Below are 56,577 nucleotides of genomic sequence, written 5' to 3'. Positions count from 1 at the left end.
CCGCCGCACCCGGAGACGGACGCTCCCCGTACGTGACCGCGAGCACGCGCCGTGCTGCCCCCGGCAGCGCCTGCACCGTCACCCGCGGGTCCCGGTGCGCCCGCAGCGCCAGCGCAGGCAGCAGGGACACCCCCACGCCCGACGCCACGAGCGCCTGCACCGCGACGTAGTCGTCCGTCTCGAACGCGACGCGCGGCGTGAACCCCGCCCGCTCGCACCGCCCCACCAGGTCCGCCCGGCACCGCTCGCAGCCCGCGATCCACGCCGCGTCCGCGAGCGGAGCGAGGTCCACCGCCCCCTCCTCGGACGACGCCGCGGCCCCGTCCGTGGCGGAGCGCGTGCCGGGGTGCGTCCCCGGGTGCGGGCCTGGGTGCGGGCCGGCCCCCGCCTGCACGAGGAACAGCTCCTCCGCGAGCACCGGCACCGCGCGCAGCCCCTCCACGTCCACCGGCGACCGGTCGTGCTCGAACACCAGCGCCACGTCCACCGCACCGCGCCGCAACCCGTCCAGCGCCTCCGGCGGCTCCGCCTCCACCAGCCCCACGCCCAGCCCCGGGTGCTCGCGCGCGAGGCGACCCACGACGTCGGGCACCAGCGTCGCCAACGCCGACGGGAAGGCCGCCAGCCGCACCCGACCCGCCGACAACGACACCAGGGCGTCCAGCTCCTCGCGCGCCGCGCCCACGCGCCCCACGATCTCGTCCGCCCGCGCCGCGAGCAGCCGACCCGCCGCCGTCAGCCGCACACCCCGGCCGTGCCGCTCCGTCAGCGGCACCCCCACCTCCGCCTCCAGGCGCGCCAGATGATGGCTCACCGACGGCTGCGCATAGTGCAGCGCACGCGCCGCCCCCGTCACCGAGCCCTCGCGCGCCACCGCCGCCAGCACCCGCAACCGCGTCAGGTCCATGTCCACACCCTCCTGCGCGAAGCATAGATCCCGCCGATCGGTCCCCACAGAACAGGCATTGGACCGATGAGACGGCCCGCGGCACCGTGGACCCATGCCCCCCGCAGACCTCGCCCCGCCCACCCTGCGCGACGTCCTCGACGCCCGCCGCCTCCTCGCCACCCACCTCCAGCCCACCCCCACCCGCACCTACCCCGCGCTCGACCGCGCCACCGGCACCCACGTCGTCGTCAAGCACGAGAACCACCAGCCCACCGGAGCCTTCAAGGTCCGCGGCGCCCTCAACCTGCTCCTGCGCCTCACCCCCGACGAGCGCACCCACGGCGTCACCGCCTTCTCCACCGGCAACCACGCCCAGGCCGTCGCCCACGCCGCCCGTACCACCGCCACCCCCTGCACCATCGTCATGCCCACCCACCCCAACCCCACCAAGGCCGACGCCGTCCGCGACCTCGGCGCCCGCCTCGTCCTCACCGGCACCACCTTCGACGACGCGCGCGAGCACGCCACGGCGCTCGCGGCCGAGGACGGGTCCCGCCTCGTCAGCGCGGCGAACGAGCCGCTCCTCGTCGCCGGGGTGGCGACGGCGTACCTCGAGCTCCTCGCCGACGCGCCGGACCTCGACGTGCTCGTCGTGCCCGTGGGCGGGGGGAGCGGCGCGGCCGCGGCCTGCCTCGTCGCCCAGGCGCTCGCCCCCGGGCTCGAGGTCGTCGCCGTGCAGTCGGCCGCGTCGCCCGCCGCGCACGACTCCTGGCGCGCGCGCGACCTCGTCGCCCGGCCCAACACCTCGCGCGCCGAGGGCCTCGCGACCGGCACCGGCTTCGCGCTCACCCAGGCCGTCCTGCGCGAGCACCTCGACGACTTCGTCCTCGTCGACGACGACACGATCGACCGCGCCGCCGCGCTCTACCTCACCGCGGCGCGGACCGTCGCCGAGGGCGCGGGCGCCGCCGCCCTCGCCGCCGTCCTCGCCGACCCCGACCGGTTCGCCGGGCGCCGCGTCGGCGTCGTCTGCTCGGGCGGGAACGCGAGCCCGGCGGAGCTGCGCCGCGTCTCCGCGCACCTGCCCCGGTAGCCGCCTCGGGGACGGGGCGCGCGACGACGGCGGTCCCGGCGGCCGGACCGCGGCCCCGGGCCTAGGCTCGCCCCATGGCCCGCTACCTCGACGTGCACCCCGACAACCCGCAGCCGCGCGCGATCGCGCAGGTCGTCGCCCTCCTCGAGGACGGCGGCCTCGTGGCCTACCCGACCGACTCCGGCTACGCGCTCGGCTGCCGCATGGACGACCGCGAGGGTGCCGACCGCATCCGCCGCATCCGCCACCTCGACGACCGGCACCACTTCACGCTCGTGTGCGCCGACTTCGCCCAGCTCGGCCACTTCGTCATGGTCGACAACGCGGCGTTCCGGTCGATCAAGGCGGCCACCCCGGGCCCGTACACCTTCATCCTGCGCGCGACGTCCGAGGTCCCGCGCCGCCTCGCGCACCCCAAGAAGAAGACCGTGGGCGTCCGCATCCCCGGGGACACCGTCGCCCAGGCCATCGTCGCCGCGCTCGGGGAGCCGATCCTGTCGAGCTCGCTCATCCTCCCCGGCTCGACCGAGGCGCTCACCGACGGCTGGGCGATCAAGGAGGAGCTCGACCACGTCGTCGACGCGGTCGTGGACGGCGGCGAGCGGGGCAGCGAGCCGACGACGGTCGTCGACTTCTCCGACGGCGCCCCCGAGGTCGTGCGCGTCGGCGCGGGCGACCCGTCCCGCTTCGAGTAGGACACTGCCGGGCCGTCGTCGCGGCCACCCCGGACGGGATCGGCCGCGCCCGCCGGCCGCTCAGGCCCGCGGGCCCAGGAGCAGCCGCAGCCGCTCGCGGTCCACCGGGTCGACGAGCGCCCCGCGCTCCTCGCGCACCCACCAGTCGCCGGTGCGTCGCCGCTCGGCGCGCGTCGTGTACCGGTAACGGAAGACGCGGGCCCGCACCCACCGCGGGGCGGGGCCGTCGGGGTCGTCGGCGAACGGGTCCGCCGCGAGCAGGCGCAGGGTCGGGCGGTCGGCCTCCAGGAGCCGGAGCAGCAGCACCTCGAACCACCGCGTGCCGGGCGACCCGAGCGCGAGGAACCACATCTGCCAGTCCAGCCGCAGGTGGTAGGGCGCGACCTGCGGCGGGCGGCGCCCCACGTCGCCCGGCTTGCCGCGGAACGCGTACTCGACCCAGTCGTCGGGACCGGGGGAGCGGGCCGTCGTCCCCTCCACGACCACCTCGTCGCGACGCCGCGAGACCGAGCCGAACGCGCCGTACGCGTTGACGAGCCGGAACGGCTCGAAGCTCGCGTTCATGAGCTGCCGACGCGCGACGAGGTTGCGCGCCGGGCGCACGCCGAGGACGAGCAGGAGCACCGACACCGCGAGCACCGCCACGACCAGGGCGACCGGGCCGCCCAGGGCGGCGCCGCCGTCGGGCACCGGATCTTCGCCGCGCCCGAGCGCGGGTACGAGCCACGATCCGACCGCGGCCCACGCGCCGTCGCTCACGACGCCGAGCCCGAGCACGATCGTCAGCCAGTTCAGCCACGCGAAGTTGCCCGTCACGAGCAGCCACGCCTGCGTGAGCACCACGACCCCGCCCGCGACGCTCGCGACCGGCTGCGGCGCGAAGAGCGCGAAGGGCACGACGAGCTGCGTCACGTGGTTGCCCGCCACCTCGACGCGGTGCCACCACCGCGGCAGGTGGTGCGCGTGCCACGAGAACGGGCCGGGGAGGGGCTGCGTCTCGTGGTGGTACTCCAGGGCCGTGAGGTCCCGCCACGCGCGGTCCCCGCGGAGCTTGATGAGTCCCGCGCCGAGCTCGACCCGGAACAGGCACCAGCGGGCGAGGAGCAGCACGAGCAGCGGGGGAGGGGCGCCCTCGCCGGACGAGCCCAGCCACCCCACGAGGAACGTCACCTCGCACAGCAGCGACTCCCAGCCGAACCCGTAGAACCGCTGCCCGACGTTCACCACCGACAGGTAGACGGCCCACAGCACGAGGAAGGCGAGCGTCGTCAGCCACCACGGCCCGCGCTGCGGGACCCCCACGACGAGGAGCGCCGCCAGTCCTGCCGCGCCCCACGCGAGCGCGATGACGAACCGGTCCGAGCACCGCCACCGGAGCACGCTCGGGGCGTCGCGCCACGTCGTGCGCGCCACGAACGTCGCGGCGGGCAGCAGCCCACGCTCGCCCAGCAGCGGGCGCCACTGCCGCACGACGACGAGGAACGCGACGACGAGGATCGCCGCCGTGCCGCGCTGCAGCACCTCGCGCGCGACGTCGTAGCCGGGCGCCCAGAACCACGACCCGAGCCAGGTCGCCACGTCGTCGGGCAGGACGTCCGCCATCTGCCCACGGTAGGGCTGTGAGCCCTGTCTCACCCGCGGTCCGGCCGTCCCCGCGCCGGGCCACGACCGCGTCGCGCCCCTACCATCGGGGCATGAGCAGCCAGGGCCTGAGCCAGTCCACCGACCGCATGCGCGACGCGGGCGTCGCGCCCGCCGCCATCGACGTCTTCGCCCGCTTCTACCGGCTCCTCGAGTCCGGCGCGACCGGCATGATCCCGGAGGCCGACGTCGAGCCGCTCACCGACGTCACGCACCGCGACGAGCTCGAGGTGCCCGAGGACGCCGCCCGCGAGGCGCTGCGCCGCACGGCGGTCATCAAGCTCAACGGCGGGCTCGGCACGTCGATGGGCATGGACCGCGCCAAGTCGCTCCTCACGGTGCGCGACGCCGACCCCCAGCACCCCGACGGCGGGCCGCTGACCTTCCTCGACGTCATCGTCGCGCAGGTGCGCGCCGCGCGGCGCGCGACCGGGGCGCCGCTGCCGCTGCTGCTCATGAACTCGTTCCGCACGCAGGCCGACACGCTCGCCGCGCTCGCCCCGCACGACGACCTCGCCGTCGGCGACCTCCCGCTCGACTTCCTGCAGAACCGCGAGCCCAAGATCCTCGCGAGCGACCTCACGCCCGTCGACTGGCCCGCCGACCCGGAGCTGGAGTGGTGCCCGCCCGGCCACGGCGACCTGTACACCGCCCTCTACGCGTCCGGCGCGCTGCGCGCCCTGCTCGACGCCGGGTACCGCTACGCGAGCGTCTCGAACTCCGACAACCTCGGCGCCGCGCCCGACGCCGCGATGGCCGGCTGGTTCGCCGCGAGCGGGGCGCCGTTCGCCGCCGAGGTCGCGCGCCGCACGCCCGCGGACCGCAAGGGCGGCCACCTCGTCGTGCGCCGCAGCGACGGGCGCCTCGTCCTGCGCGAGACGGCGCAGACCCCGGCCGAGGACCAGGACGCCGCCGCCGACATCAGCCGGCACCGGTACTTCAACACCAACAACCTGTGGTTCGACCTCGAGGCGCTGTCGGCCGAGCTCGACCGCACCGGCGGGGTGCTCGAGCTCCCGCTCATCAAGAACACCAAGACCGTCGACCCGACCGACCCGTCGTCGCCCGAGGTCGTGCAGATCGAGTCCGCCATGGGGGCCGCGGTCGAGGTGTTCGACGGCGCCGTCGCGATCGAGGTGGGCCGCGACCGGTTCCTGCCGGTGAAGACGACGAACGACCTCCTCGTGCTCCGCTCGGACGTCTATGACCTCGACGACGCGTACCGGTTCGTCGCGCGCACCGACGCGCCGTTCGTGGACCTCGACCCGGCCCACTACAAGACCATCGCCGCGTTCGACGCCCGGTTCGACGACGGCACCCCGTCCCTGCGCGCGGCCCGCTCGCTCACGGTGCGCGGGGACTGGACCTTCGGCTCCGGCGTGACCGTCACCGGCGAGGCCGAGCTCGCGGACCCGGGCGGCTCCGCCCGCGTCCCCGACGGCGCCGTCGTCGGCCCGGACGGCGTCAGCGCCTGACGCCGAGGTAGAGGTAGAGCCCCGGTCCGCCGGGGTAGAGGCCCGGTCGGCCGAGGTAGAGGCGTGGTCAGCCGGGGCAGAGGCGTGGTCAGCCGAGGTAGAGGCCCGGCCGGTCGGGCACTGCACGCGCCGGGCGGGTGCGCTGCCCTCGCCTCGGCTCTCGGCCCGACGGCGGTGCCGCCCCGGCTTGTCGTGGTCGCCTGCGCCGACGGGTCGAGCGAGCAATCGTCGGTCTGCGAGCAGATCGGCTTCGCGCGACGATGGCTCTCCTTCGCGTGACCGGGCCTCTACCTCGCGCGACTACGGCTCTATCTCCCTGGACTACGGCTCTACCTCGGCCGACCACGGGTCTACCTCGCGGTGTGCGGGGTTCCTGCGCGGGCGCGGTCAGGCAGGGACGTCGACGACGCGGCTTTCGCCCCGGCGCGCGACGAGGGCGCCGGACGACGCGGCGGCGAGGTCGGCGTCGAACCGGTCGAGCTCGGCCGGGGGGACGAGGACGGTGAACGCGGCCGTCGTGCCGTAGTCGACGCCCTCGAGCGTGCCGTGGTGGTGGTCGCACCAGTCGCGCAGGACGCCGTGGAGCCGCCCGGCGTCGGCGTGCGGGACGTCGAGGTGCACCGCGGTGAGCACGGCGCGGCGGACGGGTCGCGCGAGGTCGAGCGCCTCGCTCACCGCGCTCGAGTAGGCGCGCACGAGGCCGCCCGCGCCGAGCAGGACCCCGCCGAAGTACCGCGTGACGACGGCGACGACGTCGGTCACGTGCCGGTGCCGCAGCACCTCGAGCATGGGGATGCCCGCGGTGCCGGAGGGCTCGCCGTCGTCGGTGGAGCGCTGCTGGTCGGCGTGCGGGCCGACGACGAGCGCGACGCAGTGGTGGCGCGCGTCCCAGTACTCCTTGCGCACGCGCGCGACGACGGCGTCGGCCGCGGCGACGGACGGGACGGGGGAGAGGTGCGCGAGGAAGCGGGACTTCTTGACGACCAGCTCGTGGTCGACGGGTCCGGCGATCGTCCCCCACAGCTCCCCGGTGCCCGCGCTCACCCTGCGAGCCTAGCCGCGACGGCGCCCGGGTCGGTCGTCGACCCGGGCGCCGTCGGTGGGCGTCGTGGCGGTCAGTCCGTGCCGGACTCCATCGCGGCGCGGTCGAGGAGCGCGTCGTCGCCCTCGGCCATGCCGCGCGACGCGATGACCTCGGCGCCGCCCTCGGGCATCGCGCCGATGAGCTCGGTGGAGGCCTGCACGGCCCCGATGAGCGCGGCGTGCGTGGTGCCGACGATCCCGATGCCGGCGTACTGCTCGAGCTTGGCCCGCGAGTCGGCGATGTCGAGGTTGCGCATGGTGAGCTGGCCGATCCGGTCCATCGGGCCGAACGCGGAGTCCTCGGTGCGCTCCATCGACAGCTTGTCCGGGTGGTAGCTGAACGCGGGCCCGGTGGTGTCGAGGATCGAGTAGTCCTCGCCGCGGCGCAGGCGCAGCGTGACCTCGCCGGTGACGGCGGTGCTGACCCAGCGCCGCAGCGACTCGCGGATCATGAGCGCCTGCGGGTCGAGCCACCGGCCCTCGTACATGAGGCGGCCGAGGCGGCGACCCTCGGTGTGGTACTGCGCGAGGGTGTCCTCGTTGTGGATCGCGTTGACCAGGCGCTCGTACGCGGCGTGCAGGAGCGCCATGCCGGGGGCCTCGTAGATGCCGCGGCTCTTGGCCTCGATGATGCGGTTCTCGATCTGGTCGGACATGCCGAGCCCGTGGCGGCCGCCGATCGCGTTGGCCTCCTGGACCAGCGCGACGGCCGACTCGAACTCCTCCCCGTTGATCGTCACCGGACGGCCCTGGACGAAGCCGATCGTCACGTCCTCGGTCGCGATCTCGACCGCGGGGTCCCAGAACCGCACGCCCATGATCGGGTCGACGGTCTCGATGCCCGTGTCGAGGTGCTCGAGCGTCTTCGCCTCGTGCGTCGCGCCCCAGATGTTCGCGTCCGTGGAGTACGCCTTCTCGGTGCTGTCCCGGTACGGCAGGTCGTGGGCCAGCAGCCACTCCGACATCTCCTTGCGCCCGCCGAGCTCCGCGACGAAGTCCGCGTCGAGCCACGGCTTGTAGATGCGCAGGTGCGGGTTGGCGAGCAGCCCGTAGCGGTAGAACCGCTCGATGTCGTTGCCCTTGAAGGTCGACCCGTCGCCCCAGATCTGGACGTCGTCCTCCTGCATCGCGCGGACGAGGAGCGTGCCCGTGACCGCGCGGCCCAGGGGAGTGGTGTTGAAGTACGCGCGTCCGCCGGAGCGGATGTGGAACGCGCCGCACGCGAGCGCGGCCAGACCCTCCTCGACGAGCGCGGCGCGGCAGTCCACGAGGCGCGCGATCTCGGCGCCGTAGGCGGTCGCACGACCGGGCACGGAGCCGATGTCGGGCTCGTCGTACTGGCCGATGTCGGCGGTGTAGGTGCACGGCACCGCGCCCTTGTCGCGCATCCACGCGACGGCGACGGACGTGTCGAGGCCCCCGGAGAACGCGATCCCGACGCGCTCTCCCACGGGCAGGGAGGTGAGAACCTTGGACATGGGCACGAGTATGCAGCATTCTGCATACGTATTCAATTCGGTGGTCAGGGAGCCGCGGCGGTCCTGGCGGCGACACGCCCGCCAGTCGCTCTCTACACAAAAAGTGTGCCAAGCGGTAGGGTTCACCCATGCCCGACGACGCGACGTCACCCACCGGCCCGGACGCGGCGGGCAGCACGACCGCCGACACCAGCATCAGCGCCGCGTCCCGCTACCCGCGCCCCACCGTCACGCTCGACGAGGCCGAGTGGGTGTGGCGCCTGCTGGCGACGGAGGCGATGGTCGAGGCCGCGAAGCCGGAGACCGTGCGCCTCGCGGTGATCGCCGGCCTCACGCGCGCCACGGGCGCGCGCTACGGCGACCTGCTGCGCTGCACGGTCGACGCGATCGACCTCGGCCCGGCGACGGAGCGCGCGGGGGAGGGGAGGGTCGTGCTCACGCACGGCAAGCACCGCACGGTGCGCGAGCACGTGCTGAGCGCGAGCGTCGTCGTCGTGCTGCGTCGCTGGATGGCGGTGCGGGAGGTGCTCGCGGCGGACCTCGAGGGGTCGGTGCCGCGCGCGCTGCTGCTCACGGTCCACCACACGCACGACAACGGCGTCACGGTGTCCAGCGGCCTGCCCATCACGAAGCAGGGCCTCGTGCTGTCGTGGCGGCGGTTCGTCCACCGCACGAACGCGCGCTACGGGGCCGTGCGGGCGCCGCTCCCGACGCGCTTCGAGCAGGTCCGGCGGGCGTGGGTCGAGGCGTCAGCCCCGGTGGGGAGCGGGATCGTCGCCGGACCCGGTCTCGGCGACGACGCCGGGCGGGACGCCCTCCTTGCCGCCGAGCTCCTGGAACAGCGTGAGGTGGAGGCCGGCGGGGGCGTCGAGGCGTGAGTTGAGCGACCCCCAGGGCGTGCGCGTCGGCGGGGCGACGAGCGACGCCCCGGCGGCGACGGCCCGGTCGGTCGCGCCCCCGGCGTCGTCCACCTCGAGCGCGACGCGGAGGTGCCCCGCGACGCGACGCCCGACCTCCAGGTCGTCGATCGCCCGCACGTGCCCGGGGGAGGCGATCTCGAGCGTCGCGCGCCCGACGTCGAGGATCGCCACCCGGTCGTCCTCGCCGTCCGCGTAGGCGATCTGCTGGGGGAGACCCAGGACGTCGCGGTAGAACGCGAGGGCGGCGTCATAGTCCTCCGCCTCGACGACGAGCCGGAGCTGGCGGACGGGCGGCGGTGCGGCGTGCGGATCGGTCATGCCGCGACCTTACGCTTCTCTGGAAATAAATAGTGTGCCAAGCACATCAACACCACCCGCACCCCACGCGAACACCTCACCCACAAGCCCAGAAAAGCGAGGGCCCCGCCACGACTCGCGTGGCGGGGCCCGGTCGCCGTCGGGGCGACGGCGGTGGAGGGGGAGCGGGGTCAGGGCTGACCGGCCGCCGCCTCCTCGGCCTTGCGCGCGGCGCCGGCCTCGGTGCGCGCACCCTCGGTGGAGAGGTCGCCGCCCGTCGACTCGAGGTGCGCGCGGACGAACCAGTGGAAGAGCTCGAGGTCGTGCAGGTGCCCGATGAGCAGGTCGTTGGTGACGTCGTCGAGCTCCTCGGTCGCGGCCGCTGCCTCGCGGTGGTCCGTGATGACGCCGACGTACACCTCGTCGAGGGCGCCGAGGTGCGCGATCGTCGAGGCGCGGCCCAGGGAGTAGTCCTCCCAGGTGCGGGCGGCGACGAGCGCGCCGGGCGTGCCCTGCGGGGAGACGCCGAGGGTCGCGATGCGCTCGGCGGTCGCGTCGACCATCGCGCGGACGGCGTCGACCTGGGGGTCGATCATCTCGTGGACCGCGATGAAGTGCGGGCCGACGACGTTCCAGTGGATGTGCTTGAGCGTGAGCTGCAGGTCGTTGAGCGCGTGCAGCCGCTCCTGGAGGATCCCGGCGACCTGGGCCCCTTCCTCAGGGGTGAGCGACGGGACCGTGTACTTCGGCAGGTCGGAACGAGCAGCCATGGGTTGCCTCCTCGGGGTCGGTGACGCGCGCCGGGACGGCGGCGGGACGACGGCGCGGGTGCCGTCTGCGTCCATCGTGGTGCCGGGGCGCGGTCCTCGCAGGACGAGTGCTCAGTCCCGCGGCCGCACGAGCAGGACGACGCCGAGCACGGCGAGGCCACCGAGCGCCGCCGCGACCGCGGACGAGACGTCGGCCAGCGCGACCGACCGCACGGCGAGCGCGACGACGAGCAGCGCGGCCTGGAGCACGACGACGCGGCGCAGGTCGGGTGCGAGGGCGCGCAGCTCGGCGCGCGCTCCGGGCGGCACGTGGTCGCTCCACCACGCGGTGCGGAGCACGAGGTGCCCGAGCGGGAGGAGGGCGAGGACGGCGGGGTCGAAGGGCGCGGTGCCGTCCACGAGGAGCACGACGCCGCCGACGAGGACGAGGAGGTGGGGTACGGGCGGGGCGGGGAGGTGCGCGGTGAGGACACCGAGGCCGACGGCGACGCCCCACACGAAGGACGGGGCGAGCCCGGTCGTCTGGAGGGCGGCGGCCCCGAACCCGGTCGCGAGGAGGAGCAGGGCGGCGCGCGCCGTCCACGCGGGGAACGTGGGGCCCGTCTCGACGACGAGCCGGGGCGGCGGCCCGGCGGTGACGGTCTCGCGGCGTGCGGGCATCCTCATGGCCGACCGCCCGGGGTCGCGCCCGCGGGGTGCCGGTCGAGGCGTCGTGCGGCGAGCTCGAGCGCGCCGCGGGCGCCGTCGGCGTCGGGGGTGCCGTCGTACCAGCGGACGACGGTGACGCCCCGGCGGCGCAGCTCGTGGATGCGGGCCTCGCGCTCGTGGCGGGTGATGCGCCAGGCGACGGCGACGTGCTCGTCGACGTCGGCGACGCTGACGGGCGGGAGGACGTCGACGACGACGACCACGTGGCCCGTGTCGTGCCACTGGTGGGCGAGGCGGGGCGCCTCGTCGTCGAGGAGGGTGGAGAAGAGGTAGACGGCGGCGCCGGCCGGGACCTGGGGCGGTCGGTGGCGCGCGGTGGGGTCGCCGACGGGCCGGGCCAGGGCGAGCCCGTGGAGGATGCGGCGCAGGTGGCGCCGTCCGCCGCCGGGGCGGACGGGCGGGGCGAGGCGACCGAGGTCGTCCAGGGCGACGCGGTCGCCGTCGGCGAGGACGGCGTGCGCGACGGACGCGGCGGCGTGCCGCGCCAGGTCGAGGGACGTGGGCTCGTCGGGGCGCTGCTCGCCGACGCCGTTCCAGGTGGCGAGGTCGGGGGCGACGTCGTCCCGGGAGTCGACGACGAGGACGACGGTGGCCTCGGCCGTGCCGTAGGTGCGGCGGACGTACAGGGTGTCGAGGTCGGGTGCGCGGCGGGCCGTGGCGCGCCAGTCGATGCGGCGCAGACGGTCACCGGGGCGGTACGCGTCGACGTCGCGGAGCTCGGTGCCGTCTCCGGGCCGGCGGGAGGTGCGCGGACCGGAGAGCCCGCGCAGGCGGGAGGACAGGGGCGTGCGGCCGAGCGGCGTGGCGCGGGGCAGCACGAGGCGCCGCGGCCCGGCGGCGACGTGCGGAGGCTGCTCCTCGACGCCGTCGGGCCCGTAGGCGGCGAGGTCGACGCGCAGGGTGTCGGTCGGGCCGGTGCGGACCGACGGGGCGTGCCAGGCGAGGTCGCGCGAGCCACGCGTGACGAGGCCGCCGGGGGCGACGCCGCGCAGGCGCAGCAGCTCGACGCCCGGAGGGACGTGGGCGTGCGTGCGCGCGGTGACGGTGCCGGGAGCGGCGGCGGGGTCGAGGGTGACGCGGAGCGTGACGGGCCCTCGCGGCCGGTGGGTCCAGCCCCAGGCCGCGGCGAGGAGGGGCGCGACGCCGAGGAGCGCCACGTCGGGTCGGCGCACGAGGACGCCGAGCGCGAGGAGCGTGGTGCCGAGGAGGACGCCGGCCCCGAGGTGGACGGTGGTGCGCCACGGCGGCGGCGCGTCGGGGTCCGGCGTCCCGGGGCCGGTCATGCGGCCCGGCCGACGGTGGCGGGTCCGGGGACGGTGCGCAGGAGGTCGTCGACGAGCGCCTCGGGGCGCAGGTCGGCGGCCCAGGCACCGGGCGTGAGGGTGAGGCGGTGCGCGAGGACGGGGACGGCGACGCGCTTGACGTCCTCGGGGAGCACGACGTCGCGCCCGTCGAGCACGGCGACGCCGCGCGCGAGGAGCGCGAGGTTCTGGGAGCCGCGGGGCGACGCGCCGACCTCGAGGTCGCGGTGGGTGCGGGTCGCGGCGGCGAGGTCGACGCAGTAGGCGAGGACGTCGGGGTGGACGTCGACCTGCTCGACGGCGGCCTGCATGGCGAGGACGGTGTCGCGGTCGACGACCTGGCGCACGACGGGGTCGTCGTGCCGGCGTGCGATGCGGCGGGCGAGGACCTCGCGCTCCTCGTCGCGGCCCGGGTACCCGACGGACAGCCGGACCATGAAGCGGTCGAGCTGGGCCTCCGGGAGCGGGTAGGTGCCCTCGTGCTCGACGGGGTTCGACGTCGCGACGACGTGGAAGGGCCGGGGCAGCGGGTAGGTGGTGCCCTCGACGGTGACCTGGCGCTCGGCCATGGACTCGAGCAGCGCGGACTGGGTCTTGGGCGCGGTGCGGTTGATCTCGTCGGCGAGCAGGAGCCCGGTGAACACGGGCCCGGGCCGGAACTCGAAGGTCCGGGTTCCGGGGTCGTACACGGAGGAGCCGGTGACGTCCGAGGGCAGCAGGTCGGGCGTGCACTGCAGGCGCGTGAAGTCGAGACCGAGGGCGCGCACGAGGCTGCGTGCGGCGAGGGTCTTGCCGAGCCCCGGCACGTCCTCGAACAGGACGTGGCCCCCGGCGAGGACGGCCGCGAGCGCCAGGGTGAGGGGTTCGCGGGCTCCGACGACGGCGGTGGCGACCTCGTGGAGGACGGCGTGGCCGTGCGCGGCGACGGTGGGGACGTCGAGGGTCGCGGGCGGCGTGGTGTCGCGGTGGGGGGCATCGGGGTGTCCCTTCGTCGGGGCGGTCCGGGGTGGTGGGGAGGCGGTCGAGGGCGGTGAGCCAGGCGCGCAGCTCGGCGGGGGTGGGGAGGCGTCCGGTGGTGGTGAGGTCGTGGGTGGTGCGGGCGACGCGGGGGCCGAGGAGGCGGGCGATGTCGGGTGCTGCCGTGGGGTCGTGGAGGGGTCCGGTGCCGTGGCGGTGGAGGGTCTGGTCGGTGAGGTGGCGCATGCGGCGTGCTGCGGAGGGGGTGACGCGTCCGTCGCGTCCGAGGACGGACCAGCCGAGGTCGGAGACGTCGCGTCGGTTGCCGTCGCGTCGGAGGGTGGGGAGGTGGGGCCAGACGGTGTCGCCGGCATAACCGGTGCGGTGTCGGAGCAGGGTGGCGGCGATGCCGAGGGCGGTGAGGGTGAGGGTGTGGGCGGGGGAGGCGCCGAGGGTGGTGAGGAGGATGCCGAGCCCGACGACGGTGGCGGCGGTGCGCAGGGTGGTCCGGTCGGTGGGGCGGAGGCGGGCCTAGCGGGCGCGGGGGTTCACGGTCGTGCTCGGTGGTCGGTGCGGGCGGCGGTGTCGGGTGGGGCGCCGAGGTCGGTCGCGATCCGGGTGAGGGCGTGGCGGGCGGCGTCGAGGTCGGTGGTGCCGAGGGGGTTCTCGCCGAAGCGTGCGCGGTGGTAGAGGCGGCGCAGGGTGGCGACGGCGTGGGGGTCGGCGGGTGTGCTGGCGAGGACGGCGGTGGTGAACTCGGTGGGGGTCTGGGCGGGGTCGCGTCGGGTGCCGGCGCGGGCGGCGGCGTGCTCGAGGGCGACCCAGGCGGCGACGACGGCGTCGTGGGGGTCGGCGTCGGGGGTGCTCAGGTGGGCGCGGACGCGGTCGACGGCGTCGCGGAGCTCGGGGACGACCTGGTCCTGCGCGAGGTGTGCGGTGTCGCCGGGTGGGGCGAGGAGGAGGTCGCGGTGGCGTCGTCGGACGAGGAGCCGTGGGAGGTGGCGGCGTGCGAGGACGACGAGGACCACGAGGACGACGGCGCCGAGGAACCACAGGAGGTAGGTGTCGAAGGACATGCCGGTCGCGTCGACGGGGATCTCGATCCGTTGCGGTGCGGTGGCGGCTTCCTGGGGCACGTTCTCGGGCGGTGGGCCGGTGGGGTCGCGGGCGAGGCTGCTGAGCCAGGCGGGTGCGTCCCAGCTCCAGGGGGCGCTGGTCGCGGCGGCGAGGACGGCCGCGAGCGCCAGGGCGGTGACGACGGTGAAGCGGGCCGGGCCGGGCCGGCGGTGGTCGTGGTCCCCCTGCGTGGTGGTCATGCGGGTCTGAGGGACTCGGCGTGGGCGCCGGCGACGGCGGCGGTGAGGAAGGCGGCGGGGTCGGTGTCGAGTCCGCGGCCCATGGTGGACAGGCGGACGGGGGTGTCGTGCAGGGCGTGGAGGAGGTCGGGTCCGGCGGGGACGTGGACGGTGTGGTGGCGGCCGGTGGGGGCGGCGAGCGCGTGGGCCTGGTGGGTGATACGGGCGGTGAGGTCGGGGCCCCAGCCGGGGAGGTTCTCGATGTCGGGGGCGGGGACGGGCAGGGGGAGGTCGCTGGGGGCGAGGGCGACGCGGCCGTAGGCGGTGAGGGAGTGGTGGGAGATGCCGAGGTGGCGGTCGCGGGGGTCGGCGCCGGAGACGCGCAGGGAGGCGACGGGTCGGCCGCGGAGGGTGGCGACGGCGTTGAGGGCTTCTCCGGCGGCGACGCCGGAGAAGCCCCAGCGGGTGCCGGTGCCGAGGTTGCCGGGTCCTTGGGCGACGACGACGAGGTCGGCGCCGGTGACGTGGTGGGCGGCGAGGAGGCCGGTGTGGACGGTGACGGCTTCGAGGTCGCCGCCGAAGGCTTGGCCGACGGTGATGCAGGTGTCGATCCAGCCGGTGTCGCGCAGGGTGGCGATGGTGCGGGAGAACGCGGCGGGCAGGGCGCCGCCGTCGGTCATGACGTAGGCGATGCGGGGGGTGGGGCGGCCTGCGAGCGCCGCGGCGTGGCGGGCGCCGGCGACGACGGCGGGCAGGGCGGAGTGGAGGTCGGCGACGACGACGGGGGTGTGGGCGAGGTCGTCGGCGTCGCGCAGGGTGTCGTGGTGGGGGGACTCCTGCTCGTCGACGCCGAGGACGAGGGCTTGCAGGGGGGTGTAGCGGGCCTTGACGAGGTGGCCGGGGCCGGGTGCGGGATCGGGCGGGAGGGGGGTGGCGGGCTGGGCGGGGCCGACGACGAGGGCGTAGCCGCCGGTGCCGAGGCCGCGGGCGAGCGCGGAGACGTTGAGGAGGACGTGGTCGCCGGGGTGGGGGGTGCCGACGAGCTGGGTGTAGGCGAGGGCGCGCACGGTGGCGTGGGGGTCGTCGGGGCGTCCGGGCAGGGGTGTGTGGAGCTTGACGTCGAGCTCTTGGGCTCCGGTCCAGGCCTTCGCGTGCGACACCACGGTCGCGGTCCGCCACGTGATCACGCGGCACACCCTATCGACCGACTAGCGTGGTGCCGATGTCCGAGCCCACTGCTGCCTCCGCGCCCTCCGTCGCGTCGTCGTCGGGGGGTTCGTCGACGAACCCTGCGGCGCGTCTGCTGAACCTGGTGATCGCGTTGGTGAACACGAACGCGTCGATGACGAAGCAGCAGATCCGGTCGAGCGTGGCGGGGTACGGGGACGCCCCCTCGCCCGACGCGTTCGAACGGATGTTCGAGCGGGACAAGGACACGTTGCGCGACCTCGGTATCCCGATCGTCACGGTGGACGCGGGCGGGCACGCGGACGAGGTGGGGTACCGGATCGACCAGGACGCGTACGCGCTGCCGGCGGTGGACCTGACGCCGGCGGAGCTGGGGGTGCTGGCGCTGGCGGCGCAGTTCTGGCAGGACAAGACGCTGCGGACGGACATCTCCCGGGCGTTGACGAAGCTGCGGGCGGCCGGCGCGGGCGAGACCGCGATGGACGTCGTGGCAGGTCTGGCGCCGCGGGTGCGGGCGGTGGGGGACGCGTACGCGACGCTCATGGACGCGATCTCGGCGCGGCGCGTGGTGTCGTTCACGTACCGGGCGGCGAGCACGGGCGAGGTGCGGCCGCGCCGGGTGCAGCCGTGGCGCATCGCGGCGCGGCGCGGCGGCTGGTACCTGGTGGGCCTGGACCTGGACCGGGGCGCGCCGCGGTCCTACCGGCTGAGCCGGGTGGAGGGGCGGGTGCGGGCGTCGGGGCCGCGGGACGCGTTCGAGGTGCCGGCGCACGTGGACGTGGACGCGGCGCTGGGCACGCGCGACGCGGGCGGGCTGGCGCGCCTCGCGGTGGTGCCCGAGCGCGCGGGGGCGCTGCGGGCGCGCGGCACGGTCGTGGGCTCGGTGCCGGACGCGCGCGCGGGCGACGGCGCGGGCCGCGACGTGATCGAGGTGGCGTACGACGTGCGGTACGCGATGGCGGACGAGGTCGTGGGGTACGGGGACGCGGTGCTGGTGCTGGGGCCGCCGGACCTGCGGGAGGCGGTCGTGCGGCGGCTGCGCGACGCGGCGGCGTTGGCGACGGGCCCGGCCGACGGCGCCGGGCAGGCGGAGGTGGAGCGTGGCTGAGCGCGCGGACGACCGGCTGGTGCGCCTGCTGGGCATCGTGGCGTACCTCGACGGGGCGGGCCCGGTGCCGGTGGGCGAGCTCGCGCGGCACTTCGGCGTCAGCGAGCGCCAGGTCCTGGACGACGTCGACGCCCTGTGGGTGTCGGGCACGCCCGGGTACTGGCCCGACGACCTCATCGACTTCGACGCGGACTCGATCGAGCGCGGCGTCGTGCGCCTCACCGAGGCCCGTGGCATGACCCGTCCGCTGCGGCTCGGCACGCGCGAGGCGGTCGCGCTCATCGCGGCGCTGCGCGCGATGCGGGAGACGGCGGCGGTGCAGGCCGACCCGGAGCGTGCGGGCGTCGTGGAGTCGGTGCTGCGCAAGCTGACCGACGCGACCGGGGAGGCCGCGGCGGCGCTCGACGTGCAGCTCGCACCCGAGGGCGACCCGCGCGTGGTCGCGGCCATCACGAGCGCGCTCGTCGCGGGCCACCGGCTGCGCATCCGGTACGTCACCGCCGCGGACGAGGAGTCCGAGCGCGAGGTCGACCCTGTGTCCCTGCACACGCAGGACGAGCACGCCTACCTGCTCGCGTGGTGCCACCGGGCCCGCGGGCGGCGCACGTTCCGCGTCGACCGCATCCTGGCCGCGACCGAGCTCGACCAGGCCGTCGAGGGGCACGACGTCGACCCCGACGTGGACTTCACGCCCACCGGGGACGCGCCCCTCGCGACCATCACGTTCGCCAGCCCCGCGCGCGCCGTGGCCGAGCAGGTCCCCGTGGAGTCGGTGCGCAACCTGCCGGGCGGCGCGTTCGAGGTGCGGCTGCGCGTCACCAACCCGGTGTGGCTGCGCCAGCTCCTCACCGAGCGCGCCCGCCACGTCCTGGCCGTCGAGCCGGCCGCCGTCGCGCAGGACGTGCGCGAGGCCGCGAGCGCCGCCCTGGCCGCGTACGCCGACCTGCCCGGCGACGCGCCGGGTGAGGCACCGCACGAGGGGAGCGGGCGCTCGGGCGAGCGGCCCGCTGGCTAGGGTGGGCGGCATGTGGTTCTGGGTGTGGACGGTGCTCGTGGTGGGCACCCTGGTGGGCGCGTTCTTTCTCGCGCGGCGCCTGTGGCGCTCCGTCAAGGGCCTGGGGCGCGAGCTGTCGCGCGCGTCGCAGGTCGCGGCGGACCTCGGTGCGCGGGCGGACGAGCTGGCGCGCGCCCAGCAGGAGGCGCAGCCCTCCACGGCGCCGACGCTGTTCGACGACCCGGTCGAGCTGCGCGCCCGGGTGGACGTGCTGCGCGCGGACCGCGAGGAGCGGCGCGTGCAGCGGCGCCGCCGCGACGAGCAGGTGTGGTCCCGCTGGCGGCGGTTCAACGCCTGACGGGCGCCCGTCGCGACCGTGCGCGGCGCTCGGGCGACGCCTCGGGGCGCAAAGACCGTGACCTATGATGGCGCGAAGAGCAACGTCGCCCCTGGCCGCCCACGAGTAGGTAGTAGGTTCCCGCCGTGAACATCCTTCGTCACCCCGCGACGATCGTCGTCCTCATCCTCCTGGTCCTGCTGCTCTTCGGGTCGAAGCGGCTCCCCGACATGGCGCGCTCCGTCGGCCAGTCGCTGAAGATCTTCAAGAAGGAGGTCAAGGACCTGCGCGAGGACGACGACACGACGACGACCACCACGCCGTCGGGCACCACCGCGACGACGAGCACCGGCACCACCACCGGCGCGACGGGCACGGGTGCGACGAGCGTGACGGGGGGCACGGCGTCGTCCACGCAGGACGACACCCCCAAGGCGTAGTCGGTGTCCCGCACTCCCCGCGACCCCGAGGGGCGCATGCCCCTGCGCGAGCATCTCGTCGAGATCCGCAAGCGCCTCTTCCTCGCCGCGATCGGCATCGTCCTGGGTGCCGTCGTCGGGTGGATCGTGTACGAGCCGGTGCTGCAGGCGCTGCAGCAGCCGCTCGTCGACGCAGCCGAGCGCCGTAACGTCCTGACGGGACTGAACTTCGAGGGCGTCGCCACGGCCATCGACATGAAGGTCAAGGTCTCCCTGTTCCTCGGCGTCCTGCTGTCGAGCCCGTGGTGGCTGTACCAGCTCTTCGCGTTCATCACGCCCGGCCTGACGTCCAAGGAGAAGCGGTACGCGTTCGGGTTCATCGGCGCCGCCGTCCCGCTGTTCCTCGCCGGCGTCGCGCTCGCGTGGATCATGCTGCCGCGCGCGGTCGCGCTCCTCAACGAGTTCGTGCCCGACGGCAGCGCGAACCTCATCAACGCCCAGATGTACCTCGGGTTCGTCATGCGCCTCATGCTCGCGTTCGGCATCGCGTTCCTCGTGCCCGTGATCATGGTCGCGCTCAACACGATGGGCGTGGTGCGCGCCGCGACGTGGCTCGCCGGGTGGCGCTGGGCCGTGCTCATCTCGTTCCTGTTCGCCGCGATCATGACGCCCACGCCCGACGTGCTCACCATGTTCTGCGTCGCGCTGCCCATCTGCGCCCTGTACTTCCTCGCCTACGGGATCTCCGTCCTGCACGACCGGCGCGTCGACCAGCGCGACGCCGCACGGCTCGCCCTGTGAGCACCACGCCCCGACCGCGCCCCACCGGGCGCGGGGGCCGCGCGTGAGCACGGTCGCGCTCGTCGTCAACCCGACGGCCGGGCGCGGGCGGGGCCGCACCGCGGGCGCACGCACGGCCGAGGCGCTCACCGCGGCCGGGCACGACGTCCTCGACCTCAGCGCCCCCAGCCTGCCCCTCGCGCAGGAGTCCGCCGACGCCGCCGTCCGCGGCACCGGTACGACCGCGGGCGTGGACGCGCTCGTCGTCGTCGGCGGCGACGGCATGGTGCACCTCGGCGTCAACGCCACCGCGGGCACCGGCGTGCCGCTCGGCATCGTCGCCGTGGGGACCGGGAACGACTTCGCCCACGCCCTCGACCTGCCCACCGGCCGCCCCGACCGCTGCGTCGACGTCCTCCTGGCCGCGCTCGGCCCCGCCGCGAGTGCCGGGGCGCGCGTGCGGGTGGTCGACGCCGCCCGGGTCGCGGGCGAGCACGTGCCCGTCGGGCGCTGGTACGCGGGCGTGCTGTCCGCCGGGATCGACGCCGCGGTGAACGCGCACGCCAACGCGGCGACCTGGCCACGTGGACGGTCCCGGTACGCGCGCTCCGCCCTGACGGAGATCACCCGCTACCGGCCCTACGGGTACCGCGTCACGGTGCGCGGCGTGCCCGCGGGCGACGACGTGCCGGACGTCCTCGCCGGGGCGCCCCTGCTGCCCGCGCCCGACGCCGCGCAGCACCCCGACGCGGCCGGCGGCCCGGACGGGCGGGCGTTCGTGTGGGAGTCGCCGGGCGCGCTCGTCGCCGTCGCGAACAGCCCCCGCTTCGGCGGCGGGGTCCGCGTCGCGCCCGACGCCGCGCCCGACGACGGCCTGCTGGACGTCGTCGTCGCAGGCCCGCTCGGGCGGTGGGGCGCCGCGCGCGTCTTCCCCGGCATGTACGCGGGCCGTCACCTCGCCCACCGCGCGGTCGGGACCGTGCGCGCGACGTCGGTCACGGTCGAGCCGACCGCCGCGGGCGCCGCACCGCCGCACGCGTTCGCCGACGGGGAGCACCTCGGGCCGCTGCCGCTGCGCGTCGACGTCGTCCCCGGGGCGCTGCGCGTGCTCGACGCCGCCACCCCCGCCCGCTGAGCAGGGGGCTCCCGACCGGCGAGGTGGGCGGTGGACCGTAGGCTGACGGCATGACGGCCGACGAATCGCCCGCCGCCCGCTACGCCGCGTCCCGGGCCCGCCAGGCGGCGTCCCGCACGCGGCTCGCGGACTTCCGGCAGGTGCTCGACTTCCCCCTCGACGACTTCCAGGTGCGCGCGTGCGAGGCGCTCGAGGAGGGCCGCGGCGTGCTCGTCGCCGCACCCACGGGCGCCGGGAAGACGGTCGTGGGCGAGTTCGCGGTCCACCTCGCCCTCGCGAGCGGGCGCAAGGCGTTCTACACCACCCCCATCAAGGCGCTGTCCAACCAGAAGTACGCCGACCTCGTGCGCCGCCACGGCGCCGACGCCGTGGGCCTGCTCACCGGTGACACGACGATCAACGGGGAGGCGCCCGTCGTCGTCATGACGACCGAGGTGCTGCGCAACATGCTGTACGCGGGGTCCCGCACCCTGGACGGGCTCGCGTACGTCGTCATGGACGAGGTGCACTACCTCGCCGACCGGTTCCGCGGGCCCGTGTGGGAAGAGGTGATCATCCACCTGCCCGACGACGTGCAGCTCGTGTCCCTGTCCGCGACCGTGTCCAACGCGGAGGAGTTCGGCGACTGGCTGGAGATGGTGCGCGGCGACACGACCGTCGTCGTCAGCGAGCGCCGGCCCGTGCCGCTGTGGCAGCACGTCCTCGTCGCGTCCGCGAACCCCGCGGCCGGGGTCGCGCACGCGGGCGGCGGGCGCGCGCCCGGCGCGGACCTGCTCGACCTGTACGCCGGGACCGTGGACCCCACCGACCCGGGCGTGAACCCGCCCATCAACCCCGACCTGCTCGCCGCGTTCCGCACCGCGCCCCGCACCGGCGGCCCCGGGCCGGGCGGACGGCGGGGGTCCGGCGACCGCGGGTACCGCGGTCGTCGGGGGCGTCGCCCGGGGCCGGACCGGTCCGTCGTCGGGCGGCGCACCCCGGCCCGGTTCGCCGTCGTGGACGCGCTCGACGCGGACGGGCTGCTGCCCGCGATCTACTTCATCTTCTCCCGCGCCGGGTGCGAGGGCGCCGTGCAGCAGTGCCTCACCGCAGGGCTGCGCCTGACGTCGCCCGCGGAGGAGGCCGAGATCCGGCGCGTCGCGGAGGAGCGCACCGCGACCATCCCCACCGAGGACCTGGAGGTCCTCGGGTACTGGACGTGGACGGAGTCCCTCGCGCGCGGCATCGCGGCCCACCACGCGGGCCTGCTGCCCGTGTTCAAGGAGACGGTCGAGGAGCTGTTCAGCCGCGGCCTCATCAAGGTCGTGTTCGCCACCGAGACGCTCGCGCTCGGCATCAACATGCCCGCCCGGTCCGTCGCGCTGGAGAAGCTCGTCAAGTGGGACGGCACCGCGCACGTCGACGTCACCCCGGGGGAGTACACCCAGCTCACCGGGCGCGCCGGGCGGCGCGGCATCGACGTCGAGGGGCACGCCGTCGTCGTCGACCACGCCGGCCTGGACCCGGTGCACCTCGCGGGCCTGGCGTCCAAGCGCCTGTACCCGCTGCGCTCGAGCTTCCGGCCCACGTACAACATGGCGGTCAACCTCGTCGCGCAGGTCGGGCGCGACCGGGCGCGCGAGGTCCTGGAGACGTCGTTCGCGCAGTTCCAGGCCGACCGGGGCGTCGTCGGCCTGGCCAAGCAGGCGCAGGCGCACGCCGAGGCCCTCGACGGGTACGCGCAGGCGATGACGTGCGACCGCGGCGACTTCGCCGAGTACGCGGCGCTGCGGCGGCGCATCACCGCGCGCGAGGGCGACCTGTCGCGCGCCGCGAGCCGGTCGCGCCGCGCCGAGGTCGTCGCCGCGTTCGAGCGGCTGCGGCCCGGGGACGTCGTCGAGGTGCCGTCCGGGCGGCGCGCGGGCTACGTCGTCGTGCTCGACCCGGGGGAGGGCGCCGGGTTCGACGGGCCGCGCCCCACCGTCCTCACGCAGGACCGCCAGGTGAAGAAGCTCACCGTCGCCGACGCGCCCGGCGGGATCCGCACCGTCGCGCGCGTGCGCATCCCCAAGACGTTCAACGCGCGCGTGCCCGCCCAGCGGCGCGACCTCGCCTCCACCCTGCGCAACGCGCTCGGCGCGCTCGACGAGCCGGGCACGCGCCCCGGCCGCACCACCCGCACCCGGTCCGGCGCGACCGACGACGCCCAGCTCGCGCGCCTGCGCGCCCAGCTGCGCGCCCACCCGTGCCACGACTGCCCCGACCGGGAGAACCACGCCCGCTGGGCCGAGCGGTGGGCGCGGCTGAAGAAGGAGCACGACCAGCTCGTGCGGCGCGTCGAGGGCCGCACCGGCTCCATCGCGCGCGTCTTCGACCGCATCTGCGACGTCCTGGTCACGCTCGGCTACCTCGCGCCCGCCGAGCCCGCGCAGGACCCGGCCGCACCGCTCGAGGACGCCCTCGACGAGGAGGAGACCCCCGGCGGCCCGCCCACCGGCCGCGCCGCCCGCGAGGCCGCGCGCACCGGGCTGCAGGTCACTCCCGACGGGCAGTGGCTGCGCCGCCTCTACGCCGAGAACGACCTGCTCCTGGCCGAGTGCCTGCGCCGCGGCGTGTGGGAGGACCTCGACGCCCCCGCCCTCGCCGCCGTCGTGTCCACGTGCGTGTACGCCGGGCGCCGCGAGGACCACGGCGAGCCCGACGTCCCCGGCGGCCCCCACGGCAGGCTGGCGCGCGCCCTCGAGGCCACCACGCGCGTGTGGTCCGAGGTCGACGACCTCGAGGACGAGCACGACATCGACGCGACCGGGCCGCTCGACGAGGGCCTCGTCACCGCCGTGCACCGCTGGGCCGTCGGGCGCAGCCTCGACGCCGTGCTGCGCGGCTCCGAGATCGCGGCCGGCGACTTCGTGCGCTGGTGCAAGCAGGTCATCGACGTCCTCGACCAGGTCGCGGGCGCCGCCCCCACCCCCGAGGTCCGCCGCACCGCACGCCAGGCGATCGACCGCCTGCGCCGCGGCGTCGTCGCCTACTCCAGCGTCTGAGCGCCCCCGCCCGGGCGGCACCCCCCTCCGCCGGGGCGCGGGGTCGGCTCAGAGGCTGGCTCAGAGAGTCGGCGCAGGGACCGGCCGGCGTGACGTGCACGACACGCGCCCCGACCTGCGCCGACGCCGCCACCGGGCGGTGAAGCACAACGGGTTGTGGCGGGTATCGTGAAGGACTGTGGCCTCAACCCTGTACCGCGGCGGCGTGATCCACTCCCCGGCCGACCCGTTCGCGGAAGCGCTCCTCGTCGACGACGGCGTCATCGCCTGGATCGGTGCCGACGACACGGCCGACGGGCTCGCCGCCCGCGCCGACCGCGTCATCGAGCTCGACGGGGCGCTCGTCGCCCCCGGGTTCGTCGACGCCCACGTCCACCTGTTCGAGGTCGGACTCGCCCTGGCCGGCGTCGACCTGTCCGCGAGCGCCGGCGTGACGTCGCTCGCGGCCGCGCTCGACGCCGTCGCGAAGGCGGCGGCCGTCGCGCACGAGGACGACGTCGTGCTCGCGTTCGGGTGGGACGAGCGGTCCTGGCCCGAGGGGCGGCCCCCGACGCGCGAGGAGCTCGACGCCGCGGCGGGCGGCCGGGCGGTGTACGCGGCGCGGGTCGACGTGCACTCCGCAGTGGTGTCCACGACGCTCGCGCGCCGCTGCGCGCTCGAGACGCGGCCCGGGTGGGACGAGTCGGGCTGGGTCGCGGGGGAGGCGCACCACGTCGCGCGCGACGTCGCCCGGGCGGTGTCCCCGGCGCGGCGCACGGACCTGTACCGCACGGCGCTGCGGGCCGCGGCCGAGCAGGGCGTGGTGTCGGTGCACGAGATGAGCGCCCCGCACATCGACACGCGCGCCGGGCTGCGGGAGATCCTCGCCCTCACGTCGGACGCGTCGTCGGGCCTGCCGCACGTCGTGGGGTACCGGGGCGAGCTGTGCGCCACGGCCGACGACGCCCGCGCGCTCCTCGCGGACGTGCCCGGCCTCGCGGGCATCGCGGGCGACCTCAACGTCGACGGGTCGATCGGGTCCCGCACGGCGGCGATGCGGCTGCCCTACCAGGACGGGCCGGACCGCGGCGACCGCGGGAACCTGTATCTCACGGCGGAGCAGATCGCGGACCACCTGTCCGCGGTCGCGGCGGCCGGCACGCAGGGCGGGTTCCACGTCATCGGGGACCGTGCGATGGACGAGCTCGTGCGCGGGCTAGGCCTCGCGGCCGAGGCGCACGGGCAGGGCGCGGTGCGCGCGGCGCGGCACCGGGTCGAGCACGCGCTGTTCGTCGACGCGACCGCGCTCGCCACGCTCCTGCTGTACGGGGTGAGCCTGAGCATCCAGCCCGCGTTCGACGCCGCGTGGGGCGGCCCGGACGGCATGTACGCCGCGCGCGTGGGGGCGATGCGGGCGCAGGGCCTGAGCCCCTTCGCCGACCTCGCGGGTGCGGGCGTGCCGCTGGCGTTCGGGTCGGACGCGCCGGTGACGCGGATCGACCCGTGGGCGGGCGTGCTCGCCGCGATGTCGCACGTCGACCCGGACCAGCAGATCTCGGCCCGTGCCGCGTTCCGTGCGCACACGCGCGGCGGGTGGCGCATCGCCGGGCTCGACCACACCGGCGCCGGGCAGCTGCGCGTGGGGGCGCCCGCGCACCTCGCGGTGTGGCGCGGCGAGCACCTCGTGGTGCAGGGCGCGCTGGGCCGCACGACGTCGTCGTGGAGCACCGACGCGCGCGCGGGGCAGCCGCTGCTGCCCGAGCTCGGGCCGGACGTGCCGCGACCGCGGTGCCTGCAGACCGTGCGGGCCGGAGTGCCCCTGTTCGACACCTTCGTCTGATCGCTCCCGCTTGACAGGGCGGTGAGCCGGAGTAGTTTCGACAGGGTGTTCCGGCCCCCGTGGCCGCAGGGGGATCAGCCACCGACGACGACCCCTCGGCGTGCCGCGCCGGGTACCTGGCCGGGCTCGCGCGCTCAGTAGAAAACGTGCTCCGCCGGTGGCGGCGTCGTACGGGCCGAAGGGCGCGCGAGCCCGCACACACTCCCTTCCCACCCCCGCCGACCTTCCGCGGAGGGCGGCGGCCCGCCAGGTCTTCGTGCAGGTCCGTGGCGTAGGGTGCACCCGTGCACGCCCCCGAGCCCCCGGCCGCTCCCGCCGGGCGATCCCGCCCCGCAGGCACGGCCGCCCGTGCGCCCGAGACCCGCACGCCCCGCGACCGGCAGCCCGACACTGGACCGGACGCCGGACCGAACGCACGGCCCGACGGCCGACCCGGGCGCGAGGTCCCCGCGGGTTCGTCGACCGTCGTCCCGTCGCGGCCCCTGACGCTCCTGCTCGCCCTCGCGGGCGGCCTGCTCACCGACACCGCGTTCCCCGACCGTGGGTGGTGGCCGCTCGCGTTCGTCGGCGTGGCAGCCCTGTTGTGGGCGCTGCGCCGCGACGGCGCGCGCTGGGGCTTCCTCGTGGGCCTGGTGTGGGGCCTGGCGTTCTTCCTGCCGCACCTGTGGTGGGCGAACTACGCGACCGAGACCGTGCCGTGGCTCGCGCTGTCCGTCATGGAGGCGTGCTTCGTCGGGCTGCTCGGTGCCGCGTGGGTCTGGGCGCGCCGCTGGTCGTGGCTCACGGGGCACCCCGGGCGACAGGCCGTCGCGTTCGCGGTGCTGTTCGTCGGGGCCGAGCAGGCACGCACCGAGGTGCCGTTCGGCGGGTTCCCCTGGGGCCGGCTCGCGTTCTCCCAGGCGGACTCCCCGCTGGGTCGCGCGGCGTGGCTCGGGGGAGAGGTCCTCGTGTCGCTGCTCGTCGCGCTCGCCGGGTCGCTGCTCGCGGTCGCCGTGCTCGCCGTGGTGCGCCGTCGTGACATCGCGACCAGCGACGTCGTGACCGGCACCGTCGTCCCCGTGGTCGTCGGGGCCGCGCTCGTGGTCGCACCGCTGCTCGTGCCGCTCGACGCGCGCGCCGAGGCGGGCACGCTCGCCGTCGGGGCCGTGCAGGGCAACGTGGGCGAGCCCGGCCTCGGGTCGTTCGCGAACCGGGCCGAGGTGCTGAACAACCACCTGCAGGGCACGCTCGCGCTCCTCGACGACGTGGAGCCGGGCGACCTCGACGTCGTGCTGTGGCCCGAGAACGGGTCCGATCTCGACCCGCAGACCACGCCCGAGGTGGCGCGCGCCATCGACGACGTCGCGCAGGAGGTCGGCGCGCCGATCCTCGTCGGCGCGCAGGAGTACCCCGAGACCGGCGGCCGGTACAACGTGTCGCTCCTGTGGGAGCCGGGCACCGGCGTCGTCGACCGCTACGCCAAGCAGCACCCGGCGCCGTTCGGCGAGTACATCCCGCTGCGCTCCCTGCTGCGCGTGTTCTCCGACCAGGTCGACCGCGTGAGCATCGACATGATCGCGGGCACCGAGACCGGCGTCGTCGACCTCGACGCGCCCCGGCTGGGGCGCACGGTGCCGCTCGGCGTCGTCATCTGCTTCGAGGTCGCCTACGACGGCCTCGTGAACGACGCGGTCGACGCGGGCGCCGAGCTGCTCGTCGTGCCAACCAACAACGCCTCGTTCGGGTACACCGCCGAGTCGACGCAGCAGCTCGCGATGTCGCGGCTGCGCGCCGTGTCGACGGGCCGCGCGACCGTGCAGGTCTCGACCGTCGGCGTGAGCGGCGTCATCGCCCCCGACGGCACGCTCCTGCAGAGCACGGGCCTGTTCACCGCCGACCAGATGGTCGCCGACCTGCCGCTGCGCACGAGCCTCACGCCCGCCGTGCGGGCCGGGGACTGGCCGGGCCGCGTCGTCGAGCTCCTCGCCCTGGGGCTCCTCGCCGCGGGCGTCGTCACCGTCGTCCGCGAGCGCCGCACCCGGACCGCCCCGGCGCCGGCCGGGGACGAGGCACCGTGAGCCCGCGCGCGGGGGAGGGCGGCGTCCCGGGCGGGCGCGTGCTCGTCGTCGTGCCCACGTACGACGAGGCGCTGACCCTGCCGGGCACGCTCGCGCGCCTGCGCGCCGCGGTCCCGGACGCGGACGTGCTCGTCGTGGACGACGCGAGCCCGGACGGGACGGGCGACCTCGCCGACGCCGCGGCCGCCGTCGACCCGGGCGTGCACGTGCTGCACCGGGCCGGGAAGGAGGGCCTGGGCGCCGCGTACGTCGCGGGGTTCGGGTGGGGCCTGGACGCCGGTTACGACGTGCTCGTGGAGATGGACGCCGACGGCTCCCACCAGCCGGAGCAGCTGCCGTCCCTGCTCGCCGCCCTCGGCCCCGCCACGGCGGACGGCGCGCACGACGGCGCGGACCTCGTCATCGGGTCGCGCTGGGTCCCGGGCGGGCGCGTGGAGAACTGGCCGCGGCACCGCGAGGTGCTCTCACGAGCGGGCAACGCGTACGTGCGCCTCGCGCTGGGGCTGCACCTGGGCGACGCGACGGCGGGCTACCGCGCCTACCGCGCGTCCGCGCTGCGCGCCGTCGACCTCGCGAGCGTGGAGTCGCACGGGTACTGCTTCCAGGTCGACATGGCGTGGCGGGTCGTGCGGACCGGTGGCCGCGCGACGGAGGTGCCGATCACGTTCGTCGAGCGCACGGCGGGGCGGTCGAAGATGAGCCGCGCGATCGTCACCGAGGCGCTGTGGAAGGTCACGGTCTGGGGTGCCCGACGGCGCGCGGCCCAGCTCGCGAGCCTCGCGCGGTCGGTCGCGGGGCGGCGCGGCACGCGCTGAGGCGTCGCCGCGGTGCTGGCCGCGACGCAGAGAGGCCCGGACCCCCGCGCGGGGGTCCGGGCCTCTCGTGACGCGTGCGGTGAGGCGTCAGGCGCTGCGGCGCAGCTTGCCGGCGCGCAGCAGGCCGAGACGCTCGTCGAGGAGCTCCTCGAGCTCGGAGATGGTGCGGCGCTCGAGCAGCATGTCCCAGTGGGTGCGGGCGGGCTTGCCGGCCTTGGGCTCGGGGCGCTCCGCGTCGCGCAGCAGCGCCTCGGCGCCGCAGCGGCACTCCCACACCGGGGGGACCTCGGCGTCGGTCGAGAACGGCAGGATGATGGTGTGCCCGTTGGGGCAGTCGTAGTGCGCCTGGAAGCGGGGGGCGAAGTCGACGCCCTCGTCCGACTCCATGCTCTTCGCACCGATGCTCATCCCGCGCAGCGAACGGTCGGCCATGGTGTCCTCCTGAGGGGTCTTCGGGGGTGGGTGGGCGCGCCCGGTGGGGGTGCGGGCAGCAGCCCGGTCTACGAGAGGCAACGCCTCACGTGCGGTCGGTGTTCCGACACGCCGTGAAGGTCCGGTGAACGTCGCGGGGCCTCACGACCTGGTGGCCCCCGCGGTGCGTCGTGCCGGCCCGCCTCGGCGCGCCGTCCCAGGCTCCCGGGTTTCGATGCCCCGCGCAACTCCGCGGCCCCCGCCCGGCCCCGGACGTGTGCACGCTCACACCTCGCGGCCCGGGGTGCGGGAACAAACCCGGGGGGAGCCCGGTTGAGCGGCATGTACATGCAAACGCATCGACCTAGGACTCACCGGGAGCACACCATGCAGTTCGGCATCTTCACCGTCGGCGACGTCACGACGGACCCCACGACGGGCCGGACCCCCGACGACACCGAGCGCGTGCGGTCCATGCTGACGATCGCGAAGCACGCGGACGAGGCGGGGCTGGACGTCTTCGCCACGGGGGAGCACCACAACCCGCCGTTCGTCCCGTCCTCGCCTACGACCATGCTCGGCTACCTGACGGGCGTGACGAAGAACATCGTCCTGTCGACCTCGACCACGCTCATCACGACGAACGACCCGGTGCGCCTCGCGGAGGAGTACGCGATGCTCCAGGTCATCTCGGACGGCCGCATGGACCTCATGATGGGCCGCGGCAACACCGGCCCGGTGTACCCGTGGTTCGGGCAGGACATCCGGCAGGGCATCCCGCTCGCGATCGAGAACTACGCGCTGCTGCGCCGGCTGTGGACCGAGGACGTCGTGGACTGGGAGGGCAAGTTCCGCACCCCGCTGCAGGGCTTCACCTCGACGCCGCGGCCGCTGGACGGCGTCCCGCCGTTCGTGTGGCACGGGTCGATCCGCAGCCCCGAGATCGCCGAGCAGGCCGCGTACTACGGCGACGGGTTCTTCCACAACAACATCTTCTGGCCCATGAGCCACACCAAGCAGATGGTGCAGTTCTACCGTCAGCGGTGGGAGCACCACGGCCACGGCCCCGCGGACACCGCGATCGTCGGGCTCGGCGGTCAGGTGTTCATGCGCAAGGACTCCCAGAAGGCGTGGGACGAGTTCCGCCCCTACTTCGACAACGCGCCCGTCTACGGGCACGGGCCCTCCATGGAGGACTTCACGCGTGAGACGCCGCTCACCGTCGGCTCGCCGCAGCAGGTCATCGACCGGTACGCCGCGATGCGCGACCACGTGGGCGACTACCAGCGCCAGCTGTTCCTCGTCGACCACGCGGGCCTTCCGCTCAAGACCGTGCTCGAGCAGATCGACCTCCTCGCGGGCGAGGTCGTGCCCGTGCTGCGCAAGGAGATGGAGGCCGTCCGCCCCGCGCACGTGCCGGCGAACCCGCCGAGCCACGCCGAGCGCGTCGCGGCCGCCCGCGCCGCCGGGACCGAGGGCGCCGCGCACGTCGGCGGCACCGAGGACCTCTGGACCGGGCGCACCGCCGAGGACGACACCCGCACCGCCACCGCCGGTGCCGCGTTCGGCCTGTGACACCGGCGACACCCGCGCCGTGACCACCCGCCCGACGGCGTACGGTCGAGGAGTGCCCCGCACCCGCGACCGGCCGCCGTCGGGCACGGCAGCACCCGGCCCACGACGGGCCGCACCCCGCACCGCACGTCAGCACCTCAGGAGCACCGCATGACCGCCAGCACCCCCGCCCCGGACCGCCGCCTCGTCGTGGTGTCCGCCGGGCTGTCCAAGCCGTCCTCCACGCGCCTGCTCGCCGACCGGCTCGGCGAGGCCACGCTGCGCGAGCTGCAGGGCCTCGGCGTGAGCGCCGAGATCGAGACCGTCGAGCTGCGCGACCACGCGCACGCCGTCGTCGACGCCATGCTCACCGGCTTCCCGACCGGCGACCTCGCGGGCGTGCTCGAGCGCCTCACCGCCGCCGACGGGATCGTCGTGACCACCCCGCTGTTCACCACCACGTACTCCGGGCTGCTCAAGTCGTTCGTCGACGTCCTCGACAAGGACTCGCTCACCGGCACGCCCGTCCTGCTCGGCGCGACCGGTGGCACCGCCCGCCACTCGCTCGCGCTCGAGTACTCGCTGCGCCCCCTGTTCACCTACCTGCGGGCCGACGTCGCCACGACGTCCGTGTTCGCCGCCACCGACGACTGGGCGGCCGCCGAGGGCGACTCCGGGGGCGGCCTGCCCGCCCGCATCGCCCGCGCGGGCCGCGAGCTCGCGGAGAAGGTCGCGCTGCGCAAGAACACCGGCCCCGCCGACCCGTTCGCCGGCACGCCCGACTTCACGGCCCTGCTCGGCGGCCTGTGACCTCCTGACCGCGCGCCCCGGCCACCGGTGCTCCGGCCGGGGCGCGCACCCCTGCCCGACCTGCGACGACACCCCGCCCGCACCGCGACCCGCCTTGCCCCCGGCAGGCCCGTCGCGGCAGGATCGGGGGACCGACGACGACGGGGGAGCACCATGAGCCGCAGCACCACCGAGGACCAGGCCGCGCGACCCGGCGACCCGGAACCGGCCACGCGCCCCGCCGCCCCGCAGACCCTCGCCGTCCCCGTCGTCGAAGCCCTCGCCGACCACGCGCCCCGCCCCGACCAGGACGTCGCGGCCCCACCCCGGCGCCGCCCCGTCGGCGTCGTCCGGGCACCGCAGCCCAGCCCCGACGCCGCCCGGTTCACCGCCGCACCCCGGTACCCCGCCATGTTCCACGTCGCCGGGGGCCGCCTCGTGTGGGACGGCACCCGCCTACGCCTCGTGCGCGGCGACGACACCGTCCTGCAGCCCGCCGGGCGGCCCGTCGTCACCGTCACCGGCGACGGCCCCACCGTCGCCGTCACCTGGCGCGACGACCAACACCCCACCGCCCGTGCCACGCGCGCCGTCCTGCTCGAGGGCTCCTCCGCACGGTTCGCGCGCTTCGCCCGCTCGCTCGCCGCCACCCGCCCCGGCGCCATCGAGCTCGACGACCGCACCGTGCCCTCCGCCCGCGTCCCGCACCTGCGCCCCGACCACGCCGGGACCACCCGCCGCCCCGGCGTGTTCACCCGCGCCCTGTGGCGCGTCGTCGGGCGCGCCACCACCGACCCGGCACCCACCGGCAGGGGAGCGGACCTCGTCACCCGGCTCGAACGCCTCGCCGCCCTCCACCGCGCCGGAGACCTCACCGACACCGAGTACGCCCGCGCCAAGCAGGCCCTGCTCGACTGACCGGCCCGACCCGACGGGGGACTACGTCAGTCCCCGGCCAGGCCCCACCCGGTCACGTCGACCTCCGTCATCACCGACCGGCCGTCACGGAAGTCCCCGTACCGCGCCCACGCCAGGGTCACCCGCAGCAGCACGATGCCGTCGTCCCCCAACGACCCCGCGAACTGCGGGAACGCCGCCGCGTACGCCGCGGCGCAGCGCCGCCGGTCCGCACCGGCCGGGACGTCCGCGACGCCCTCGCACTGCACGGTCGTCCCGTCCGTCCCGCCGACCGTCACGGCGACGCGCGGGTCCCGGGCCACGTTCGCCACCTTGCGCGACGACGCGCGCGCGTCGAACACCAGCTCACCCGCGTCCGTCGCCGCCACCGCGAGGAACGCCGCCTGCGGGCCACCGTCATGACCGAGGGACGCCACGACCCCCCACCCCTGAGAACGGACGAAGCCGACGAACGCCGCACGATCCATGCCGACACCGTAGCGCCCGGTATCGCCCGAGCAGAGACGCCGAGGACACCGAAGACCCCACGACCCGAAATCGCTGGACCGCCGGGCACAGCGCCTGACACCGTCGCACGATGACGGACTCCCGCACCGACCACGCCGGCACCGACCAGGAACGCCTCTGGGACGCCGACGCCGCCGCGCGGTACGACACCCCCGGCGAGGGCATGTTCGCCCCCGACACCCTCGACCCCGCCGTGGACCGGCTCGCGGCGCTCGCGGGCCAGGGGAGCGCGGTCGAGCTCGCGGTCGGCACGGGTCGGGTCGCGATCCCGCTCGCCGCGCGCGGCGTGCCCGTGACCGGCATCGAGATCTCCCGGCACATGGTCGCCCGGCCGCGCGAGAAGGCCGACGAGACGACCCTCCCCGTCGTCGTCGGCGACATGGCCACCGCGAGGGTGCCGGGGGAGCACACGCTCGTCTACCTCGTGGACAACACGATCTCCAACCTGCTCACCCAGGACGCCCAGGTCGAGTGCTTCCGCAACGCCGCACGTCATCTCGCCCCAGGAGGTCGGTTCGTCGTCGAGCTCTGGGTCCCCGAGCTGCGCGCCCTGCCGCCGGGGCGCACCGCGACCGTCTGGCTCGCCGAGCCCGGCCACCTCGGCGTCGACACCTACGACGTCCTGCACCAGCGCGTCGTGTCCCACTACGTCCGGTTCGACGACGACGGCCACGCCACCGTGGGCCGCACACCCCACCGGTACGTCTGGCCCCCCGAGCTCGACCTCATGGCCCGCCTCGCCGGCCTCGAGCTCGAGACCCGCCACGCCGGATGGGCGGGGGAGCCGTTCACTGCAGAGTCGCCCTCCCACGTGTCCGTCTACCGGCGCCCACCCCGACCAGCCCCCGCGACGTGATATCCATCCTCGATGGACCTATCCCGCCGCCGGACCCGACCCGTCCTCCTCGTCGGCGCCGCGCTCCTCGTCCTCACCGCCTGCTCCGGGCCCGTGACACCCCAGGCCCTCGTCACCCGCCTCGCCGACCCAGCCACCCCTGACGACGCCCTCGTCGACACGATGACGCCCGACGAGATGGACCCCACCTCCGCGCGACGCCTCGGCGAGCTCGACGGCGCCACCTTCTACGCCGGGTCGGGCACCCGCGACGGGCAGGACGTCGTCTGCCTCATCACCCTCGTCCACGGCGACACCCCGGGCGACGACGCCGGAGCCTCCACCTGCGGCCTCGTCACCGACCTCGACGACGGCCACCTCCGCGTGGAGTACGGAGACGCCCAGACCCTCGTCACCGCCACCCTCGTCCCCGACGGGCTCCCCACCGACCCCGACCTCACCCGGCTCACCCCCAACCTCGCCGCCCAGGTGTCCGACACCGCCTGACCACACGCACCACAGCAGGAACGCCCGCGCTCACCCCGCCAGCGACGCCTCGACCACAGTCAGGTCCCGCACCGCGAACCGGTGGTGCTCCCACTCCTCCTCCAGGATCACGTGCAGGCACGACAACGTCGTCTCCGGATACCCCGGCGACCACGGGTTGCGACGCACCACCCCCAACGACTCCGGCGTCACCCCCGCCAGGAAGTCCCGCACCATCGCCACCCGTCCCGCCCGTGCCTCCAGCACCTCGCCGAACGACGGCGTCCCCACAGCGAACAGCGACAGGTCCAACCCGTCCTCCGCCGCCTGCGGGCCCGGCTGCCCCAGAGGATGGAACGGCTGCTCCACCGCCAGCACCGCACGCCCCAGCCACGCGTCCGTCGCCAGCACCAGGTGCCGCACCGTCTGCGCGAACGACCACTCACCGCCCACCGACACGTCCACGGCGCTCGCGGGCAACGCCGCCACCCGCTCCAGCGTCGCCGCCCACGTGGACTCCAGCGCCGCCCACGCCACCCGCAGACCCTCCGGGTCCGCCGCCCGCCGCAGCTCCCTGCCCGGGAACCGCCGGTCCAGCTCCGCCTCCACGAACCCCCGCACGTCCACCCCGTTCACCAGCACCGGAGCATCCCCGTCCGACAACCACGGCGCGTCGACGTCCAGACCCTCCACCTGCGCACCCCGCACCACGACCCCGGACAGGTCCGGCTCCACGAACCGCGCACCCCGCAGGTCCACACCCTCGAACGTCGCACCGCGCAGATCGTCAGAACGGGTGAACCGGACCATGAGCGCCTCCTCGAGAACGGCCCGCCCGACAGGACACGCCAGACCCGGGGGAGAGGACCCATCGCGCCGACGACACGGCACGAGGGTCCCAGCCCGGGGGAGAGGCGCCAGCACCTCCCGGACGGACGACGAACGGGGACGTTCGCACCGTACGCCGCCCGGCCCTCGCCCCACCAGAGCACCCCCGGCCGCCAGCCCCGCGCGCTCCCAGGGCTGGTGCCCCGACACCGGGCCGGGGGAGCATCGCACCATGCCGATCCTGCCCACCGACCGAGACCCCCGCCTCGTCACCATCCGACGCGGAGGCACCCTCACCGACGAGCACCACCACCAGATCGCCCGGTGGGCCGTCGACTGCGTCGAGCACGTCCTGCCGATCTTCGAACGCGCACGACCCGACGACACCCGACCCCGGGACGCCCTCGACGTCGCCCGCGCCTGGATCCGCGGCGACGTCCCCATGAAGACCGCCCACACCACCGCCTTCGTCGCCAACGCCGCCGGCCGCGACCAGACCGCACCCGTCAAGTACGCGGCGCTCGCGGCCGGTCAGGCCGTCGCCGTGGCGCACGTCGCCGCTCACGGGCTGGGCGCGGCGGCGTACGCGATCCGCGCGGCTGCCGCGGACGCCGCAGCACGGGGGGAGGACGCCGAGGCGGCGCGCCTCGCGGAACGGGACCGGCAGCGCGGGCGCATCCCGGCCGAGCTGCGCGAGCTCGTGCTCGACGACCAGCGGCGTCGCAGCGCGATCTGCTGGCACGTGTTCGACGACTGACCCCGGGCCCGGCTCGGACGGGGCGACCAGAAGGGCGCGGGACACGAGCGCCCGAGCGCCTCAGCCCAGGAGGTCCTCGTACGCGACGAGGGGGATTCGGCCGTCCGCCGCGGCGGCGACCTGCTCGTCACCGGCCACGAGGACGTCGGCCTGGAGCGTCGCGACCGCGACGTACTCGGCGACCGCCGTGTCGTCGGCGTGGAGCTCGCGCGCGATGCGGAACGCCGTCGCGCGCGAGACCCGATCGCCGAGCAGACGGATCCGCAGCGAGGCGAGACCTTCGAGACGCTCGCGCGCTGTCTTCTCGTCGAGGGCGCCGCGCCGCACCTCCTGGTACAGCATCGACAGCGCGTGGCTGCGCAGGACGGACGGGCCGACGAGCGGGCGGCGCGACCCGAGGGTCACGTCGTCGAGCACGAGACGCAGCGCGGTGACCGCGTCGATCGCGCAGCGGGTCGACGGTTCCAGGCCGGCGGATCCCATGCGGCCAGTACACACCCGGGGACCCGCGCGGGCCGTACGACGCGACAGGGTTCCATGCACCAGTCGACATGCTGGCAGGCAGGCCTCGAGATGAACAGGCCGCGGTCGGCGGGGGCCGGCGTCAGCGTTGCGCGAGATCCCGGTCCAGGGAGATGGCGCTCGAGATCGACCTCCAAGGGTTCCTGCGACGAGATGGCAGAGTCGCACGGCAACGGCAGACCCAGGACACCGGGGATGCGTTGTGCTGGGTGGCCGGGATGTGGATCGCGTCCACGCGCGGACTCTTACGGATACACCTCGTTGCGAGACGCGCCGATAATGTACATTATGTCATTTCGCCGGAACGAAGCGCCCTCCAGCGCATCACGAGGCGCCCTGGTGGACTCCCCTTCGACATGAGCACGACGACGTACGCACCGCAGCGTCTCGCCCCCGCCAGCCGCGGCGCCGATCCCGGAGCGACTGACCGCGCGGCGCGATCCCTGCGGCGTGCGTCACGGACCGGCATCGACACGACGATCGCACCAGCGTCCTCGGGTTCCGTCTCGGCGGCTTTCGGCTCGGCGACGTCGGTGTTCGCGGCCCCCGCACCGGACGCCCGTCGGTCTGGACGCGTCCTGACGACGTGCGCGACGCTCGTCTGGTTGCCCGTGCTCGTCCTGACCGTCCTGGCGTTCCTCGTCATCGGCGCCGCCGGTGGCCTCGCGGCGGCCGGCGTGTGGACCTGGCGCACGGTGTCCCCCGTGCGGGCTCGACCCACGGACCCCGCCGACGAGCCTGCCGACCGACCGCCGTCCGCGAGCTCGCCGCGACCCGTCGCAGCGCCGCGCACCCGACGGGTGGTTCGGGACCGCACCATCGGCTACGATGCCTAGAATCGGACATAGGCCCCAAACCATTGTGTTTAGGTCAACACCATGGTGACGCGCAAGTGCGCGCGGTGACCGCGCATCGGATCATCGCCGCTGCTCGGGCCGCCCTCCCGCTGCCGAGTGTGCCCGAGTCATCAATCTCCGCCCCAGGCGCCGCTCCCCCTGCGTCAGGGTGCACGCCGTCCGCCGCGACGCTCCCCTCGGCATCACCGTCCTCCGGGCCGTGTGCCACCCTGTCCCGGTGCCCGACGCTCCCCGACCACTCCTCGCTCCCCCGCTGCCCGACCTCGTCGGTGTGCGCGAGCGCACCGTGCACGTCGTGACCCACCCGGAGGCGACGCACCACGTCGACGGACTCGTCGGCGGCCAGCACGACTCCGACCTCACCCCCGCCGGGCAGCGGCAGGCGCACCTCGTCGCGGCGGCGCTGCGCGCGCGTGTCCCGGCCGGTGCCAGCACGGACGTCGTCACGTCCGACCTCCTGCGCACGCGCCGCACCGCGACCGCGATCGCCGACGCGCTCGGCGTGGCGGTGCGCCTCGACCCGCGGCTGCGCGAGTCGTCCTACGGCGAGGCAGGCGGTCGCCCCCAGGCGTGGCTCGACGCACGGTTCGTCCCGCCGCCCGCGACGGGCGACCGCTTGCGGCACGACGTCGGTGTCGCCGGCGCCGAGACCCGCCTCGACGTCGCGCTGCGCGTGTACGCGGCGACGACGGACCTCCTGCGCCGGGACGTGGACCACCAGGTCGTCGTGACGCACGGCTTCGCCGCCACGTTCGTCGTCGCGGCCTGGATCGGCATGCCCGTCGACGCCGCGGGGCACGTCGCCTTCCCGGTGCCCTCGGGCAGCATCACGACGCTGCGCGAGGACGGCTACTTCCACAATCGCGCCGTCGTCGCCCTGGGCGACGTCGCGCACCTCGCCGCGGGCACCGAGGCGCGCGGCTGACGACCACGAGAGCGTCGGTGCAGGTCAGCGCGCCGCAGGCGGGCAGCGCTGTGGGTGGCGCGTCCTAGGCTGACGGCGACCCGTCCCCCAGGAGGCCCGCACCATGGTCGCCCCGCCCCGCCTCGAGCGGATCACCGTCGCCGAGGCAGCCGACCGCTATCTCGCGTCCGTCGCCGCGCAGACCCTGCGCGGCATCCTGTCCCCCACGACGCGCCGCAGCTACGAGCGGGACGTCGCGGAGTTCGCGCGCCTCGCGGGACCCGCCCGGGTCCTGGACGACGTCACGGGCGAGGACGTCGACGACGTGCTGCTGCGCTACCAAACCACGCCCGACGGCCGGTACGCCGACGCGTCGCGCAAGCCCGGCAGCACGGGCCGCTCGGCAGCGACGGTGAACCGGTTCCGGCAGTCGGTGACGCGCTTCTTCGCGCACGCCGCGCGCGAGGGCTGGGTGCAGGCCGACCCGATGCAGTGGGCCGCTCCCCCGGCCCGCCTGCGCGACGGGCTGCGCGTCGCGCGCACCGCGCTGTCCGCGGGCTCGGCGGCGTCGCTGCTCGAGGTGTCCGCCGCCCGCGCGCCCGGGGAGCCCGCCGTCTCGCGCCGCGACCAGGACCTCCAGCTCCGCGACCGCCTCGTCGTCGCGCTCCTCCTCGTCCTCGGCCCGCGCGTGTCCGAGCTCGAGCGGGCGAACCTCGACGACTTCTCCCGCGAGCCGGACCAGACGCGGTGGCGCATCCAGGGCAAGGGCGGCCACGTCCGCACCGTCACGCTCTCTCCCCCGCTCGCGGACGCGCTCGAGGAGTACCTCGCGCGCCTGCGCCCGACGCTCCTCGCCCGCCGGCCCGACGACCCGGACGCGCAGCGCGCCCTCCTGCTGTCATGGCGGGGCCGCCGGATCGACGCCCAGGCCGTGCGCGGGCTGCTGCGGCGCTGCGTCGAGCGCATGCCCGCGCAGTACCGCCGCGAGGCGACGCCGCACGCGCTGCGCCACACGACCGCGACGCTGCTCGCCGCGGAGGGCTGGGACGTCAAGGTCGTCGCGGAGCTCCTCGGGCACGCGTCCATCGCGACCACCGGCGTCTACCTCGACCGCATCGAGGGCGAGCTCGCGGCCGCGATCCGGGCCCACCCGCTCTCCGCGGCGCTCGAACCCAGCGAGGCCTGACCGCCCCGTACGCGGGCGTGCCCTCAGGGGCGCTGACACCCGGCCGGGCGGGGCGTAGCGTCACAGGCATGGCCCCGCTCCACCGGGTGGAGCTCGTCCCCGACGACGAGCCCGCGCCGGGCGGGCGCGGCACACCCGCGGAGGGGGCACCCGGGCGCGCGGCCCCTGCCCGACGACGCGCCCTCCTCGCGCGCGTCGGAGCGCCCCTGCTCGCGCTCGCCGTCGCGCTCGGCGCCGTCGGCTCGTGGCGCGCCTCGACGGCGGAGCAGGCCCGCCTCGCCCACCCCGGCGCCGTCCGCTCGCTCGCCGTGCCCCCGGCCCCCGCCTGGTCCGCCGACGCCGCCACCCCGCGCGTCGCCGTCGTCGACGACGTGGTCGTCACGATCACCGCCGCCGGGGTCGAGGGGCGCGACGCCGCCTCGGGCGACCGGCGCTGGCTCGCTCTCGACGCCACCGCCACGTGCGGACCGACCCCCGACGAGTCGGCGGGCCCGGTGACCGACGTGCTCGTGTGCCTCACGGGACCCGCGCTCGCCCCGGTCGCGCACGTCGTCGGCCCCGACGGCCCGGTCACCGGGCCGGTGCCGCTGGGCGACACGCTCGGCCGCGCGGTCCCCGCGCCCGACGGGACCGTGCCGCGGTGGGCCCGCACCGGTGGGGTCGTGCACCTCGCGCTCCAGGACGCCCGCACGGCGCGCGTGCGCTGGCGGCACGACGTCCCGCCCGACGACGCGGAACGCACCCCGATGTGCCGGCCCCAGGTCGCCGGGCAGGCCGCCGCCACCGTCGAGGACGGCCTGCTCGTCGTGCGGGGCTGTCGCGTCAGCGCCGTCCTCACCGCTGGGGGTACCCGTCTCGACGCGCCAGGCCCGGCCGTCACGACCGACGTCGTCCCGTTGCCCGACGGGACGTTCCTGCGCACCCGCGTGCTGCCGCCGGGGCGCGAGGCGACGACCGAGCGCGTCGCCCCGGACGCGGCGGTGCTCGCCGCCGTCGACGGTCGGCTCCTGCGGCCGCTCGTCGGCCCCGAGGACGACGCGGCCCCGTGGCTGGTCGCCACCGCCGACGGCGTGCGCGCCCTCGCGGCCGCGGACGGCACCGGCGACGGGCTGCGCGAGCGGTGGCGCCTCGCACAGCCCGTCGCCCAGGTCGTCGCGCTCGCCGCCGACCGCGCTGTCGTCGTCACCGGTGAGCGCGTCGTCGCCCTGGACGCGCGCTCGGGCAAGCCCGTGTGGTCGTGGCCGCGCAGCTCCCCCGCCGGTCGCCCTGCCGCGCCGGGCGTCGTCACGGCGCCCGGGAGCACCACCACGACGGCGGACGACGGCCCGGGCACCACGGGCGTCCGGGTCGATCTCACCCGGGGCGTCGCGGCCGCGTTCACCGACGGCGCCACGCTCGCCCTGGTCGTCTCCGACGGCTCGTCGCGGCGCTCGCGGACGGTCGCCCTCTCCCTCGAGGACGGGGACGTGCGCTGGGACGTCGTCGGCGACGGCGACCCGTCGGGGTTCACCGCCCTGGCGGGGCACGTGGGGCACGTGGACGCAGGGTCGTCGCGCGTCGTCGTGCTGGAGCGACGTCCGCGCGGTCGGAGGCGTCCGCGTGCGAGAGGGCGCCGAGGGCGAGAACCTGTCGGGAGACCGGCGCAGCCGTCCGGGCCGCCGGACCGAGGTGAAGGAGGCCGTCGTGCCGAAGCGTGACCCGGGTCCGAGCGTGAAGGACCCCGACCTGTACGAGAAGCTGCGGGACGAGGGCGACTCGAAGGAGAAGGCGGCCCGCATCGCGAACGCCGCGGCGGGCTCGTCGCGCACGAGCGTGGGCCGCAAGGGCGGCAAGGCCGGCGACTACGAGGACTGGACCGTCGAGAAGCTGCGCAAGCGCGCCGCGGAGATCGGCATCGAGGGGCGGTCCTCCATGCGCAAGGCGGAGCTGGTCCGCGCGCTGCGCTCGCACTGAGGACGCACCGCGGACAGCCCAGGGACGCACCGCGGACAGCCCGGGGACGCGCCGGGGACGGCCCGTGCGGGATCTCACCCGCGGCGCGACCGTCTTCCGGTCGCGCCCGGGGTGCCGCCCGCTACGGTGAGTGCGTGCACCTGTCCGCCGACTCCGCCCTGCGCACCGCCCGCCGTCTGCTCTCCCGTGCGCTCGTGGTCGCCGTCGCGGCGCCCGTGACGGTCGCGGGCGTGCTCGTCACCGCGGACGCGATCCGCAAGCGCCGCAACGCCACCGAGGCGTCGTTCCCGCGCTCGGCCCCCGCCGACGTCGAGGTCGCGGGCACCACGACGACCGTCTTCACGTACGGCGAGGACGTGTACCGGGAGATGCTCGGCGCGATCCGCGGTGCGCGGCGCCGCATCCTGCTCGAGACGTACATCTGGAAGGCCGACGCGCTCGGTGAGGAGTTCAAGCAGGCGCTCGTCGAGGCGAGCGAGCGCGGCGTCGAGGTGTTCGTCGTGTACGACGGCTTCGCGAACCTCGTCGTCCCGCAGGCGTTCTTCGACCTGCCCGAGCCGATCCACGTCATCCGGTACCCGGTGTTCCGCCCGGGCGTGCTCATGCTCAACGTGCGCAAGTCCGGCCGCGACCACCGCAAGATCCTCGTCGTCGACGACGAGATCGCCTTCGTGGGCGGGTACAACATCGGCGCCCTGTACGCGACGCAGTGGCGCGACACGCACGTGCGCCTCGTGGGACCGAGCGCGTGGGAGCTGCGCAACGCGTTCGTCGACTTCTGGAACGCGAACCGCGCGTCGGACCAGCCGCTGCTCGCCGACCCGGGGTCGGTGCACTGGGAGCCGCGGCTGCGCGCGGCCCGCAACGCACCGGCGCACCTGGTGTTCCCGATCCGCGGGATCTACCTCGACGCGATCGACCGCGCGAGCTCGCACGTCTACATCACGCAGGCGTACTTCATCCCCGACCGGGAGATCCTGGCCGCGCTGCTCGCGGCCGCGGCGCGCGGCGTCGACGTGCGGGTCCTCGTGCCCGAGCGCTCGAACCACGTGCTCGCGGACTGGCTGTCGCGCGGCCTGTACACGGCGCTGCTCAAGGGCGGGGTCCGCATCCACCTGTACCGCAACGCCATGGTGCACGCGAAGACCGCGACCATCGACGGCGCGTGGACCACGATCGGCACGGCGAACATCGACCGGCTGTCCCTCACGGGGAACTACGAGGTGAACCTCGAGATCACGGACCCGGGAGTGGCCGAGCAGATGGAGAAGGTCTTCGAGGTCGACCTGTCGAACTCGCGCGAGCTGACGCTCGACGAGTGGGACTCCCGCTCGGTGGCGGCGAAGCTCAGCGAGATCGTCCTCACTCCCCTGCGCCCGCTGCTCTAGCAGCACCACCGTCGCCGCCGCCGGAGGGCGACGACGACGGCGGGCGGGGTCCGCGGCTCAGCGGGCCGGGTCGGAGCGCAGCACGTCGGCCGCCTCCTCCTCCGGCCGCGGCGGCACGGTCTCGTCGGTCTCGAGCAGCGCGACCTCCCCGAACTCGGGGTGCTCGTCGCGCAGCTCGCGCGCGACGACCCCGGCCGCGCCGTCCAGGGCGCCCGCGGCGACGTCGATCGACTCCCCGGTCGCCAGGGGTCGGTACTCGTACGTGCCGCCGGTGCGCTGCTCCCCCAGGAGCCGGTTCACGAGGCCGTGCCCGACGTCCGACAGCAGCGCGTCGTGCACCGGCACCACGACCCGCGGGTCGAGCGCGCGCACGAAGTCGATCGTCTCGGCGAGCTTGAGCCACGGCGCCGAGACGGGCGCGAGCAGCACGTCGAGCCGCTGCCCGCCCAGCACGCCCGCGTCCGGGGCGTCGAACGAGTCGCCCGGGTGCAGGAGCGTCGCCCCGTCCCCGCGCACGAGGTACGTGACGTTCGCGATCCGCGGGACGTCCGGGTGAATCACCGCGTGCCGGCCGCCGCCCACCCCGACCTCCAGGCCGCCGAGGTCCAGGCCGTCCCCCGGCGCGACGACGTGCACGCGCGACGCCGCGCCGTCGGGCAGCGCGGGACGCACCGCGGCGGCCACCTCCTCGGGCGCCCACACCGTGAGCTCCGGCCGGGCCGCGAGGGCGTCGCCGAGGGCGCCGGTGTCCACGTGGTCGGGGTGCTGGTGGGTGAGGAGCACCGTGCCGGCGTCCGCCAGCGCGGCCGCGGCGTCGCTGAACGTGCCCGGGTCGATGGCGACGACCTGACCGCCGTGGCGCACCGTGACGCACGCGTGCCCGTGGAACGTGACCTGCATGGAACCTCCTCGAGTCGTCCTTACCCGCCCCGCCCGTGCGGGGCCCGGCCCCTCAGCCCACCACGAGGACGAGGTCGCCGCCCTCCAGCTGCTGCACCGCGCCGATCGCGACCCGCTGGACCGTGCCCGCGACGGGCGTCGTGATCGCCGCCTCCATCTTCATCGCCTCGACGGTCGCGACCGTCTGCCCCGCCTCGACGACGTCGCCCACGACGACGACCGGCGTCACCGCACCCGCGAACGGCGCCGCGACCTGGCCCGGCTGGGTCGGGTCCGCCTTCTCCGCGGTGCGCGCGTCCACGTCCACCGCGCGGTCGCGCACCTGGATCGGGCGCAGCTGGCCGTTGAGGGTGAACATCACCGTGCGCATCCCGCGCTCGTCGGGCGTGCCGATCGCCTCGAGGCCCACGAGCAGGCGCACGCCCTTGCCGAGCGCGACCGCGACCTCCTGGCCCGGCTCCAGCCCGTACAGGTACGTGGGGGTGTCGAGCACCGACACGTCCCCGTACGCCTGGCGCACCTGCTCGAACTCCTTCGTCGGCCCCGCGAAGAGCAGGTGGTTGAGCCGACGACGGCGCACCTCGCCCTCCTGCGCGAGCTCCGCCTCGTCCTCGGCCGAGAGCGGCGTGACCCCCGCGCGCGCCGCACGGCCGGCGAGCGCGCGCGACCGGAACGGCTCCGGCCAGCCACCGGGTGGGTCGCCCAGCTCGCCGCCCAGGAACCCGACCACGGAGTCCGGGATGTCGAACGACTGCGGGTCCGCCGCGAACTCCGCCGGGTCCGCGCCCGCCGCCACGAGGTGCAGCGCGAGGTCGCCCACGACCTTCGACGACGGCGTCACCTTCACCAGCCGCCCCAGGATCCGGTCCGCGGCCGCGTACATCGCCTCGATCTGCTCGAACCGGTCCCCCAGACCCAGCGCGATCGCCTGCTGACGCAGGTTCGACAGCTGACCGCCCGGGATCTCGTGCTCGTACACGCGCCCCGTCGGCCCGGGCAGACCCGACTCGAACGGCGCGTACACGCGGCGCACCGCCTCCCAGTACGGCTCGAGGTCCGCGACCGCCGGCAGCGACAGCCCGGTGTCGCGCTCGGTGTGCTCCAGCGCGGCGACCAGCGCCGACAGCGGCGGCTGGCTCGTCGTCCCCGCCATCGCGGCGCTCGCGGCGTCGACCGCGTCGACGCCCGCCGCGGCGGCGGCGAGCAGCGTGGCCATCTGACCGCCGGACGTGTCGTGGGTGTGCAGGTGCACCGGCAGGTCGAACCGTTCGCGCAGCGCGGTCACGAGCCGGCTCGCGGCGGCGGGGCGCAGCAGCCCGGCCATGTCCTTGATCGCGAGGACGTGCGCACCGGCGTCGACGATGCGGTCCGCGAGGCGCAGGTAGTAGTCGAGCGTGTACAGGTCCTCGGCCGGGTCGAGCAGGTTGCCCGTGTAGCACAGCGCGACCTCCGCGACCGTCGTGCCGGTCGCGCGCACGGCCTCGATCGCCGGACGCATCTGGTCGACGTCGTTGAGCGCGTCGAAGATGCGGAACACGTCGATGCCCGTCGCCGCGGCCTCCTCGACGAACGCCTCCGTGACGCGCGTCGGGTACGGCGTGTACCCAACCGTGTTGCGCCCGCGCAGGAGCATCTGGATCGCGAGGTTCGGCATCGCGGCACGCAGGGTCGCGAGCCGCTCCCACGGGTCCTCCCCGAGGAAGCGCAGCGCGACGTCGTACGTCGCCCCGCCCCACGCCTCGACCGACCACAGCTGCGGCGTCGCCCGCGCCACGTACGGAGCGACGGCCGCCAGGTCGTGCGTGCGCACGCGCGTCGCGAGCAGCGACTGGTGCGCGTCGCGGAACGTCGTGTCCGTGACGCGCAGCCGCTGCTCGCCCCGCAGCGCCCGCGCGAACCCCTCCGGGCCGAGCTCGAGGAGCTGCTGGCGCGACCCGGGCGGGGGCTCGACCGTCAGGTCGAACGGCGGCAGCTTCGCCGCCGGGTCGCTCGTGACCCGCGGCTCCCCGTGCGGCCGGTTGACGGTGGTGTCCCCCACGTACGCGAGCAGGCGCGTACCCCGGTCCGCGCTCTCGCGCGCGGCGAGCAGCTCGGGCCGCTCGTCGATGAACGACGTCGCCACGTTGCCCGCGACGAACTCCGGGTCGGCGAGGACCGCCTGCAGGAACGGGATGTTCGTCCGGATGCCGCGGATGCGGAACTCCGCCAGCGCACGACGCGCGCGCCGCACCGCCGTCGGGAAGTCCCGCCCCCGGCACGTGAGCTTCACCAGCATCGAGTCGAAGTGGCCCGACACGACCGACCCCGCCGTCGCCGTCGCCCCGTCGAGCCGGACGCCCGCCCCGCCCGGGGACCGGTAGGCGATGATCCGGCCCGTGTCGGGACGGAACCCGTTCGCCGGGTCCTCCGTCGTGATCCGGGTCTGCAGGGCCGCGCCGTTGACGCGCACGTCCTCCTGCCGGATGCCCAGGTCCCCCAGCGTCTCGCCCGCCGCGATCCGCATCTGCGCGGACACCAGGTCGACGTCCGTGACCTCCTCGGTCACCGTGTGCTCCACCTGGATGCGCGGGTTCATCTCGATGAACACGTGCTGCCCCGCACGCTCGCCCACCGTGTCGACGAGGAACTCGACCGTGCCCGCGTTCTGGTACCCGATGTGCCGCGCGAACCGCACCGCGTCCGCGCACAGCGCGTCCCGGACCGCCGGGTCGAGGTTCGGCGCCGGCGCGATCTCGATGACCTTCTGGTGACGACGCTGCAACGAGCAGTCCCGCTCGTACAGGTGCACGACGTTCCCCGCGCCGTCCGCCAGGATCTGCACCTCGATGTGCCGCGGCCGCAGCACCGCCTGCTCCAGGAACACCGTCGGGTCGCCGAACGCGCCGTCCGCCTCGCGCATCGCCGCCGCCAGCGCCTCGGGCAGGTCCTCGCGCACGTCGACGCGCCGCATCCCGCGACCGCCACCACCCGCGACCGCCTTGACGAACACCGGGAACCCGATCTCGTCCGCGGCCGCGACGAGCTCGTCGACGTCCGCCGACGGCTCGCTCGACGCGAGCACCGGCAGGCCCGCCTCGCGCGCCGCCTTGAGCGCCCGCACCTTGTTGCCCGCGAGCTCGAGCACCTCCGGCGGCGGCCCGACGAACGTCAGCCCCGCCTCCGCGCACGCCCGCGCCAGGTCGGGGTTCTCCGAGAGGAACCCGTACCCCGGGTAGACGGCATCCGCGCCCGCCTCCCGGGCCACGCGCACGATCTCCTCGATGTCCAGGTACGCCCGCACCGGGTGACCGGGCTCCCCGATGAGGTACGCCTCGTCCGCCTTGAGCCGGTGCTCGGAGTTGCGGTCCTCCTGCGGGAACACCGCGACGGTGCGGGCCCCCAGCTCGTAGGCGGCGCGGAACGCCCTGACGGCGATCTCCGCGCGGTTGGCGACCAGGACCTTCGAGAACACCGGCACTCCATCCGTCGAGCGTGGCGGCGTCGTCGGGCCGGGGAGGGCGCCACGCACCGCGTACCGGGCGATCCTCCCACGGCGTCGCCGGACGGGTCACCGCACCCGCTGTGACGAGGTCCACACGCCTCGCGGGGGTGCCCCGGCGCTCGCGGACGGTCCGCCCGCGGTCGGGCCGGGCGAGGGGTCAGCCCGCGGTGCGGGCCTGACGGCGCTGGGCGAGCTCGTCCTGCGGGCTCGTCGCGGTGCCGTCCTCGTCCTCGAGGGACTCGGTCGGCAGCTCGGCGAGCGTGCCCTCGACCTCGCGCCACACGCGCCCGACGGCGATCCCGAACACGCCTTGGCCGCCCTGGACGAGGTCCACGACCTCGTCGGGCGAGGTGCACTCGTAGACGCTCGCGCCGTCGCTCATGAGGGTGATCTGCGCCAGGTCGTCCACGCCGCGCTCGCGCAGGTGCTCGACGGCCGTGCGGATCTGCTGGAGCGACACCCCGGTGTCGAGCAGGCGCTTGACGACCTTGAGCACGAGGATGTCGCGGAAGCTGTACAGACGGTGCGAGCCCGACCCGGACGCCGGGCGGACGGTGGGCTCGACCAGACCGGTGCGGGCCCAGTAGTCGAGCTGGCGGTACGTGATGCCTGCCGCGCGGCACGCCGTCGGGCCGCGGTAGCCGGTCGTGGTGTCCTGCTCGGTGATGTCCTCCCCAAAGAGGAGGCCCTGCGCGCCCTGCGGAACTGCCGCGCCGACACCGACGCTCGCCTCACCGCTGCTGTTCACTGTCGCCTCCTGGGGTGATGTCACGACCAAACTATGGGCGCCGTCGGGGGCCGTCAACGACCGACGCCCCGGGCGTGCGGGCGTGTCGCGCCCGCCACGTCGTCGCGCCGACCGCTGAACCCTCGACCTGAGGTCGAAGGTCTGTCTTGTCCGGTGTGTCCCGAAGCCTCGACCACGACCCGAGGGTCGGGCCGCCGCGCACCGGGACCGCTCTACTCGTCCACCGAGAAGTCCTCGGGCTGGACGTGGTCGAGGAAGTCGCGGAACTTCTCGACCTCCTCCTGCTGCGCGACGTCGACGACCTCGACGCCCGCCGTCGCCACGACCTCCGCCGAGCACAGCACCGGGCTCCCGGTGCGCACCGCGACGGCGATCGCGTCCGACGCGCGCGAGTCGAGCCGCACGCCGTTGCTGAGCACGAGCTCGGCGAAGAAGATGCCGCCGTCGAGGGCGACGATCTCCGCCCGCTCGAGCCGCACGCCCACCGCGTCGAGCAGGTCCCGCAGCAGGTCGTGCGTCATGGGCCGCGGCGTGGGCAGCCCTGCCTGCGCCATGGCGATCGCGCTCGCCTCCCGCGGGCCGATGACGATCGGCACCACGAGCTCGGACGCGTCGTCGAGCAGCAGCACCACGATCTCCTGGTCGCGCTGCTGCTGACGGACCCCCAGCACCTCCACCGGGACCATCGGGACGTCGTCGCTCACTCCACCACCGTACGACTCCGCCCGGCATCCGGCAGGGGGTGCGCACCGGGCGTGCGCGCGACACGCGGAGGGCGTCGCGGGAGGTGCGGCGGGGCGGGTGCGGGCGTCAGCGGGTGAGGTCGTCGACGCCCTGGCGCACGAAGACGGTGTGCAACTGCGCGCACAGCTCGCCGACCTCGGACGCGACGGTGCCGGCGTGGGCGCGCGCGGACGGGCTCTGCTGCCCGCGCCACGGCGAGACGACCTGCTGCACGAGGCTCACGTGGCGGTCGGCGGCGGTGCGCAGGGAGCGCAGGTGGCGGGGCTCGATGCCGTAGTCCGCGAGGCCGGCGGCGAGCACGACGACGTCGAGCGAGCGCGCGTCGAGCTGCCCGCCCGGTGCCTGGCGGAGCACGCCGGCCTCGATGAGGCCCTCGACGAGCTCGCGCTCGACCCCGGCGGCCGAGACGAGCGCGTCGACGGTGTAGCGCTGGCGGACGGCGGCCGACCCGGGCTCGCCGTCGGTGGTCGCGAGGCGGGGGGCGAGCGTCTCGGCGTCGGTCCCGGCGTCGAGCGCGGCGAGACGGTCCTTGATGACCTTCAGCGGCAGGTAGCGGTCACGCTGCTCGACGAGCACGAAGCGCAGGCGCTCGACGTCGGCGGGGCTGTACTGGCGGTAGCCGGACGCGGTCCGCACCGGCTCGATGAGGCCCTGCTCCTCGAGGAAGCGCAGCTTGGAGTGGCTGACGTGGGGGAACTCGGCCCGCAGCGCGCGCAGCACGTCGGAGATGCGCATGGTCGCGCGGCGCGAGATCCCCTGGGGCCACGGTTCGGGCCCGTCCGCGGGCTCCGGGGCCGTGGCGTGCGCGGCGCCGGTCGACATGTTCACGACGGGGAGGCCGCGCCGCCCGCCGACGCCGCCGCGTGCGGGCTGGCGTGGAACGTGAGCCGGTACTTGCCGATCTGGACCTCGTCGCCCGTGCCGAGCGCGACGGCGTCGATCCGGCTGCGGTTCACGTAGGTGCCGTTGAGGGACCCGACGTCGCGCACGACGAAGTGCTCGCCCTCGCGCACGAACTCGGCGTGCTTGCGTGACACGGTGACGTCGTCGAGGAAGATGTCGGCGTGCTCGGAGCGCCCGGCGACGGTGCGCTCGGCGTCGAGGAGGAAGCGCGAGCCCTGGCCGGGGCCGCGCTGCATGATGAGCAGGGCCGAGTGGCGGGGCAGGGCGGCGACGGCGGCGTGCTCCTCGGGGCTCAGGCCCCCGGGCTGCACGCCCTCCTCGATCGGGGCCTCGATCCGGCCGAAGCTGACCGTCGTGTCGCTGGTCGCCCGGTTCGGCACCTCAGGACCGCCTGGGACACTCATCACGCCTCCTCGGGGCTCACGCACGTCGTGCTCGAGCTCGGAAACCGCACCGGGGGGCGAGCCCCGGGTGCGGGAAACTGGTGCTCGAAAACTACTACACCTGCAGGTCACGCGGTGCGTGCGACCCTCGGTCGTCCCAACCTACCCCGGCCCGTGGGCCCGCGGGAAGCCGGGTCACTCGTCGGCGGGGACGGGGGTCGCGTACCGGGGTGCGCGGGGCTCGACGGTCGCGGAGACCTCGGCCCGGTCCTGCTGGGTGACGGTGGTGCGCGCGCCGTCGGCGCGCAGGGACGCCATGGCGCCGCCGGGGATCTCGAGCGCGGTCTCGAGCGTCGACGGGTCGCCGATCGCGGTCCACCGGTACGGGGACGAGATCACCTGCCCGTCGACGACCACGCCGTCGGAGGTGTCCTCGAAGTAGCTGCTCGCCACGAGGCGCACGCCGTTGACCTCCATGGCCTCGGCGCCCGCGTTGCGCAGCTCCTCCAGCACGTTGAACAGGCCGAACGCCTTGAGCGGCTCGGCACCCTCGACGACCTCGATCTCGACGCCCGGGCCCTCGGCGGGCAGCCGGCCCGAGAGGATGCCGAGCGTCTCGGCCTGCTGCTCGGCGAGCTCGAGCGCGGCGCGCTCGCGGCCGGAGCCGGACTGCAGCTCGTCGCGCGTGGCCTCGAGCGAGGACACCTGGTCCTCGAGCTCGCCGGAGCGCTGGGTGACGTCGTCGAGCAGGCGCACGAGGTCGCTCTGGCGCAGGGAGGAGAGCTGGTCCTCCTGCGTCTGGCTCACCTGGACGACGAGCGCGAAGCCGAGGAGCGCGCACAGGACGCCGACCATGACCTGGGAGCGCGACGCGCGCGGTCGCATCGCCCGGCCGAGGCCGCGCAGCCCGCGCGGCTCGGGCTGGGTGGGGGTGCCGTGGCGCCCGACGGTGGCCGTCGCCCCGGTGACCGGGTCCGGCTCGGCGGTGGGCGAGGTCTCGGCGTCCTGCTCGGGCGCCGCGGCTGCCGGGGTGGTCGTCGCGTCCGACGTCGCGCCGGTCGTCGCGCCCGGCGTCGGGAGGTTCGGCGTGGTGGCGGCGGGACGCGCGTCGTCGAGCCGGTCGGCGCGGCCGTCGGGTGCGGGGCGCTCCCCCGCTGCTGCGGCGTCGCCCAGGGCGGTGGGGTCGCTCGACACCGGGGTGTCCGGGTCGCTGGTGCCCGGGTCGCTGGTGTCCGGGTCGCTGGTGTCCGGGGCGCTCGGCGCGGGCGTGTCGGTCGGCGCGGCGCCGGTCGGGGTCGTGCGGGCCGCGGTGGTGCCGTCATCCTCGGGGTGGTCGGCGGTGACCGTGGTCTCGTCGCGGGCTGCCGGTGCGTCGCTCGGCGTCGTGGGGTCGCCGGGGACCGCTGCGGGGTCGACCGGGTCGTCGTGGGGCGTGCTCGACGGCGCACCCGGGCCCGGGTCGGTCTCGGCGGCGGTGGCCGCGTCCTCGTCGGAGTCGTCGGTGCGGGCCGGGGCGGGCTCGGCGTCGTGGGAGTCGTCGGTGCCGGGCTCGGTGCCGGGGACGGCGGGGGTGCCGACGGCGGCGTCGTCACCGTCCGCGGGCGTGGTGGGGTGCTCGGGCCGGTCGCCCGGAGCCTGGTCGCGGGGGTCGCGGCTCATGCTCACGCCTTGAAGATGTGGCGCCGGATCGCGGCGGCGTTGGAGAAGATGCGGATGCCGAGGACGACGACGACGGCGGTCGAGAGCTGGCTGCCGACCCCGAGCTGGTCGCCGAGGAACACGATGAGGGCGGCGACGACGACGTTCGACAGGAACGACACGAGGAAGACCTTGTCGTCGAACAGGCCGTCGAGCCGGGCGCGCAGGCCGCCGAACAGGGCGTCGAGGGCGGCGACGACGGCGATGGGGAGGTAGGGCTGCAGCGACACGGGCACGGTGGGTTGCAGGACGAGGCCCGCGACGATGCCCACCACCAGTCCGACGACTGCGATCATTCGACGATCTCCTGCCCTGTCTCGTGCGGTGCGGATGGGGTCCCGGACCCGTCGGTCGTGCCCGGCGCGGGGCCGGTCTCCTCGGCGGGTGCGTCGGAGTCTACGGTCGTCTCCGGGGCGTGCGCGAAGAACAGCGTGGGCGCGGACCGGCCGGGCAGGTCGAGGCGGCTCTGCGTCGTCACGCCGGAGCGGATGCCGTACTGGGTGCCGAGGAGCTGGAGGAAGTCGGACGTGCCGGACCGCAGGAGCGAGGTGCGCATCGCGTCGGGGTCGCCGATCGCCTCGACGCGGTAGGGGCCGACGAGGGGCTGCAGGTCGACGAGCACGGCGTCGCCGGCGCTGCGGATCGCGGACAGGCCGGTCAGGCGCTGGTCGTTGATCGCGACGGCCTCGGCGCCGCCGGCCCACAGGGCGTTGACGACGCGCTGCAGGTCGGAGTCGTGCACGAGCGAGCTCGCGTCGGTGGCCCCGGAGGACAGGCCGCCGCCGGTGTCGTCGAGGGTGACGACGACGCCCTGGCCCTCGACGGGCTGCGTCCCGGTGAGCGCGCCCTCCTCCTGGAGGCTGTCGAGCACGTCGGCGCTCGCGCCGCTCAGGGCCGCGCCCTGGAGCTGCTCGATCTCGCCGGACAGCTCTGCGCCGCGCGCGGAGAGCTCCTCGGCGGTGGCCTGGCGTTCGAGGATCTCCTGCTCGAGGGTCTCGCGTGCGGCGATGACGCCGGGCTGGGGGGCGCGCAGCTGCACGGCGGCGGCGGTGGTGACGACGCCGAGGACGACGGCGAGGGCGACGAGCGCGACGGTGCCGGTGCGCCCGCGGTGCGGGGTCTGCCCGGCGGCGCGGCGCGCGGCCGCGGCGGCGTACCCGGGGTCGAGGGGGCGGTGCATGACCTCGTTGAGGAGGGTCATGGACGCGTCGACGGGTGCGCGGCGCGCGGCGGCGGGCTGGTCCGGTCGCGTGTCGGTCACGGCGTCTCCTTCGTCGCGGTCCCGGGCCGGTCGGTGCGGGCGGCGCGGTCGCGCAGGACGAGCGCCCGGGTCTGCAGCACGTACTGCGCGCCCGCGAGCCAGTACAGGCCCACGCCCCACCAGGTGAACGCCCACCCGGTGACGGCGGCGACGTCGCCGAGCCAGCCGGGCATCTCCGCGAGGAGCAGCAGCGGGAACGCGTACAGCAGGGCGAACGTGCCGGCCTTGCCCGCGAAGCTCACGGGCAGCGGCCCGTAGCCGTGGCGGGCGAGCAGCGGCAGCAGTCCCGCGAGCAGGACGTCGCGCGCGACGATCGCGACGACGAGCCACACGGGCACGACGTCGCGCCACGCGAGCCCGAGGAGGGTGACGAGGATGAAGAGTCGGTCGGCGGCGGGGTCGAGCATCTGCCCGAGGCGGCTCACCTGGTCCAGGCGGCGCGCGAGCACGCCGTCGAGCCAGTCCGACGCCCCGGACACGGCGAGGACGACCAGGGCCCACACGTCGTCGCCGCGCACGATGAGGACCGCGAACACGGGTACGAGGAGCAGCCGCAGGAGGCTGATGACGTTCGGGACGGTCAGGACGCGCGAGCTGACCTGCTGCCCTGCCGTCACACCCACCGCCCCGTGCTCGCGTCGCGCCGTCGCGGCGACCTGCCGCGCGCGACCATCCTACGTACCGGCCCCGGTGACCTGGGCCCTCATTTCGCGGCGCGGCGCCCCGCAGGGCCCGAAATCACCCGCTTCGCCCGGTGTCCGGGGCGGGCCGGGTGCCGGCGGGGCGGGTGCGGGTGAGGGACGTCACCGGGCCCGGCCCCGTGGCCCGCCCGCGCGCTCCGGTACGATGGGTGGACCTTTGGAGTTCGTCGCTCGTCCCGCGTGTGTCCGTGAGAGTGGCCGACCCCCCTGATCTCCCCGATCGTGGCGGTGGCCGGCCTGGTGTGTTCGGGAGTGCGACCTGCGAGAACCGACCCGGTGACCGCACGCCACTCCACACCCCGAAACGAACGGTCCTCACCCTTTCATGACTGCTGACGTCGTCGCGCCCTCGCACGCCCTCGACCACTCCACCGACACCTCCCCCGCCGTCGCGGAGCAGACCGCTCCCACCGGCCCCGTGTTCTCCGACCTCGGCCTGCCCGCGCCCCTCGAGCGCGCCGTCGCCGACCTCGGGTTCGTCACCCCGTCCGCGATCCAGGCCGAGGCCATCCCCGCGCTCCTCGCGGGCCGCGACATCACCGGCGTCGCGCAGACCGGCACCGGCAAGACCGCCGCGTTCGGCCTCCCGCTGCTCGCCGCGATCGACCCCACGCTGCGGCGCGTGCAGGCCGTCGTCCTCACCCCGACGCGCGAGCTCGCGATGCAGGTCGCCGACGCCGTCGAGTCGTTCGCGACCCACCTGCCCAAGGTCGACGTCGTCGCCGTGTACGGCGGCTCGCCCTACCAGCCGCAGCAGCGGGCGCTCGCGGCCGGGGCGCAGGTCGTCGTCGGCACGCCCGGGCGCGTCATCGACCACATCGAGCGCGGCACCCTCGTGCTCGACGACGTGCGCTTCCTCGTGCTCGACGAGGCCGACGAGATGCTGCGCATGGGCTTCGCGGAGGACGTCGACACGATCTTCTCCCGAGCGCCGCGCGAGCGTCAGGTCGCGCTGTTCTCCGCGACGATGCCCGCCCCGATCCGCCGCGTCGCGAACGAGCACCTCACCGACCCGGTCGAGATCGCCGTCGCCCGCCAGTCCTCCACGGTGACGAGCGTGCGCCAGACGTACGCCGTCGTGCCGTTCCGCCACAAGACCGGCTCCCTCGTGCGCGTGCTCGCCACGTCCGACGCCGAGGCCGCGATCGTGTTCACCCGCACGCGCGGCGCCGCGGAGGAGGTCGGGTCCGCGCTCGTCGAGCGCGGCATCTCGGCCGCGACCATCTCGGGCGACGTCGCGCAGAAGGAGCGCGAGCGGATCGTGGAGCGACTGCGCTCCGGTGCGCTCGACGTCCTCGTCGCGACCGACGTCGCCGCGCGCGGCCTCGACGTGGACCGCATCGGTCTCGTCGTGAACTTCGACCTGCCGGGCGAGCCCGAGGCGTACGTGCACCGCATCGGCCGCACCGGCCGCGCGGGCCGCACCGGCGAGGCCCTGAGCTTCGTCACCCCGCACGAGCGCGGGCGCCTGCGCGCGATCGAGCGCACGACCCGCACCCCGCTGCAGGAGATCGAGATCCCCTCCCCCGCGGACGTGTCCGCGCACAAGGTGCGGGCGCTGCTCGGGCAGGTCCCCGCCCGCCAGGAGGCGGGCCGTCTGTCGATGTACGCCGACATGGTGCGCACCTTCCTCGCCGAGCACGACGTCGACCCGGTCGACCTCGCCGCGGCCATGGCGGCGCTCGCCGTCGGTGACGACGGTCCGCGTGCCCGTGAGGAGCAGGAGCGGTTCGAGGCGGAGCGGGCCGCGGCGCGCGAGCAGTCGAAGGCGCGTCGTACGGAGCGCGCGGGCGAGCGTCCGTCGCGCGGTGACCGTGCGTCGGGACGGCGCGAGGGTGACGGGACGCGCGGTATCCGCCGCGACGCCGTCGGGACGCGCTACCGCCTGTCGGTGGGGCACAAGGACGGTGTGATGCCGGGCGGGATCGTGGGCGCGCTGACGAACGAGGCGGGTCTGGCCGGGTCGGACGTCGGCAAGATCGACATCTTCCCGTCGTTCTCGCTTGTGGACATCACCGCGCCGCTCGACGCGGACACGATGGACCGCATCTCGCGGGCGCGGGTCGCGGGCAAGGCGCTGCGCATCCGTCTCGACGAGGGCGCGCCCGCGTCCCGGGGCCCGCGTGCCGGGCACGGCCCGTCGGGTCGTCGTGACGAGCGTCGTGACCGGTTCGACCGTGCCGACGACCGGGGCGAGCGCAAGCCGCGCCACCGCGCCGCGTTCTGACCCGCGCCGCCGGCGGCAGTCCCGCCGGCGTACGACGGCGGCCCCCGGATCTCCTCGATCCGGGGGCCGTCGTCGTCGGTACGGGGTGACCCGTGGCGCGGGTACGGGAGCCGCGCGCCTGCGGTGCTTACTCGTGGGCCTCGCCGTGCGCCTTCACCAGGGCGGCGAGGCGACGCGCCTCCGCCTCGCCCCGGGCGCCGTCGGCCCGTTGGATGCCCATGACGGCGAGGGTGGACCCGTCTGCGAGGTCGAGGCGCACCCACGCGTCGCCGGAGCCGAAGCGGACCGACACGATCTGGGGCCAGGCGAGGCGGCGCGTGTAGATGACGTTGCGCACCCGCAGGCCCTCGCGCGTCGGGACGGCGTGCACGCCGCCCAGGCGCCACAGCAGCCACGCCGCGAACAGCGCGAACGCCGCGATGGACAGCCGGTTCACCCACGACGTGCCGAGCGGCCCCGTCGCGGACAGCCCCACCACGACGCACCCGCCGACGACGACCACGCCCGTCGCCCAGGCCGACACCAGGCCGAACCGGGGCCGGAACGTGCGGTACGGGTCGTCGTCGCGGTCGCCCGGCAGGCCGGGGTCGGGGAACGGGTCGGTGCTCATGCCGCCACCGTCTCACACCCGCCGACCACCCACCGACGGCACGAGATCAGAGGCGCGAGGCGTGGATCCGGGTCACGAGGATCGCGCGCGCACCCACGTCGTACAGGGCGTCCATGACCTGGTTCGTGCGGTCGCGGCGCACCATTGCCCGCACCGCCGCCCAGTCCCGGTCGTGCAGCGGGGACACCGTGGGCGACTCCAGACCCGGCGTGATCGCGACCGCACGGTCCACGAGCGACACCGGCACGTCGTAGTCCATGAGGACGTACTCGTGCGCCGTCAGCACCCCCTGCAGGCGACGGGACAGCACCTCCACCCCCGCCGGGACGTCCGCCTCCGCAACCTTGCGCGGCCGGATCAGCACCGCCTCCGACACCAGGATCGGGTCGCCGAACACCTCCAGGCCCGCACCCCGCAGCGTCGTGCCCGTCGACACCACGTCCGCGACGACGTCCGCCACCCCGAGCTGCACCGCCGACTCGACCGCACCGTCCAGGTGCACCACCGTCGCGTCCACCCCGTGCGCCCGCAGGTGCCCCTCCACGAGGACCTCGTACGACGTCGCGACCCGCAGCCCCTGCACCTGCTCCAACGACGTGATCGTCCCCGCCGGCGCCGCGTACCGGAACGTCGACCCCCCGAACCCGAGCTGCATGTGCTCCACCGCGTCCGCGCCCGAGTCCAGCAGCAGGTCCCGACCCGTCACCCCGACGTCGACCGTGCCCGAACCCACGTACACCGCGATGTCG

At 75.4% G+C, this 56,577-nt stretch carries 52 protein-coding genes (2 of these 52 cut by a window edge); 25 read left to right on the top strand and 27 right to left on the bottom strand.

Annotated features, from left to right (window positions below; all coding sequences use genetic code 11):
• Window positions 1-907, bottom strand: partial view of a LysR family transcriptional regulator gene (locus tag RSE42_RS09675; RefSeq protein ID WP_415298786.1) — the 5' portion only. Its footprint begins 35 nt before the window's first position; 907 of the gene's 942 nt are visible here — the first part of the coding sequence; it begins with the start codon at window positions 905-907; its stop codon lies off the left edge, out of view.
• Window positions 908-1,001: 94 nt separating this feature from the next.
• Here RSE42_RS09675 and RSE42_RS09670 point away from each other — a divergent pair, with 94 nt between their 5' ends.
• Window positions 1,002-1,982, top strand: coding sequence for a threonine ammonia-lyase (locus RSE42_RS09670; protein WP_415298784.1), 981 nt, complete (start codon window positions 1,002-1,004; stop codon window positions 1,980-1,982).
• A 74-nt stretch (window positions 1,983-2,056) separates the two neighbouring features.
• Window positions 2,057-2,677, top strand: a complete 621-nt coding sequence (locus RSE42_RS09665) for an L-threonylcarbamoyladenylate synthase (RefSeq protein WP_043654953.1) — start codon at window positions 2,057-2,059, stop codon at window positions 2,675-2,677.
• Between the two features lie 60 nt (window positions 2,678-2,737).
• On the opposite strand, the gene RSE42_RS09660 is transcribed toward RSE42_RS09665, so the two are convergent.
• The gene (locus RSE42_RS09660) at window positions 2,738-4,279 is read right to left on the bottom strand and encodes a lipase maturation factor family protein (protein WP_051028170.1); all 1,542 of its coding nucleotides are present in this window, start codon (window positions 4,277-4,279) and stop codon (window positions 2,738-2,740) included.
• Window positions 4,280-4,371: 92 nt separating this feature from the next.
• Here RSE42_RS09660 and RSE42_RS09655 point away from each other — a divergent pair, with 92 nt between their 5' ends.
• The gene (locus RSE42_RS09655; protein ID WP_043654956.1) at window positions 4,372-5,793 is read left to right on the top strand and encodes a UTP--glucose-1-phosphate uridylyltransferase; all 1,422 of its coding nucleotides are present in this window, start codon (window positions 4,372-4,374) and stop codon (window positions 5,791-5,793) included.
• 387 nt (window positions 5,794-6,180) lie between these two features.
• Here the strand turns inward: RSE42_RS09655 and RSE42_RS09650 are convergent, their stop codons facing one another.
• From RSE42_RS09650 to RSE42_RS09610, 9 genes are all read right to left on the bottom strand, one after another.
• A complete protein-coding gene (locus tag RSE42_RS09650; RefSeq protein ID WP_415298783.1) occupies window positions 6,181-6,837 on the bottom strand; it encodes an IMPACT family protein in 657 nt (218 codons plus the stop codon).
• A 71-nt stretch (window positions 6,838-6,908) separates the two neighbouring features.
• Entirely contained in the window at window positions 6,909-8,354 is a 1,446-nt protein-coding gene (argG, locus tag RSE42_RS09645; RefSeq protein WP_043654962.1) for an argininosuccinate synthase, read from the bottom strand.
• 749 nt (window positions 8,355-9,103) lie between these two features.
• On the bottom strand, window positions 9,104-9,592 hold the full coding sequence (locus RSE42_RS09640; RefSeq protein WP_415298781.1) for a VOC family protein: 489 nt from the start codon (window positions 9,590-9,592) through the stop codon (window positions 9,104-9,106).
• 170 nt (window positions 9,593-9,762) lie between these two features.
• A complete protein-coding gene (locus RSE42_RS09635; RefSeq protein ID WP_043654965.1) occupies window positions 9,763-10,341 on the bottom strand; it encodes a Dps family protein in 579 nt (192 codons plus the stop codon).
• Between the two features lie 111 nt (window positions 10,342-10,452).
• Window positions 10,453-11,007 carry a hypothetical protein gene (locus tag RSE42_RS09630; RefSeq protein WP_415298779.1) on the bottom strand — a complete coding sequence of 185 codons (555 nt, stop codon included), beginning with the start codon at window positions 11,005-11,007 and terminating at the stop codon, window positions 10,453-10,455.
• Complete coding sequence (locus RSE42_RS09625) at window positions 11,004-12,332, bottom strand: DUF58 domain-containing protein (RefSeq protein ID WP_415298777.1); 1,329 nt, start codon at window positions 12,330-12,332, stop codon at window positions 11,004-11,006. Before RSE42_RS09625 ends, RSE42_RS09630 begins: the two co-directional genes overlap by 4 nt.
• Window positions 12,329-13,156, bottom strand: a complete 828-nt coding sequence (locus RSE42_RS09620; RefSeq protein ID WP_415298775.1) for an AAA family ATPase — start codon at window positions 13,154-13,156, stop codon at window positions 12,329-12,331. The genes RSE42_RS09625 and RSE42_RS09620 overlap by 4 nt, the downstream gene beginning before the upstream one ends.
• Before the next feature lie 699 nt (window positions 13,157-13,855).
• Complete coding sequence (locus RSE42_RS09615) at window positions 13,856-14,623, bottom strand: DUF4129 domain-containing protein (protein WP_415298773.1); 768 nt, start codon at window positions 14,621-14,623, stop codon at window positions 13,856-13,858.
• Window positions 14,620-15,789 (bottom strand): DUF3866 family protein, encoded by a 1,170-nt coding sequence (locus RSE42_RS09610; RefSeq protein WP_415298771.1) that lies wholly within the window; start codon window positions 15,787-15,789, stop codon window positions 14,620-14,622. Before RSE42_RS09610 ends, RSE42_RS09615 begins: the two co-directional genes overlap by 4 nt.
• A gap of 155 nt (window positions 15,790-15,944) precedes the next feature.
• Here RSE42_RS09610 and RSE42_RS09605 point away from each other — a divergent pair, with 155 nt between their 5' ends.
• From RSE42_RS09605 to RSE42_RS09560, 10 genes are all read left to right on the top strand, one after another.
• On the top strand, window positions 15,945-16,898 hold the full coding sequence (locus RSE42_RS09605) for a helix-turn-helix transcriptional regulator (RefSeq protein ID WP_249355895.1): 954 nt from the start codon (window positions 15,945-15,947) through the stop codon (window positions 16,896-16,898).
• Window positions 16,891-17,913, top strand: coding sequence for a helix-turn-helix transcriptional regulator (locus RSE42_RS09600; protein ID WP_391515702.1), 1,023 nt, complete (start codon window positions 16,891-16,893; stop codon window positions 17,911-17,913). The genes RSE42_RS09605 and RSE42_RS09600 overlap by 8 nt, the downstream gene beginning before the upstream one ends.
• 10 nt (window positions 17,914-17,923) lie before the next feature.
• Window positions 17,924-18,250: a hypothetical protein gene (locus RSE42_RS09595; RefSeq protein WP_034651635.1), complete on the top strand. Its 327-nt coding sequence runs from the start codon at window positions 17,924-17,926 to the stop codon at window positions 18,248-18,250.
• A 125-nt stretch (window positions 18,251-18,375) separates the two neighbouring features.
• The gene (gene tatA, locus RSE42_RS09590) at window positions 18,376-18,669 is read left to right on the top strand and encodes a Sec-independent protein translocase subunit TatA (RefSeq protein ID WP_043660072.1); all 294 of its coding nucleotides are present in this window, start codon (window positions 18,376-18,378) and stop codon (window positions 18,667-18,669) included.
• Window positions 18,670-18,705: 36 nt separating this feature from the next.
• The gene (gene tatC / locus RSE42_RS09585; protein WP_415298876.1) at window positions 18,706-19,449 is read left to right on the top strand and encodes a twin-arginine translocase subunit TatC; all 744 of its coding nucleotides are present in this window, start codon (window positions 18,706-18,708) and stop codon (window positions 19,447-19,449) included.
• Window positions 19,450-19,492: 43 nt separating this feature from the next.
• Entirely contained in the window at window positions 19,493-20,563 is a 1,071-nt protein-coding gene (locus RSE42_RS09580) for a diacylglycerol/lipid kinase family protein (RefSeq protein ID WP_415298768.1), read from the top strand.
• Between the two features lie 50 nt (window positions 20,564-20,613).
• Window positions 20,614-23,586 carry a DEAD/DEAH box helicase gene (locus tag RSE42_RS09575; RefSeq protein ID WP_415298766.1) on the top strand — a complete coding sequence of 991 codons (2,973 nt, stop codon included), beginning with the start codon at window positions 20,614-20,616 and terminating at the stop codon, window positions 23,584-23,586.
• Between the two features lie 178 nt (window positions 23,587-23,764).
• Window positions 23,765-25,405 carry an amidohydrolase gene (locus RSE42_RS09570; RefSeq protein ID WP_415298764.1) on the top strand — a complete coding sequence of 547 codons (1,641 nt, stop codon included), beginning with the start codon at window positions 23,765-23,767 and terminating at the stop codon, window positions 25,403-25,405.
• A gap of 284 nt (window positions 25,406-25,689) precedes the next feature.
• Window positions 25,690-27,462, top strand: a complete 1,773-nt coding sequence (gene lnt, locus RSE42_RS09565) for an apolipoprotein N-acyltransferase (RefSeq protein WP_415298762.1) — start codon at window positions 25,690-25,692, stop codon at window positions 27,460-27,462.
• Window positions 27,459-28,277: a polyprenol monophosphomannose synthase gene (locus RSE42_RS09560; RefSeq protein ID WP_034656121.1), complete on the top strand. Its 819-nt coding sequence runs from the start codon at window positions 27,459-27,461 to the stop codon at window positions 28,275-28,277. The genes lnt and RSE42_RS09560 overlap by 4 nt, the downstream gene beginning before the upstream one ends.
• A gap of 87 nt (window positions 28,278-28,364) precedes the next feature.
• Here RSE42_RS09560 and RSE42_RS09555 read toward each other — a convergent pair whose 3' ends face one another.
• On the bottom strand, window positions 28,365-28,709 hold the full coding sequence (locus RSE42_RS09555; RefSeq protein ID WP_021483180.1) for an RNA polymerase-binding protein RbpA: 345 nt from the start codon (window positions 28,707-28,709) through the stop codon (window positions 28,365-28,367).
• A 366-nt stretch (window positions 28,710-29,075) separates the two neighbouring features.
• On the opposite strand from RSE42_RS09555, the gene RSE42_RS09550 reads away from it, so the two are divergent.
• From RSE42_RS09550 to RSE42_RS09540, 3 genes are all read left to right on the top strand, one after another.
• Entirely contained in the window at window positions 29,076-30,263 is a 1,188-nt protein-coding gene (locus tag RSE42_RS09550) for an LLM class flavin-dependent oxidoreductase (protein WP_034656123.1), read from the top strand.
• Between the two features lie 150 nt (window positions 30,264-30,413).
• On the top strand, window positions 30,414-31,052 hold the full coding sequence (locus RSE42_RS09545) for an FMN reductase (protein ID WP_034656126.1): 639 nt from the start codon (window positions 30,414-30,416) through the stop codon (window positions 31,050-31,052).
• A 153-nt stretch (window positions 31,053-31,205) separates the two neighbouring features.
• Window positions 31,206-31,949, top strand: a complete 744-nt coding sequence (locus RSE42_RS09540; protein WP_415298760.1) for a hypothetical protein — start codon at window positions 31,206-31,208, stop codon at window positions 31,947-31,949.
• Window positions 31,950-31,975: 26 nt separating this feature from the next.
• Here the strand turns inward: RSE42_RS09540 and RSE42_RS09535 are convergent, their stop codons facing one another.
• A complete protein-coding gene (locus tag RSE42_RS09535; RefSeq protein WP_043651664.1) occupies window positions 31,976-32,416 on the bottom strand; it encodes a pyridoxamine 5'-phosphate oxidase family protein in 441 nt (146 codons plus the stop codon).
• Window positions 32,417-32,526: 110 nt separating this feature from the next.
• On the opposite strand from RSE42_RS09535, the gene RSE42_RS09530 reads away from it, so the two are divergent.
• Together RSE42_RS09530 and RSE42_RS09525 are read left to right on the top strand one after the other, a co-directional pair.
• Window positions 32,527-33,312 (top strand): class I SAM-dependent DNA methyltransferase, encoded by a 786-nt coding sequence (locus RSE42_RS09530; RefSeq protein ID WP_415298758.1) that lies wholly within the window; start codon window positions 32,527-32,529, stop codon window positions 33,310-33,312.
• Between the two features lie 12 nt (window positions 33,313-33,324).
• Window positions 33,325-33,798 carry a hypothetical protein gene (locus RSE42_RS09525; protein ID WP_415298756.1) on the top strand — a complete coding sequence of 158 codons (474 nt, stop codon included), beginning with the start codon at window positions 33,325-33,327 and terminating at the stop codon, window positions 33,796-33,798.
• A 30-nt stretch (window positions 33,799-33,828) separates the two neighbouring features.
• Here the strand turns inward: RSE42_RS09525 and RSE42_RS09520 are convergent, their stop codons facing one another.
• On the bottom strand, window positions 33,829-34,587 hold the full coding sequence (locus RSE42_RS09520; RefSeq protein ID WP_415298754.1) for a DinB family protein: 759 nt from the start codon (window positions 34,585-34,587) through the stop codon (window positions 33,829-33,831).
• Between the two features lie 250 nt (window positions 34,588-34,837).
• On the opposite strand from RSE42_RS09520, the gene RSE42_RS09515 reads away from it, so the two are divergent.
• Window positions 34,838-35,362 carry a putative immunity protein gene (locus RSE42_RS09515; protein ID WP_043651654.1) on the top strand — a complete coding sequence of 175 codons (525 nt, stop codon included), beginning with the start codon at window positions 34,838-34,840 and terminating at the stop codon, window positions 35,360-35,362.
• A 60-nt stretch (window positions 35,363-35,422) separates the two neighbouring features.
• Here the strand turns inward: RSE42_RS09515 and RSE42_RS09510 are convergent, their stop codons facing one another.
• Complete coding sequence (locus RSE42_RS09510; protein WP_415298752.1) at window positions 35,423-35,845, bottom strand: hypothetical protein; 423 nt, start codon at window positions 35,843-35,845, stop codon at window positions 35,423-35,425.
• Between the two features lie 1,113 nt (window positions 35,846-36,958).
• On the opposite strand from RSE42_RS09510, the gene RSE42_RS09505 reads away from it, so the two are divergent.
• From RSE42_RS09505 to RSE42_RS09485, 5 genes are all read left to right on the top strand, one after another.
• Entirely contained in the window at window positions 36,959-37,666 is a 708-nt protein-coding gene (locus RSE42_RS09505) for a histidine phosphatase family protein (protein WP_415298750.1), read from the top strand.
• A gap of 103 nt (window positions 37,667-37,769) precedes the next feature.
• Window positions 37,770-38,831 (top strand): tyrosine-type recombinase/integrase, encoded by a 1,062-nt coding sequence (locus RSE42_RS09500; RefSeq protein WP_085387964.1) that lies wholly within the window; start codon window positions 37,770-37,772, stop codon window positions 38,829-38,831.
• Window positions 38,832-38,899: 68 nt separating this feature from the next.
• Window positions 38,900-40,528, top strand: coding sequence for a hypothetical protein (locus RSE42_RS09495; RefSeq protein ID WP_415298748.1), 1,629 nt, complete (start codon window positions 38,900-38,902; stop codon window positions 40,526-40,528).
• A complete protein-coding gene (locus RSE42_RS09490; RefSeq protein ID WP_021482649.1) occupies window positions 40,515-40,784 on the top strand; it encodes a Rho termination factor N-terminal domain-containing protein in 270 nt (89 codons plus the stop codon). The genes RSE42_RS09495 and RSE42_RS09490 overlap by 14 nt, the downstream gene beginning before the upstream one ends.
• 140 nt (window positions 40,785-40,924) lie before the next feature.
• A complete protein-coding gene (locus RSE42_RS09485; RefSeq protein WP_369824973.1) occupies window positions 40,925-42,172 on the top strand; it encodes a phospholipase D-like domain-containing protein in 1,248 nt (415 codons plus the stop codon).
• 57 nt (window positions 42,173-42,229) lie between these two features.
• Here the strand turns inward: RSE42_RS09485 and RSE42_RS09480 are convergent, their stop codons facing one another.
• The 10 genes from RSE42_RS09480 to RSE42_RS09435 all read right to left on the bottom strand — a co-directional run bounded on the left by RSE42_RS09480 (window position 42,230) and on the right by RSE42_RS09435 (window position 52,907).
• Window positions 42,230-43,072: an MBL fold metallo-hydrolase gene (locus RSE42_RS09480; protein ID WP_085387967.1), complete on the bottom strand. Its 843-nt coding sequence runs from the start codon at window positions 43,070-43,072 to the stop codon at window positions 42,230-42,232.
• Window positions 43,073-43,124: 52 nt separating this feature from the next.
• Complete coding sequence (locus tag RSE42_RS09475) at window positions 43,125-46,523, bottom strand: pyruvate carboxylase (RefSeq protein ID WP_034656186.1); 3,399 nt, start codon at window positions 46,521-46,523, stop codon at window positions 43,125-43,127.
• Between the two features lie 187 nt (window positions 46,524-46,710).
• On the bottom strand, window positions 46,711-47,301 hold the full coding sequence (locus RSE42_RS09470) for a MerR family transcriptional regulator (protein WP_021482353.1): 591 nt from the start codon (window positions 47,299-47,301) through the stop codon (window positions 46,711-46,713).
• A 212-nt stretch (window positions 47,302-47,513) separates the two neighbouring features.
• Window positions 47,514-47,987, bottom strand: coding sequence for a bifunctional nuclease family protein (locus RSE42_RS09465; protein WP_024839673.1), 474 nt, complete (start codon window positions 47,985-47,987; stop codon window positions 47,514-47,516).
• A gap of 124 nt (window positions 47,988-48,111) precedes the next feature.
• Entirely contained in the window at window positions 48,112-48,867 is a 756-nt protein-coding gene (locus RSE42_RS09460; protein ID WP_061267299.1) for a MerR family transcriptional regulator, read from the bottom strand.
• Between the two features lie 2 nt (window positions 48,868-48,869).
• Window positions 48,870-49,352, bottom strand: coding sequence for an FHA domain-containing protein (locus RSE42_RS09455; protein WP_021483194.1), 483 nt, complete (start codon window positions 49,350-49,352; stop codon window positions 48,870-48,872).
• A 174-nt stretch (window positions 49,353-49,526) separates the two neighbouring features.
• Window positions 49,527-50,990, bottom strand: coding sequence for a DUF881 domain-containing protein (locus tag RSE42_RS09450; RefSeq protein ID WP_415298745.1), 1,464 nt, complete (start codon window positions 50,988-50,990; stop codon window positions 49,527-49,529).
• A 2-nt stretch (window positions 50,991-50,992) separates the two neighbouring features.
• Complete coding sequence (locus tag RSE42_RS09445; protein ID WP_021483549.1) at window positions 50,993-51,325, bottom strand: small basic family protein; 333 nt, start codon at window positions 51,323-51,325, stop codon at window positions 50,993-50,995.
• The gene (locus tag RSE42_RS09440; protein WP_232422894.1) at window positions 51,322-52,290 is read right to left on the bottom strand and encodes a DUF881 domain-containing protein; all 969 of its coding nucleotides are present in this window, start codon (window positions 52,288-52,290) and stop codon (window positions 51,322-51,324) included. The genes RSE42_RS09445 and RSE42_RS09440 overlap by 4 nt, the downstream gene beginning before the upstream one ends.
• Complete coding sequence (locus RSE42_RS09435) at window positions 52,287-52,907, bottom strand: CDP-alcohol phosphatidyltransferase family protein (protein WP_034656174.1); 621 nt, start codon at window positions 52,905-52,907, stop codon at window positions 52,287-52,289. Before RSE42_RS09435 ends, RSE42_RS09440 begins: the two co-directional genes overlap by 4 nt.
• Before the next feature lie 409 nt (window positions 52,908-53,316).
• Between RSE42_RS09435 and RSE42_RS09430 the strand changes: the two genes are divergently transcribed.
• On the top strand, window positions 53,317-55,218 hold the full coding sequence (locus RSE42_RS09430) for a DEAD/DEAH box helicase (RefSeq protein ID WP_061267296.1): 1,902 nt from the start codon (window positions 53,317-53,319) through the stop codon (window positions 55,216-55,218).
• Between the two features lie 127 nt (window positions 55,219-55,345).
• Here the strand turns inward: RSE42_RS09430 and RSE42_RS09425 are convergent, their stop codons facing one another.
• The gene (locus RSE42_RS09425) at window positions 55,346-55,828 is read right to left on the bottom strand and encodes a PH domain-containing protein (RefSeq protein ID WP_009865158.1); all 483 of its coding nucleotides are present in this window, start codon (window positions 55,826-55,828) and stop codon (window positions 55,346-55,348) included.
• 46 nt (window positions 55,829-55,874) lie between these two features.
• On the bottom strand, window positions 55,875-56,577 hold the 3' portion of the coding sequence (gene hisG / locus RSE42_RS09420; protein WP_009865157.1) for an ATP phosphoribosyltransferase. Its footprint extends 152 nt past the window's final position; 703 of the gene's 855 nt are visible here — the last part of the coding sequence; its start codon lies off the right edge, out of view; its stop codon occupies window positions 55,875-55,877.

The organism is Cellulosimicrobium sp. SJTW-1, assembly GCF_047716875.1.
Classification (GTDB): domain Bacteria; phylum Actinomycetota; class Actinomycetes; order Actinomycetales; family Cellulomonadaceae; genus Cellulosimicrobium; species Cellulosimicrobium funkei.
Note: the sequence above shows the minus strand (reverse complement) of the source record. Positions and strands in the feature narration are given on the sequence as shown.

What these genes read in the sequence shown, in the direction of transcription:
- RSE42_RS09670 (WP_415298784.1), top strand. Translation starts at nt 1,002, where the DNA reads ATGCCCCCCGCAGACCTCGCCCCGCCCACCCTGCGCGACGTCCTCGAC.
- RSE42_RS09665 (WP_043654953.1), top strand. Translation starts at nt 2,057, where the DNA reads ATGGCCCGCTACCTCGACGTGCACCCCGACAACCCGCAGCCGCGCGCG.
- RSE42_RS09660 (WP_051028170.1), bottom strand. Translation starts at nt 4,279, where the DNA reads ATGGCGGACGTCCTGCCCGACGACGTGGCGACCTGGCTCGGGTCGTGG.
- RSE42_RS09655 (WP_043654956.1), top strand. Translation starts at nt 4,372, where the DNA reads ATGAGCAGCCAGGGCCTGAGCCAGTCCACCGACCGCATGCGCGACGCG.
- argG (WP_043654962.1), bottom strand. Translation starts at nt 8,354, where the DNA reads ATGTCCAAGGTTCTCACCTCCCTGCCCGTGGGAGAGCGCGTCGGGATC.
- RSE42_RS09640 (WP_415298781.1), bottom strand. Translation starts at nt 9,592, where the DNA reads ATGACCGATCCGCACGCCGCACCGCCGCCCGTCCGCCAGCTCCGGCTC.
- RSE42_RS09635 (WP_043654965.1), bottom strand. Translation starts at nt 10,341, where the DNA reads ATGGCTGCTCGTTCCGACCTGCCGAAGTACACGGTCCCGTCGCTCACC.
- RSE42_RS09630 (WP_415298779.1), bottom strand. Translation starts at nt 11,007, where the DNA reads ATGAGGATGCCCGCACGCCGCGAGACCGTCACCGCCGGGCCGCCGCCC.
- RSE42_RS09625 (WP_415298777.1), bottom strand. Translation starts at nt 12,332, where the DNA reads ATGACCGGCCCCGGGACGCCGGACCCCGACGCGCCGCCGCCGTGGCGC.
- RSE42_RS09615 (WP_415298773.1), bottom strand. Translation starts at nt 14,623, where the DNA reads ATGACCACCACGCAGGGGGACCACGACCACCGCCGGCCCGGCCCGGCC.
- RSE42_RS09605 (WP_249355895.1), top strand. Translation starts at nt 15,945, where the DNA reads ATGACGAAGCAGCAGATCCGGTCGAGCGTGGCGGGGTACGGGGACGCC.
- RSE42_RS09595 (WP_034651635.1), top strand. Translation starts at nt 17,924, where the DNA reads ATGTGGTTCTGGGTGTGGACGGTGCTCGTGGTGGGCACCCTGGTGGGC.
- tatC (WP_415298876.1), top strand. Translation starts at nt 18,706, where the DNA reads ATGCCCCTGCGCGAGCATCTCGTCGAGATCCGCAAGCGCCTCTTCCTC.
- RSE42_RS09575 (WP_415298766.1), top strand. Translation starts at nt 20,614, where the DNA reads ATGACGGCCGACGAATCGCCCGCCGCCCGCTACGCCGCGTCCCGGGCC.
- RSE42_RS09555 (WP_021483180.1), bottom strand. Translation starts at nt 28,709, where the DNA reads ATGGCCGACCGTTCGCTGCGCGGGATGAGCATCGGTGCGAAGAGCATG.
- RSE42_RS09550 (WP_034656123.1), top strand. Translation starts at nt 29,076, where the DNA reads ATGCAGTTCGGCATCTTCACCGTCGGCGACGTCACGACGGACCCCACG.
- RSE42_RS09545 (WP_034656126.1), top strand. Translation starts at nt 30,414, where the DNA reads ATGACCGCCAGCACCCCCGCCCCGGACCGCCGCCTCGTCGTGGTGTCC.
- RSE42_RS09540 (WP_415298760.1), top strand. Translation starts at nt 31,206, where the DNA reads ATGAGCCGCAGCACCACCGAGGACCAGGCCGCGCGACCCGGCGACCCG.
- RSE42_RS09535 (WP_043651664.1), bottom strand. Translation starts at nt 32,416, where the DNA reads ATGGATCGTGCGGCGTTCGTCGGCTTCGTCCGTTCTCAGGGGTGGGGG.
- RSE42_RS09530 (WP_415298758.1), top strand. Translation starts at nt 32,527, where the DNA reads ATGACGGACTCCCGCACCGACCACGCCGGCACCGACCAGGAACGCCTC.
- RSE42_RS09525 (WP_415298756.1), top strand. Translation starts at nt 33,325, where the DNA reads ATGGACCTATCCCGCCGCCGGACCCGACCCGTCCTCCTCGTCGGCGCC.
- RSE42_RS09520 (WP_415298754.1), bottom strand. Translation starts at nt 34,587, where the DNA reads ATGGTCCGGTTCACCCGTTCTGACGATCTGCGCGGTGCGACGTTCGAG.
- RSE42_RS09515 (WP_043651654.1), top strand. Translation starts at nt 34,838, where the DNA reads ATGCCGATCCTGCCCACCGACCGAGACCCCCGCCTCGTCACCATCCGA.
- RSE42_RS09510 (WP_415298752.1), bottom strand. Translation starts at nt 35,845, where the DNA reads ATGGGATCCGCCGGCCTGGAACCGTCGACCCGCTGCGCGATCGACGCG.
- RSE42_RS09500 (WP_085387964.1), top strand. Translation starts at nt 37,770, where the DNA reads ATGGTCGCCCCGCCCCGCCTCGAGCGGATCACCGTCGCCGAGGCAGCC.
- RSE42_RS09495 (WP_415298748.1), top strand. Translation starts at nt 38,900, where the DNA reads ATGGCCCCGCTCCACCGGGTGGAGCTCGTCCCCGACGACGAGCCCGCG.
- RSE42_RS09480 (WP_085387967.1), bottom strand. Translation starts at nt 43,072, where the DNA reads ATGCAGGTCACGTTCCACGGGCACGCGTGCGTCACGGTGCGCCACGGC.
- RSE42_RS09465 (WP_024839673.1), bottom strand. Translation starts at nt 47,987, where the DNA reads ATGGTCCCGGTGGAGGTGCTGGGGGTCCGTCAGCAGCAGCGCGACCAG.
- RSE42_RS09460 (WP_061267299.1), bottom strand. Translation starts at nt 48,867, where the DNA reads ATGTCGACCGGCGCCGCGCACGCCACGGCCCCGGAGCCCGCGGACGGG.
- RSE42_RS09455 (WP_021483194.1), bottom strand. Translation starts at nt 49,352, where the DNA reads ATGAGTGTCCCAGGCGGTCCTGAGGTGCCGAACCGGGCGACCAGCGAC.
- RSE42_RS09450 (WP_415298745.1), bottom strand. Translation starts at nt 50,990, where the DNA reads ATGAGCCGCGACCCCCGCGACCAGGCTCCGGGCGACCGGCCCGAGCAC.
- RSE42_RS09445 (WP_021483549.1), bottom strand. Translation starts at nt 51,325, where the DNA reads ATGATCGCAGTCGTCGGACTGGTGGTGGGCATCGTCGCGGGCCTCGTC.
- RSE42_RS09430 (WP_061267296.1), top strand. Translation starts at nt 53,317, where the DNA reads ATGACTGCTGACGTCGTCGCGCCCTCGCACGCCCTCGACCACTCCACC.
- RSE42_RS09425 (WP_009865158.1), bottom strand. Translation starts at nt 55,828, where the DNA reads ATGAGCACCGACCCGTTCCCCGACCCCGGCCTGCCGGGCGACCGCGAC.